The organism is Bradyrhizobium sp. WYCCWR15520 (assembly GCF_056174665.1).
The window spans coordinates 113068-170738 of sequence record NZ_JBWBWM010000009.1 but is presented as its reverse complement, the minus strand read 5'-3'; the positions used below and the strand labels follow the sequence as shown (position 1 = coordinate 170738).

Here is a 57671-nt window from a genome sequence, read left to right as displayed (position 1 = left end):
GGCGCGATGGTGCTGGAAAGCTATGAGTCGGCGATGGCCCGCGGCGCCAAGATTCTCGGCGTGGTGGCCGGCTGCGGCGAGCTGACCGACTCGTTCCACCGCACCCGCTCCAGCCCCGACGGAAAGCCGATCATCGGCTGCATGCGCAAGACGCTTGCCGATGCCGGCCTCGAGCCGGAACAGATCGACCACATCAACGCCCACGGCACTGCGACGCCGGAAAACGACAAGATGGAATACAACACGACCGCGGTCGTGTTCGGCGAGCATCTGCCGAAAATCCCAGTGTCGTCGAACAAGTCGATGGTCGGGCATACGATCTCGGCGGCCGGCGCGGTGGAAGCCGTGTTCTCGCTGCTGACGCTGGAGCACCAGCGGATTCCGCCGACCATCAATTACGAGATTCCGGACCCGTCGATCCTGTTCGACGTGGTCGGCAACACCGCGCGCGATGCCAAGGTCACGGCGGTGATGTCGAACTCGTTCGGTTTCGGCGGGCAGAACGCTTCGCTGATCCTGACGCGCGAACCGGTGTAGCAGCACGTCACTCATCACGATGAACCGCCTGCTCCTACGCACCAAGGCGCGCCTGCGCGACGCCGCCAAGCCGGTAGCGGAAGCCGCCGTCGGCGCGCTGACGATCGCCCTGCTCCGCACCACACGCTATTTTGATCCGGACAAAACAGCCAATTTCTTCGGCCGCGTCACTCGCTTCATCGGCCGCCGGCTGCGCGAGGATCGCATCGGGCGCGAAAATCTCACGGCTGCGTTCCCCGAGAAATCGCCGGAAGAGATCGAGACCATCCTGGCCGGTGTCTGGGACAATCTCGGCCGCATCGGCGCCGAATTCGCCCATCTCGACCACATCTGGGACTACGACCTCGAGCAACCGGACAAGCCAAGCCGCATCGAATTCACCCCGCGGACCAAGCAGATTTTCGATGCCCTGCGCGACGACGGCAAGCCTGCGATCATTTTTGCCAGCCATCTCGGCAATTGGGAGATCCCGGCGCTCGGCGCGGTCGCCCATGGGCTCGATTGCGCAATCCTGTTCCGCCGTCCCAACATCGAGGCCGCCGACCGCGCCATCGAGCGGATCCGCGCCGTCAAGATGGGCACGCTGGTGCCGGCCGGCCGCGACGCGCCGCTCAAGCTTGCGGAAGCCCTGCAGAGGGGCCAGCACGTCGCGATGCTGGTCGATCAGTACATGGGCAACGGCGTCGAGGTGACGTTCTTCGGCCGCAAGACCAAGGCCAACCCGACGCTGGCGCGGCTCTTACGGCAGGTCGAATGCCCCGTGCACGGCGTGCGCATCATCCGCCTGCCCAACCACCGTTTCCGCGCCGAACTCTCCGAAGAGGTCAAGCCGGTGCGCGACGCCGCAGGCCAGATCGACATCCAGGGCACGATGCAGGCGGTGACGAATGTGATCGAAGGCTGGGTGCGGGAATATCCGGACCAGTGGCTGTGGCTGCACAGAAGGTGGCGGTAGCGCAGCGAGCGTAGCCCGGGTGAAGCCAACGGGTCGCGCGAACGCGCGCCCCGTTGGCTCCATCCGGGCTACGTAACGCGCCCGCTTTCCCTACCCGCCGAACAGCAGGCCGAGGCTCCACGCCTTCATCGCCACCGTCGCTCCCAGAACGAAGATGATCTGCAGCAGCGTGCGCGTTGAGAAGAAGGCGAGAATATTGGTCATGTGATGCTCCCGGAGGGAGCTATAGATTCTCGCTTGGGTTCCGGCAACCGGAGTCTGTGGCCCAGATGAGGATTGTGCACTGGACCTCTCCACGTCATTGCGAGGAGCGTAAGTGACGAAGCAATCCATACTTTCTTCGTGGCGCTATGGATTGCTTCGCTTCGCTCGCAATGACGGCGGAGAGAGGTTCGTGCGCCTTACCGGTCACTTCCCCGTCTTCACCCTGGTCCACAGCCGGTTGATCACACGTTGCGTGGCGGGGTCGCGGGCCTGGATGACAAACAGCTTTTTCTGCGTCGCCTCGTCTGGATAGATGTTTCTGTCGTTCAAAATCTTCGGATCGACCAGCTTCTGGCTGGCCAGATTACCGTTGGCGTACGACAAAAAGTCGGAGTTCTTGGCGGCGACGTCGGGGCGGTAGAGATAGTTGATCAGCTCATAGGCTTCCGCGACGTTCTTGGCGTCCGCGGGGATCGCGAGATTGTCGAAGAACATCTGCGCGCCCTCTTTCGGAATCGTGTAGCCGATCTCGATGCCGTTCTTGGCTTCCGCGGCGCGGCTGCGTGCCTGCATGATGTCGCCCGACCAGCCCACGACGAAACAGATCTCGCCGGAGGCCAGCGCGCCCAGATACTCCGACGAATGAAACTTGCGGACATTGGGCCTGATCTTGCTGACGAGCTCGGCAGCCTTTTCCAGGTCCGCCTGCTTGGTCGAGTTCGGATCGATGCCGAGATAGCTCAAGGCCGCCGGCAGAATGTCGTCGGCGGAATCCAGCATGTGGATGCCGCAGTCTTTGAATTTTGCGAGATTTTCCGGCTTGAAGACGATATCCCAGCTATCGATCTTGGCATCGGCCCCGAGAATCTTCTGCGCGGTCTTGACGTTGTAGCCGATGCCCGTGGTGCCCCACATGTAATTGGCGGCGTAGTTGTTGCCGGGATCGTAGGTGGCGAGCTGGCTGGTCACGACCGGCCAGGCGTTGGCGAGATTGGGCAGCTTCGACTTGTCGAGCTTAAGGAAGACCTTTGCCGTGATCTGGCGTTGCAGGAAGTAGCCGGTCGGCACCACGACGTCGTAACCTGACTTGCCCGCCAGAAGCCGCGTCTCCAGCGTCTCGTTGGCGTCGAAAGTGTCGTAGACCACCTTGATGCCGGTTTCCTTGGTAAAATCCTCCAGCACCCCCGGGGCCATATAGTTCGACCAGTTGTAGAAGTTCACCGTGCGCTCCTGCGCCGACACAGGCGAGAGCGTCAGCGCCACCGCGAGCGCGCCAAAAAGGCGCAGCGAAACTCCAGTCGAATTGCGCATCTTCTACCTCTTGCGCCGGCCGTGCACCGCGTCCGACAGCCGCTCCAGCGCGGTGTCCAGCGTCTCGTCCTTCTTGGAAAAACAGAACCGCACCACCGAGGTCACCGCGTCCTGCTCGTAGAACGCCGAGACCGGGATCGCCGCGACCTTGTAGTCGGTCACGATACGCTTGCAGAACTCGACGTCGGTTTCATTCAAGCCGAGCGGTGACAGGTCGACGGTGAGGAAGTACGTGCCTTGCGATTGCAGCACGGGAAAGCCGATACTCTCCAGCCCTTTTGTGAGGCGGTCCCTGCTCCGCGCCAGATCCCTGCGCATGTCGTAGAAATATTCGTCAGGCTTGCCGAGCCCGTAGGCCACCGCCGACTGCAGGTTCGGCGCGGTGGTGAAGGTCAGGAACTGGTGCACTTTTGCGGCCACCCGCAACAGCGGCGGCGCGGCGCAGACGAAGCCGACCTTCCATCCCGTCAGCGAAAATATCTTGCCGGCGCTGCCGACCTTGATGGTGCGATCCCGCATGCCCGGGATCGTGATCAGCGGGATATGCTCGCGGCCGTCGAAGATCACATGCTCCCAGACCTCGTCACAGATCGCGATGGTGTCGAACTTCTGGCAGAACCGCGCCAGCAGCTCGAGATCTTCGCGGGGATAGACGACGGCCGCCGGGTTGAGCGGATTGTTGAACAGCACCGCCTTGGTCTTCTCGTTGAAGACGCTGGCCAGCATCTCTTCCGTCAGCCGCCAGCCCGGCGGCTCCAGCCGCAACAGGCGCGGAATTCCGCCGGCCTGACGGATGATCGGCAGATAGCTGTCATAGACCGGCTGGAACACCACGACTTCGTCGCCGGGCTCGACGACGGCGAGGATGGACGCCGTCAGCGCCTCGGTGCCGCCCGAGGTCACCATCACTTCCGTCATCGGATCGAGGGAAAGCTTGTGCCAGCGGCCGTAATGGGCGGCGATAGCCTGCCGCAGTTCCGGGATGCCCATCATCGACGGGTACTGGTTGTAGCCGTTCACGGTGGCATCGGCCGCGGCGCGGCGGATGTCCTCCGGCCCGGGATCGTCGGGAAAGCCCTGGCCGAGATTGATGGCGTTGTTGTCGCGGGCGGCCTGCGACATCGCCTCGAAGACGGTGACGGGAAGGTCGGCAAAGACCTTGTTCATGGATGTCATGGTGGAGATCAGCCGCCGGTTTTGGTCGGCAAACCCGCTGCCTTCCAGCCGATGATGCCGCCGGCAAGATGCTTGTCATAGGGAAGGCCCGCCGCCTGCGCCGCCAGCGAGGCCGTCACCGAGCGTTTGCCGGAGCGGCAGGCGAACACCACCTGCTTGCCCTTCGGGTCCGGAATCGCCGCCGGATCGAAGCTCTGGAGCGGAACGACCACGCCATCCGGATAGGCTTCCACCGCTACCTCATTGGGCTCGCGGACGTCGACCAGCAGATAGCGGCCCTCCGCGATCCCCTTCGATACGTCTTCCGGGGTTAAATCGTGCACCTGATGGTCCGCCAACATATCCTCCTGACAACCCGCCGCGAGGACGCCAATAGGCCCCGCCAAGCGGGCGCCAAAGTCGCCCCTCGCGAGGGGAAAATCAAGCGCCGCGAGCGGGTTAAACGGCCGCCAAAACCGTGCCGCCGCCCAACGCATTTATTTTTCTCCCCTGCCCCTTTTTCAGGTCAGAAGTTCTTTCACGATAGGCCAGGCCCCATCAGGCGATTGAGGGCCGACCGACCGGTAGCCGCGGCGAAGGTAGAAATCGCGGGCGTTTGAGCTTGCCTCCCCGTGTACCGAAGGGAACTCGCGATCGCGCATCCGCCCTTCGAGCATCCCAAGCAAGCCGTTCCCCACGCCCTGCCCGGCAAATTCGGGCGCAGCATACAAACCCTCCAGCCTGTCGCCGTGAATGGCTCCCCATCCGGCGACGGTGCCGTCCAGCTCGGCAACCCATACTTCGAGCTCACGCAGCTTTCGCTCTATACCGGAGAGCGTGAGCTTCGACGCCCACGCCTGCGCTTCGGCACCGGACATTTTTGGTGGCGCAAGCTCAAGGATGGATCGCCGCCGAATGGCGTTGAGACGACTGGCGTCTTTGCGCATCGCTCGACGGTAAACGGGATCCATCGTCACCTGCCTCGCGTCAAACTTGGCGAGCCAATGTCCGCCGTTGGCCGCGTGCGACCACCGCTACCCCCGACTGCGACGTTTAAGCAAGAGCGACCTCGCGCAGCGGCCGGGGCTCCTTCTGACGCAACTTCCGTACTTGAACACATCATCCGGGAAAAAGTGGCAACCTTTTCTTACCAGTAGAATTGAATTAGGACGCGCCATTTGGAGTTCGAAAATGGATGACGACTTCCCGCTGAAGGTTGCTGTTGAGCGAGCTTGGACCGTGCACCTGGCGACGCACAAGGATATTGACGCGACCGATCCACGCCGTTGCTCGCTTGAGAGGTATCTGAGCGGAAAATGGCAAGCTGGTGAAAGCGACCCAGAAGAACTGACAAGCCAAGGTCTTTCTTATCTCCATCGCCTTGGATCTGAGAGTTGGTGAAGACAGGATGGCAAACCTCACAAAAGCGGTGGTCAGCCTAGCGAGTAGAACTGCCCGACCGGATTGGACGCTGGCTGCGCTGGCGAGCCTCCTGGCAGCTGGCATCGCAGCCTCGCTTCGATATGCGTTCGGATAAGAGGCCAGCCGCTCCGCATACTTGCGCTCGGCCGATGAGAGGCAGACGAACTATCCAGGATTATGCGAGAGTCGAGATCCTCGATTGATTCCGTCAATCCCAGCGCAACTCAAGCGCCCTGTGCTCGACCGCGGCGCGCGCTCGACAATCTCGAATCTGTTGTGTAGCTAACAATTCGTGAATTATAGGCGCCCGGCGCCATACATATGTTCAGGAACGCGGCACTCGAAATTGCTTTACCCGGTGCCATGCGTGACCCGATCAAAGAACCGAAGTACTGGCGAGATCGCGCCGAAGCGACGCGCGCGAAGGCGAAGAGGTATTACGACCTCAGACAAATTCGGCGAATGCTGCTGGTTGCGGAGGAATACGACAAAATCGCTGACCGCGTCGAAGAATGGCAACGCAGGGGCGAGGCACTCGTAAAGAGTACGCGTGGTGCTGACAATGCTGTTGATTAGGAAATGGCGAGAATCTGCTCAATAGCTCAGGCCGTTATTGTTGCCATTTTTTCCCGCCAAGGAACACAAGTCGAATTTGAAGCGTTCATTGCCATATCTGGAGACAGCCATGGCATCGAACGCGCGTCTATTCTTCGCGGGGGTCGGAACAACCTTCGTCATTTTGGCCATTGGTTTCGGCGGCGGTCTTATGCTGGCGAAAACCAGCATGGAGCCGACCGCGCCTAGTCGCCCGGTGGCCGATCGTCTGCCTCCCGTACGGGTTATCCTTCCTGCATCGGCCGAGGCGGCTACCCCTCCCGAGGTGCCGGTGCGAACGGTCACTGCTCCAGAACCTCCTCCAAAGCCGGTGACGCCACCCCAAGAGCAGCAGGCCGCAGAAAGGGATAGACAGGGCTTGGAGCGCGCCGAACGTCGCAAAGCACAAGCCGAAGAGCGAGCGCGCCGCAAAAAATACGCTGAACGTAAAGCGAGGCGTGAAGCCGCTGGTCTGGTGATGCACCAGCAAGAACCGCCCATCCTGGCTCTTGGCGAGGATCAACCTCGCGGTGGACGCGGCTTCTTTGGAAACTGACCACTGTTGATGGCAGATCGCATGATGCGCTCTCTGCTGCGCATTTTGGGCCAAAGCGCGCGCATCTTTCTCTCGCGACGATCGTGGCGGCCGGTCTGATTCAGGTCACTGCGATCGCGGTCGCAATTCTTTGCTAGACCTTAGAGGTAGCCCCCACGCGCTGGCCAAGGGAGCTGCACCGCGACCGTTCCCTTATGAGCGCTCCGAGCGCCTTGCGGATACCGGGAAGCCATTCCGTTTAAACGGCCCCAACCGAGGGGCCGCCAACCCGAACGATACGGGTTTTCTTCCAGCAGTCGGGGGGGCACCTTTCGGCTGGAAGCATCAAAATCAACCTTCAGCGATGCCGGTTGTTCCCTTATTCCTTCGCCAAGCATGGAAATTAGGGATTAGTGCGACTGCTTCGCGCCATTTACCGTTTTTTCCCGCTACGATTGGGCGCCGCTCCAGGAAGTCGGGGGACAGTCTAATGCGCGATGGGAGAGAGGCTGCAACCCAATTCACATTGGGCCAGGTCATCGGTCAAACTGCAGAGCGGTTCCCACACCAGCCTGCGATTGTCTCCTCCACGTTTGCGCCTCTGACGTACCGCGATCTTCAGCGCCAGTTGGAAGGCATCCGCCGACAGTTGCGTTTGGCTGGGTTCGATTGCAACGCCCGGATCGGGATACTCATGCCGAACGGCGCGGAGGCGGTTCTCGCCATCGTTGCGGTAGCCTGTTTCAGCATCGCGGTTCCGCTTGATCCGCGCCTGTCCCAAGCGGAGATCGATCAGCGTCTCGACATGCTGCGCCTGAACGCTCTTCTCGTGCCACAAGGCAATGCCTCTGAAGCTCGCCAGGCCGCTGAGCGCAGACGGCTCACCATCATCGAAGCCGCTCCGGTCGGGCACGGTCAGCTTGGACTCAATATCGTAGTGCGGGTCTCCAACTTCCCTGCGATCGATGCTGAGCCTGATCCGGGCTCGCCCGCCTTCATCCTGCAGACGTCGGGCACGACTGCGCAGCCGAAGCTCATTCCGTTCAGTCATGGCAATATGCTGGCGGCGGCCGCACGGCTTCAGGCCTGGTTTGGCCTTACACCCCGGGACCGTTGCCTGAGCGTGTCGTCCCCTTACTATTCCCATGGGCTCAAAGTAACGGTCTTCACACCGCTGCTGACGGGCGGCAGCATTGCCGTCCCGGCGAACAATGCCGTCGTGGCGCTGGACGAGTGGCTCGATGTCCTGCGGCCGACCTGGTACTCGGCAGGTCCTACGCTTCACACTGCCGTGCTGGACAAGGCAGAAAACCTTAAGGATGCGCCGACGTCGCACACTCTGCGGTTCGTCGTATCGGGTGGCGCGCCGCTGCTGAAAGAAGTGCAGGACGACCTGCAGCGCATTTTGGGCGTGCCGGTGCTGGAGCATTACGGGTCCAGCGAAGCCGCGCAGATCGCCGCCAACCTGCCGCCGCCCGGGCCGAACAGGCCAGGGACTTGCGGGCAACCTTGGCCTGATACCGTGGCCATTGTTGGTGAGGATGGACATCCCTTGCCAACCGGCGAGCGGGGTGAGATCTGGGTTCGTGGTCCCACCGTGATATCTGGCTATCTCGATGCGCCGGAACTCAATCATGCTGCTTTCAGAGAGGGCTGGCTTCGCACGGGCGATATCGGCAGCCTCGACGGAGACGGCTTCCTGACCCTGCACGGCCGCCTCAGTGAAGTAATCAACCGAGGTGGTGAGAAGATCGCCCCTGCTGAAGTGGAATCCGCACTACTCCGCCATCCGGCCATAGCCGAAGCTGCTGCTTTCGCAATCGCCCATCCACGACTTGGCGATGACGTCGCAGCTGCCGTCATTCCCCATCCTGGCGCGCAGACGACGCCTGCGGAGCTACGACAGTTCCTGCAACCCGAGTTGGCCTCGTTCAAGATTCCGCGGCACATTTTGTTCCTCGACCAACTGCCAAAGGGGGCGACGGGAAAGGTCCAACGGCGACGGCTGCGCGAGTCGCTCGACCAGCTGTTGGGTCAGCAGCGGGCGACGCCCCTGCCGGCTGTGGACAAAGGCCCATTGGATCTAGAGGCTGAATTGCTTATTCTATGGCGTAGGCTGCTCAAGTCCGAGGCTGTGACGGTCGACGATGATTTTTTTGCCAGCGGTGGTGACTCCCTTCTGGCGATGGAAATGCTCATCGAGGTCGAGCGGCTCGTCGGCCACCCCGTACCGGACACGATCCTGTTCGGAGCAGAAACCATCCGGCAACTTGCGCCAAAAATCGCCGTGCAGACGGGCACGCCGGCGACGCCTTTCCTCCAGTTCGATGCCTGTGGCGAACGGCCTCCCCTGTACTTCTTTAATGGGGACCTTATCAGCGGCCACGAGAGTGTGCGGCGGATGGTGGAGCTTTTCGGGCCCGATTACCCGATCATCTCCATCGATCCCCATGGTCTTCGTGGGGAGCCGATTCCGCCGTCGATCAAGCAGATGGCCGCCGACCGCCTGCCGCATATCCTGGAAAGGCAGGCCAGCGGTCCTTTCCTGCTGGGCGGCAAATGCAACGGCGCCATGGTGGCGTTCGAAGCAGCCCGCCTGCTGATGGCAGCCGGCCACAAGGTTGATTTGGTTGCGATGGTCGACCCGCCGACCGTTAGCGCCCGTCCGGTGCCGCGGGCGATCATCGGGCTGATGAAGCCCCTAGTTTCGCCTTACCTTCTGCGCTGGACATATGAACAAATGGCCCGGCTGGAGCGATACTCCAAGGCCTCAACGCGCGAGCAGATGGCTCCGGGGCTGAAGGAGCGGATCGCCAAGCTGTATGACGCATTATTCAATCTCAATAATGGGATTCCGCCGGCGTTATGGGACGCTTATTCCATCGCAATGGCGCAATATCTTCCGGCACCGCTCGAGGTCCCTGTGGCCTTTTACGCGGCTGAACACGACGGCCGGGCGTGGCGGCATCTCAGCTCCCAACTCGAAGTGATGCAGGTGCCTGGGGGACATCATGGCTGCCTGACTGTCGGCGCGGAACTGCTGGTCGGGCATCTGCGGACAAGAATTGATTTCCGACAGGCAGCACGTCTTCAAGCAAATCAGCCGTTTGACGGCACCGTTCGAGCAAGCTTTGCGAACTAGGCGTGCGTGATCTGCGGTCTTTCGGCTCTGTCAATCAAGGATATTGGAGTGCAGTAAGACCGCCTCAGTTAGCGGCCTTTTTTCATTTCCCGGTCAGGAGGCGCGGCCCCAGCAGCGGGGGGGGCTGGGGCTGAGCTGGGGCCGCCCATTCCAACCGCCGGCAACGCGAAAACAAGTGGCCGACGGGTCAGGTACGTTATCGCAACTCGGTTGGATCGTTCCGACTAGTTCGGTGTACCCCCGTTGGCGGCACTCATTCAAATCCGACTAAACCACCGGCTGATTGAAGGGGCGCTCAACGCCGCGCCGGCAGAGCAAGGTTTTGTCTCATGCCCCTCGCGGCGAGTTGCTTGAACGATTATTTAGCGGCCGCCTTGATTTCTGCACTTTTTGAGCAACAAATTGAGACATGTAAGACGGGTAGGAGGACACGCGATGATGGGGCGTGGGCTCGCGTTGTTACTGGTGGGGCTGCTCGGCGGCTGCATGCAAGCAACCCTTGCGCCGTCATCGAATGCCAGCTTGACCCCAAGGGACCGGCAGTTGCTCGCCCACGCGCGTTATGCGCAGGCGACTATTCCGGAAACATATCGCCGGCATATCGTCGACTACACGCGCAAGGAGCAGCCGGGAACCATCCTGGTCGATACCAACTCGCGCTATCTCTATTACGTCCTGCCGGGCGGCAAGGCGATCCGGTATGGTGTGACGGTGGGAGAGGAAGCGCTGGCCTGGTCCGGCATCGCTACGGTTGGCAAGACGGCTGAATGGCCGGATTGGATCCCGACGGCGGAGATCCAGGCCCGGCTCGGCCCCTACCCGAAGCGCGTCGCCGGAGGTCCGGACAATCCGCTGGGCGCACGGGCGCTCTATCTTTACGAGGGCAACAAGGACACGCTGTACCGCATCCACGGTACCAACCAGCCGGAATATATCGGTCAGGCCATCTCGTCCGGCTGCATCCGCATGACCAACGAGGACATCATCGATCTCGTGAACCGGGTGAAGCTCGGCGCGATCGTCGTCGTCCTGCCGCCGGGCCGGAGCGCGTAGCAAGCTACGCCGCGTGAGGCGCCGCGAAGCCCGTAGCCTGCAGGCGGGCTTGGCGGGGGCTGGCTTAGCGAGAAAAATTTCCCCGCACGATGAAGGAGCATCGGAACCGCTGCGGCGCTCTTGCCAATTTCCCTGCATGCCGGAAGGCCCGCCCGCCTCCCACACCCTCGACAGGCGGGGACGTGATTTGACCCTTGTCGGAAATTGCACTCACAATGCTTAAACATTGACGGTGAGTGATCGAGGGAACCACACGATGTCAGCGGCGCCTGAAGTCAAATCTGCGGATGCGAACATCCGGGCTATCGCGATCAGCACCATTGTGCTCGGCTTTGCGGCCGACCCGATGGCGCGCTGGGCCTGGCCCGATCCGTCCGAATACCTCAGAGTAATGCCTCGGCTCGTCAATGCTTTTGGCGGCCGGGCTTTCGAGCATGGCACGGCCTATGTCACCGAAGGGGCTCGCGCCGCCGCCCTGTGGCTGCCGCCGGGCGTTGAGCCGGATGAAGCAGAAATGGGCGCCATCATGCAGGAGACTGTGCGCCCAGAGATCGCCGAGGATATGGGCGACGTCATGAAAGGCATGGCCGAACATCATCCCCGCGGCCCGCATTGGTATCTACCCCTTATCGCCGCGGATCCGAACTGGATCGGGCAAGGGCTCGGCGCATTGCTCATGAAACACGCGCTTCGACGATGCGACGAGGAAGGCATCGCAGCCTACCTCGAAAGCTCGAACCCGCGTAACATGTCCTTTTATGAGCGCCATGGCTTCGAGATTGCCGGCAGGATCCAAAGCGGCTCTTCTCCCGTGCTGACACCGATGCTGCGGCCCGCATCATGAGCGCTGAGTTGACGCGCGACCGGTACGCCATGACGCGCGCTTCGAAGGGCTCTTTGCCAATACGTGCGAAGTGCCCTCGGCGCGCCAAGGTTACTTTCGCATAGACCAGAGGATGGCATTCGTGAGGATTTGCTGGTAGCGGGCGTCGCGCCAGACGGATGCCTCGTGGCCTAGCGCCGTATAGAATACCCGCCCCTCGCCGTAAGATCGTTTCCAGGCGAGAGGCCAGCCATAGGATCGTCGATGCACACCGGTCTTGCCGAGATCCACCGAGCTTGGGTCGAGGCGCAGGAGCACGCGTGATCCACGATCGTCGAAGTCACGGATCTGATAGATTTCGTCCTCGACTTTCAACGAATTTCCGAGAAACGCCACCAATGGATCGCTGGGATCAGCTACTTCGATCGTCACGGCCTGATGCCATGGATGACCATTGAAGTAGCCGCCGACCAGATCAAGATAGTCTGGCCAGGCGTAGAATGTGTCCGTGGCCGAATGAATGCCGAGGAACCCACGGCCCGAGCGCACGAAGGTGAGCAGAGCCGCCTTCTGATCGCCGTTCATCGGAAGTTCTCCGGATGTATAGAACATCACCGCGGCGTAGCGCTGGAGGTTCTCGGCCGAGAATTCAGAGGTGTCTTCGGTTGCAGTGACCTCAAAGGCGCCGGCATTCCTTCCAAGCTGGGTCAGGATTTCCCTGGAAAGCGGTATGACGTCGTGCCGGTAGCCGGCCGAGTAGGTGAAATAGAGGATGCGGTCTCGCGGGCGCTCCGCGCGCGCGCCGAGCGGCCGGATTGCCGCCGCGCTGCCGAGCAGCGCGATGAACTCGCGCCGCCTCACCATCCTATCCCTGAGACCTGACCATCCATTTGGATTGCAGCCCGTACGGAAAACTCAAGACAGCGTCACATTATCGAGAAATGGTTGCCAGGAGAACGCCTCGCTGTTGGCCTTGTCGAATTGCCCATCCTCCAGCAGCTTGCCGACAGACCTGAAGTACTCGCAAAGGAATGTCGCATCCGGCAATTGATAAACGTGCTCATTCGGCACCCACAAACCAAACTTCCTGGCGGAGATGAATGCAGACAGGATTGCAGGTTTGAGATCACGTACATTGTCCGGCCATTCTGACGAGGCGGCTCGAATTTTGATGCTGTCTGAAAGACTGCGAAATTTAGCGCCCAGACTTCGGAGCTCGGAAGCTTTTCTTTCGCTCGACTTCCGGCTCAGCCATTCCAATGAGATGCCAACCAGCATTCCGGTCAAAAAGACCATCGCAAATTTGAACCAACGCTGCTGGCCCAGTGCGACCAGATTGTCAGAAACGGTCGTGACCACAGCGTTACCAAGAACCGTCGTGGCCACACCACCCGGAATGGAAAAGACATTTGCCTTCAATCCTTTTTCGAGGATAGGCATGACCAGCGGGATCAGCAGAAGACCCCAAATTCCAAACAGAAACTGTTTAAGCCGACTGGACATCGAGCCCTATGGTTGCACGCAGACGAGCCATTCAGCCGAACTAACGCTTAAACGACCCATGCGGCCTCTCCAAAAAAGATAGGGATGCAGATTGCTGCAGTGCATGAATCCGATTGTGGACACTTGGCCGGGCATGCCGGCCGTGGCTCCATTGCGACGTTCCGAGTGGCGCCTGGCGCATAGCGCGGAAACATCCAGCCGAGAGCGGTTTTCATTTTGCTTTACCTGCAATCTCATGCCGCTGGATTGGACCGGACCTGCTGGGCTGGAACGCTCTCCTCTCGTACCAGCGGCAGGGAAAACTGAAAGACGGCACCTCGAGGTTCGTTCGCGCTCACCCACATTCGTCCCCCGTGAGCCTCGACCATCGACTTGCAGATCGCGAGGCCCATGCCCATGCCCTTGGGCTTGGTCGTGTAGAAGGCCTGGAATACGCGCTCGGCATCCGCCGGGTCGAGGCCGGGCCCGGAATCGCTGATAGTGACGAGCACGCCGGCCGCCTCCGCCTCGGTGTTGATCCGGAGCTCGCGTGTCCCCTCGTCGCTGCCGTCCATGGCTTCAATGGCATTGAGGATCAGGTTCAGGATCACCTGCTGCAGCTGAGTGCGATCGCCTTCCACCAGAGGCAAGCCCGGTGCGAGCTCGGTCTGTAACGAGATGCCATACTTGAACATTTCGCTTCGGGTCAGCGCGACCATTTCGAGGATGGCCTCGTTGAGGCCGAACCAATCCCTCCGGGGCGGCACCTTGTGAATGAGCGCCCGGATGCCGCCAATGACGTTGCCGGCGCGCTTGCCGTCGTCAACGATACGGTCGAGCGAATAGCGAACCTCTTCGAGATTGGGCGGCCGCGCACGCAGCCAGCGTAACGCCGCCTGGGCGTTGGTAACCGTCGCGGCGATCGGCTGATTGACCTCATGGGCGATCGAGGCCGACAACTGCCCCATCGTGGTAACGCGGTTGGCGTGCGCGAGCTCCGCCTGCATGGCCCGCAAGGCTTCTTCGGCCCGCTTGCGTTCGGTGATGTGACGCCCGACGCCGCGGTAGCCGACGAAGCTCCCCTTCTCGTCAAACACCGGCAGGCCGGAGACGGACACGTAACGCTTGCTGCCATCGGGAGCAGACCGCGCCAGCTCAAAATCACGGAACGGCAGATGGGCATCGAGCGTCTCGCGGTGCTTGCGCCAGGCCTCTTCATCAGGCTCCAGGTAAGGCACTTCCCAACGTGTCTTGCCGATCTCGGAGCCCGACGCCGGTGCATCGGCAAGATCCTCCGCAAATTCCTGGTGAATGAAGCGATGCTGCGCGTCGGTCTCCCAGTACACGTCGAAGGAGAACTGCACGAGGGTGCGAAAGCGCTCCTCGCTCTGCCGCAGCGCCTGCTCCGCCCGCTTGCGCTCGGTCAGATCGAGGACAAAACTGATACCCTGGTTTGGGCTTTGTTCGAACATCACTCCGCCGAGCAGCACGGGCACACGGCTACCGTCTTTCCGAAAATACTCCTTCTCGAATGGCTGGACGGTCCCCATCTGCTTCAGCTCTGCCACGGTGTGCGCGTCGCGGCCGCGCCATTCCGCCGGCGTCAGGTCCGTCCGGTTCAGGCAACCCGAGGCCAGATCCTTGCGGTCGTAACCCAACATATGGAGAAACGCGTCATTGGCCTCCAGAATGCGACCGTCGAGCTCCCAGATGATGATGCCGACGATGTTGGCGTCGACCAGGTAGCGGATCTTCTTGTCGCGCGCCAGGAGATCGCCATGGAGCGCGATGTTCTCTGCGATCGCTTTGCGCCGCCTCATTGCTTCGAGCCGTGCGAGCGCCAATGCCACCCCTGCCAGGATTGCGACAATGACGATGGCGGTCGCGATCAGCCAGGCCTTGCGTTGTTCGAGCTGCTCGCTGCGCTTCTCCTGATCCACGTGCAGGAAGCGCTCGTGATCAACCATCTGGTCGATTTGCGACCTTATCTCGTCCAGGCTGCGAATCATCGCCATCGCGGCGGGCCCCGAGTAGGTACGGACCGTTTTGACGATCTCATCGATCTCGCGCAGCTTTGCAGCAACGGTCAGCGCCAGATGTCCGGCACGATGGCTCTGCAATGGATCGTCCGCCACCAGGGCCTGCAGCGCCTGCGCGTCCCGTCTTACGCTTTCGTCGGAGACGCCATAGGCCTTGAGATATTGGGGGTCGAGGGTCAGCAGATAGCCGCGTCTTTGCGCCTCCACGTCGGCGATGACCGTGCGCAACCGATCCAGCGTCTCGAGCACCTGACGGTTGCGGTCCTGCGCAAGGTTTGCCGCTTGGCGCGCCTGCCAATATTGGAGGCCAAGAACTCCGGTCGCGACGACCACAACCAGAAGCGCAGCAACCACCAGCGTCAGCGGACGAGCTAACCACCGAAAGGACTGGCTCAGAAGAAATGACATTGGCCTGGTCTTCGATGCTCGCGTGAGCGGCTATTTTCTGATGCCGACGCAGAGTATTGCTAGTATAATGTAAATACAGCCACCGTCCGCGCAGGTGAGCGGGAACCGGCACACTCAACCGCGCAGATTATACCGGCTTAGAAGCCCGTAGGTCCCCTCGCAAGGGGCCAGAACGTCACGGGAGTACCTGTGCGCGCTGTGACGTTCGATCCTTCGGCCGGAGCAACCACAGGAGCAAACAGATGGCTCCAAGTGAGAACTTGCCTGCAAAATTGCCGAGCCATTCCGGGCTGGCCAGCCGGCGCAGCTTCGTCAAGGGTTTGGGCATAGCCCTGCCGGCCCTCTCCATGCTGCCCCGGTGGGGTTTCGCCCAGGATGTCGCAGCGAGCTACGCCAACGCTGCGATAAACTGGAAGCAGTTTGCGGGGCAGACGATCACACTCGGGGGCGCGATCCATCCCTGGACGAACGCGATTACTCCGCTTTTGCCTGATTTCACCGAGCTCACCGGTATCAGAGTCGTTCCCGACTTCCGGTTGGAGACCACGTACCTGGGCGCGCTGGCGATCCAGCTCAACCGTCGCGACAGCACACCCGACGTCTTCATGTACACGACCTATGGCCAGGGTATCTCGGGAGGATGGCTCGAGCCCCTGAACGCCTATTATGCCGACAAGTCGCTGACCGATCTCGCCTGGTATGACGAGGGCGACCTTCTCAAGACCGCCCGAACCTTTCCGCTATGGCGGGACGGCGAGCGCTACGCCATGCCGATCACCTCGGAGGCGGTGACCCTGTTCATCAATGGCGATGCGCTGGCCGCCAAGAACCTGTCGGTTCCCCGCACTTTCGAAGAGCTGCTTGTCACCGCCAATGCAATCAAGACCGACGAGATGTCCGGCATAGCCATGCGGGCTCAAGCCGGCGGCAATTCGTCCGTGCCGGCGATGAGCTTCTTGTTCTCCTATGGCGGGGAGATGATCAAGGACAACAGGGCCGCTTTCGCGAGCCCCGAAGCAATCGCGGCCATCGAGATGTTCGGTCAGTTGCTCAGTCAAGCCGGGCCTGGCGGTGTGAGCGGCTACGAATGGTACCACGTGCTGGACGACTTCCTTCAGCGCAGGACGGCGATGGCAATCGACAGCAGCAATTTCGCTACCGACATCTCCAACCCGGCAAGGAGCCACGTTGCCGGAAAGACCGTATTTGCCGCCTTTCCGCACGTCGCCGGCCGCACGTCCGTGCCCTTCATGTCGCACTGGCAGGCCTGCATCAATTCCAAGTCGAAACACAAGCGGGCGGCGTTTTTGTTTCTGCTGTGGGCGACAAGCAAGCCAACTTCGATGCTGACCGCCGCGGCGGGGCTGGCGACGACGCGTGTGTCGGCTTGGTCGAGCGAGGGGTTCAAGAAGGCGTTCGGCGCCCAGGCCGCGGAAGCCGCGCTGACCAACTTGCAGAATGCCGATGTCGACCGCGCCAAGGCGATCCTGTTTCACCCGGTATCAAGGCCGATCCTTGACGCGTTCATGATCGGCGTGAATGAAGTGGTCACCGGCGCGAAACCGGCGAAGATTGCGATGACGAATGCCGCCGAGAAGGCCAACGCGGCGATCCGTGGATGAGATCGCTGGAACAACGGCGATCCGCGGGTGCTATTTCGACCTCTGCAAAAGCCCTGAGACGCCTGTCGATCTGCACGAGGCGCCCTTGTAAAGGGAGCATCGTCCTTTTTGCGGACATAGGGCCGACCGTACCAATTGCCCGGCCTTACACTCGATCACGCAGCCCCTTAACGCCTTCACCCTCGGCGCAATGATCGCAACAGAAAAAAGTACCCGTCTTCTCCAATCCGTGCCCGACGATGCGGATACCGCAATGAGCGCAGGTCGGCGCGAGCGCATGAATGGCGCACTCGAAACTATCGAAGGTGTGCGCCCTGCCGTTCATTGTGACCTGGAAGGTCTTGTCATAGTCATTGCCGCAGGTTTCACAGGTAGCCATGATATCCACCCTCACTTGGCGCGTTTGCAATCGTAGTACCTTCGCATTGAGTGAATTCAACAACGGTGCCCCTATGGGTTGGTTCCTCATCCTTCCGCGCAACATCGGGGCGCCCAGATCGACGCGCGCGGTAGGCCGTCGCGGCAGCCTACCGGCTTTCCAAGCCTTTGATCGCCAGAGCCGAAAATCTGGCGAGGTTTCGGACGCAATGGCAAACCCGGCGTCTGGACGCGGATTAATCGAGGAACTTATCCTCCGGAATTCGACAGCATTTTCTGAAGTATGGCCTCGACCGAGTGTGGCGAAATCGCAAGTTCGACAAATCCAGGCATATCAGGCGATGGCAAGGTGTCGATTTGCATCAGCTCCACTTGATTGCGCGTGAGGAAGGGACTCCCGAGCATTTCTGATGCCCATGCCAAGGCATGCCAAGCGGCAAACGGGATTGGAATCAGCCGAGGCGCAAGTCCGGCTTGACGCGCCACGACTCTAAGAAGCTCCTCGTAAGAGTAGACGCGGGGGCCGCCGAACTCGAAGACTCTCGGCGTCTCGGCGCGCTGCATGATCCGACCAATCGCATCCGCAACGTCACCCACATAGGCCGGCTGCAATCTTGTCTCGCCGCGGCCGAACATCGGATAGACAGGAAGCTGGCGGAGGAGCTTGAGGATGACGACGAGAAACGCGTCGTCTGGTCCGAACATCACCGCCGGACGGATGAAAGTTGCCTCGGCGAACGCAGCCCGGACCGCCAGTTCGCCCTCGCCGCGGCTTCGGATGTAGCGGGATTGGGAGGCGGAATCAGCGCCGATTCCTGACATGTGGACGAGTCTTTTGACTCCAGCCCTGTGCGATTGAACCGCTACTCGCCGGGCGGCCTCGACGTGGACCGAATGAAACGTCTCCGGTCCCCGCTCGACGTAAAGACTGACCGCATTTATAACGCCGTAAGCGCCGGCAAGCGCATCCGCGACGGACCGCTCGTCGTGAATGTTGGCTTCTACGAACTGAAGTTGCGGATCATCAGCACCAGGCAGGGTATACCCCTGATCCGGATGCCTTGACGCGATCCGAACGGGAAATCCGCGTGAGCGCAGATGTTGAACGATGCGGCGGCCCAGAAAGCCGGTTCCGCCGAACACCGTGATGGTTTGACTGTTGGTTGCCACCATGGCCCATTCGCCAGTTCATGTCGCAACCGTCCCATTATGGCTCGCTCGAACCCTGCTGCGGGAAATAACTGCAAGTCTGCGAAACGACGAGGCCAAATGGGGGTGCTGGCCGGCTTTTTTGCCAAAGGGAGCGATGGAGATGCGGCCTCCGCAGTGCGCATCAGCTCTTCGAGCGCTCCAGCTCTTGCACTGAATAATGGAAGCACGACATCGATGGTCGCGTCCATTTGCGGTCTTTGGACGAGTCGCTCCGGCCGACCTCACGTTCTCTCGGCGCTATTTCCTTTGCCACTGCATGAATTTTTCAAGCAAGGGTTTTTCGGGCGCGGCGTTGGCCGTTCCGGCGGGCTCGGAAACAGCCGGGTCTTCGCTTCCTTGTATTCCTTGAAACTGCTTGAATCCCTGGAGCAGTGCCTGGGAGTCTTCTTTGGATGTCGCTTGAGCCGGCGTAGCCAATGCAGGGGTAGAAATTGATACGGCAAGTTCCGAGGGTTCACTTTTTGACCTCGGAGGCATATTAAGCAACACGAGCGCCACGATCACAGTGGCACCGATCGCTACGGCAATTGCGCCGGCAGTGGCGAGCAGCCCACGTGACGGACGGCGTTCGTAAATGAATTGGGATTCCAACGGACGGGTGGATTTGGCGAAGGCCTTTTCGCGCATCTCATCAAAACGCGACAAAGGGGCAGCGGGAGGAAATTGATGCGATCCCGTCTGCGGCGTCTCGTCAGATCGCGGGTTCGCCATGCTGCGCGCCGAGCGCGGTGCGTAGTACAGCGGATCATTCGGATCATCGGGGTTGGGATGGTCGTTCGCGCGGATGAAACTCATTTGCGCTACTCCTCACAATACCACATCATCGCATCGGAATATTTGCCACTCAAGGCTTCAGCCTAGGCTTCCGGGTACTGTCCCACAGTACCGCACCAACTGCCGCACGCATTCGCGCCCGCGGCCAGCGGGGTGCAACTTCGATCCGCCGACCCCCGGTGTCAAGAGCCTGATCCAAATCGGGATGCGTGTGGAGTCAGATGTACTGCTCCGCCTCAGAAATAGCAAAGCTGTTGCCGTCCTGCGACAACATAAGCGGGAACTTGTGGAATTCGCGCCCCTAGATCGTGACCTGCGTTCCCACTTCGACCACGCGCCCGGTCGGGATCTGGAAATAATCGGTGGCGTCGTTGGCGGAGCGGCTGAGGCGGATGAACAGCAGGTCCTGCCAGCGCGGCATGCCGGAATGGGCAGCCGGCTTCAACGCGCGGCGGGACAGGAAGAACGAGGTCGACATGATGTCAAACTGCCAGCCGAGCTTGCGGGCGATCGCCAGCGTCTTCGGCACGTTTGGCGATTCCATGAAGCCAAATTTGAGCGTGACCCGCGAGAAGGTCTCGCTGAGCTGCTCCATCCGCACCCGCTCGGCATCGTCGATTCGCGGCGTCGGCGCGGTCTCGATGGTGAGAATGACGTTTTTCTCATGCAGCACCTTGTAATGCTTGAGGCTGTGCATCAGCGCCGTCGGCGCGCAATCGGGATCGGAGGTGAGGAACACCGCGGTGCCCGGCACCCGCTGCGGCGGACGCTTCTCCAGCATCGCCACCAGATCGGCGAGCGGGAATTCCAGCTTGCGCGATTTCTCGAACAGCAGCCGGCTACCGCGCCGCCACGTGTACATCAACAGCATCACGACGCCGCCGAGCGCCAGCGGCACCCAGCCGCCTTCGAATACCTTCAAGAGGTTGGCCGCAAGGAAGGTGACGTCCAGGAACAGGAAAGGCGCGATCAGCGCGGCGGCCGCGATCGGCGACCATTTCCAGACCCGCCAGATCACGACGAAGCCCATCATGGCCGTGACCACCATGGTGCCGGTCACGGAGATCCCGTAGGCCGAGGCCAGCGCGCTCGACGAGCGGAACAGGACCACCAGCAGGATCACCGCCAGAAACAGCAGCAGGTTGATGCGGGGAATGTAGATCTGGCCGGAATGCGCTTCCGAGGTGTGGCGGATTTCGAACCGCGGCATCAGGCCGAGCTGGATCGCCTGCCGCGTCAGCGAATAGGCACCGGTGATGACGGCCTGGCTCGCGATTACGGTTGCCACTGTCGCCAGCGCCACCATCGGGATCAGCGCCCAGTCCGGGAACATCAGGAAGAACGGATTCTCGATCGCCTTGGGATTGGCGATCAAGAGCGCGCCCTGCCCCAGATAATTCACCGCCAGCGACGGCAGCACGATGAAGAGCCAGGCGGTCTGGATCGGCCGCTTGCCGAAATGGCCGAGGTCGGCATAGAGCGCTTCCGCGCCGGTGACGGCGAGAAACACCGCGCCGAGCGTCACGAAACCGATCATGCCGTGATGAAGCATGAAGGAAACCGCGTAGAGCGGATTGAACGCCTGAAGCACTTCGGGATGCAGGACGATCTGCGGCACGGCCGCGATCGCGATCACGGCGAACCAGACGCACATGATCGGCCCGAAGAACGCGGCGACGCGGGCGGTGCCGTGGGACTGCACGGCAAACAGCGCTATCAGGATAATCAGCGTGAGCGGCACGACATAGTGTTCGAAGGTCGCGGTGATCAGCTTCATGCCTTCGATCGCCGACAACACCGAAAGCGCCGGCGTCAGGACCGCGTCGCCATAGAACAGCGCGCCGGAGATGATGCCGAGCAGCACGATCGTGGCGCCGCCCTTCCCCACCGCGCGTTGCGCCAGCGCCATCAGTGCCAGCGTTCCGCCCTCGCCGTTGTTGTCGGCGCGCAGCAGGATAACGACGTATTTCAGCGTCACCACCACGATCAGCGCCCACAGGATCAGCGAGAGCACGCCAAGCACCGCCTGCGGGCTGGCGGTACCCGCGTGTTCGCTGGCCGCGACGATCGCTTCGCGCAATGCATAGAGCGGGCTGGTGCCGATGTCGCCGTAGACGACACCGATGCTGCCGAGCATCAGGGCCTTGAAGCCGGCGGTGGAATGAGTTTCCCCATGACCGTTGGCCGCGGGCGTTTCCGCCGCGGTGACCGCAAACTGGACTGACATGAGATGGGGCCTCGGCTGTTACCGCACTGCACAAATGCAGAAGCGCAGCCCTATACTCCCGGGACCGGCTGGAAGGTTAGCCGGAATTCAGGCCTCCGGTATGCGCCGTCCGCATGGATTACAGCCGGCTCCGTTAGATATTTTAGACGTAAAATCAAATGGTTACTTGAGTTCCGACCTCGACGACGCGTCCGGTCGGGATCTGGAAATAGTCGGTGGCGTCGTTAGCCGACCGGCTCATCGCGATGAACAGATGATCCTGCCAGAGCGGCATGCCCGATTGCGCCGAGGGCTTGAGCGAGCGCCGCGACACGAAGAACGATGTCGCCATGATGTCGAACTGCCAGCCGAGCTTGCGCGCGATCACCAGCGCCTTCGGCACGTTCGGCGATTCCATGAAGCCGAACCGCAGCCTGACGGTGGAGAACTTTTCGCTGATCTTTTCCATCTTGACGCGCTCGGACGGATCGACGCGCGGCGTCTGCGCGGTCTCGATGGTCAGGATCACATTGTGTTCGTGCAGTACCTTGTTGTGCTTGAGATTGTGCATCATTGCGGTCGGCACGAAGCTCGGATCGGAGGTCAGAAATACTGCCGTGCCCTTGACGATGTGAGGCGGACGCTTTTCCAGGCTCTTGATCAGGTCCGCCAGCGGCACCTCGATGCGGCGCGTCTTGGCGGTCAGGATCGCGGCGCCACGGCGCCAGGTCCAGATCATCACCGCCACGGCAACGCCGAACAGCAGCGGGACCCAGGCGCCCTCGAGCAGCTTCAGAAGATTTGCGGCAAAGAAGCTCATGTCGACGACGACGAGGGGGAGGATCACGGCCGCTGCCGTCGCCGCGCGCCAGTTCCACAGTTTCCAGATCACGACAAAGCCCATGATGCCGTCGACCACCATGGTGGTGGAGACGGCGATGCCATAGGCCGACGCAAGACCGCTCGAGCTGCGGAACAACAGCACCAGCAGCACGACCCCGATCAACAACAGCCGGTTGACGCGCGGCAGGTAGATCTGACCGGCATGGCTCTCCGAGGTGTAGCGAACCTCGAAGCGCGGCAAGAGGCCGAGCTGTACCGCCTGACGGATCAGCGAAAACGCGCCTGTTATCACCGCCTGGCTGGCGATGACCGTCGCTGCGGTCGCCAGCACCACCATCGGCAACAGCAGCATGCCAGGGACCAGCCGGTAGAACGGATTTTGGATCGCCGCCGGGTCGGCCAATACCAGCGCGCCCTGCCCGAAATAATTGATCAGGAGCGCAGGCATCACGAAATAGAACCAGCCGGTCTGGATCGGCTTGCGCCCGAAATGGCCGAGGTCCGCATAAAGCGCCTCGCCGCCGGTCACGGCCAGAAACACCAGGCCCATCGTCACCAGTCCGATGGTGCCGTGCGAAAGCATGAACTGGATCGCGTACCAGGGATTGATCGCGTAGAGCACCGTGGGATCGTCGCTGATGTGGATCAGGCCCAAAATCGTGAGCGTCGCGAACCAGACCACCATAACCGGCCCGAAAAGCGAGGCGACACGCGCGGTGCCGCTGCTCTGCACCGAGAACAGCACCACGAGAATGAAGATCGTAAGCGGCACCACGTAATGTTCGAACGCGGGCGTGACCAGCTTGAGGCCCTCGACCGCCGACAACACCGAAATCGCGGGCGTGATCATGGAGTCGCCGATAAACATCGAGGCGCCGACGACACCGAGCGCCAGCAATACCCAGCTTCGGTGGCCCAACGCCCGCTGACCCAGCGCCATCAGGGATAGCGTGCCGCCCTCGCCGTTGTTGTCGGCGCGCAACAGCAGCAGCACATATTTGGCTGTCACGACGATGAAAAGCGACCAAAGAATCAGCGAGAGCACGCCGAGCACGATAATGCGCGATACCGGCTGGCCTTCGGCCGCGTGCGTGACGGCCTCGCGAAATGCGTACAAAGGCGAAGTGCCGATGTCGCCGAACACCACGCCAATACTGCCCAGCGTCAGGGCCCAAAAACCTGAGGTCGCGTGCCCCTCATGGGCCTCGGTAGATGTGACGCTGACAGTCATGGTGGAAGAGAACGTTCTCGTCGTTGAATTGATCCGCGCGGCTATCGACGCTTCCGCGTTGCCTGTCAATCTCGGACGAGCATAACACCACCTCCGATGCGGAGCTTACGCAAAGCAGATTCCATCGAAATGGCAAGATGGTATTATGGTAGTTCCGACGTGCTACGGCTTCAGATTCGGCGGAAGCGGCGGATTCTCGCGCATCAATGTGATGGTGACGCGACGGTTTGCCGGCAATGTCGGATCGTCCGGAAATAGTGGCTGGCTGTCGGCGCGGCCGCCGACGGCGTAGATATGGGATGACGGCAGTCCCTCGCGCTCGAGGATCTGGCGCACCGCATTGGCGCGATCCGCCGACAGATCGAACGCGCCATATTCGCCCCGCGCCGGCACGAAGCCGGCAGAGGTGTGGCCGACAATGTTGACCCGCAGCGGCGTCGCCTTCAGCGGCACGGCCAGTTTCTGGATCAGCCGGCGGGTGCGGTCGTAGGGGACCTTGGAGCCGTCGGCGAACATCGAGCGGCCATCCTGGTCGACGATTTCGAGATTGAGGCCCTCTTTGGTCTCCTCGAACATGATGTGCTTGGACATTTCGGTCAGTTCCGGCATGTCCTGCAGCGCCTGGCGCAACGAGGCCGCGGCGAGCGCGAACTCGCGGTCGACCTTCAGGCGGGCGCCGACCTCGCGCTGACGGTCCTTCTCGTCGGGCGTCGGGGTATTGGAGGCTTCCTCGGGCGAAATATGCGCGACGTTCTTCAGCTTCGGCCGCGTCGGCAGGCCGTCGGATTCGACGATGCCCGAATGCCGGGATTCGGTCTGCACGCCGAACGCCTCGCGCATCGAGCCGGCGACGATCTTGAGCTTCTGCTGGTCCTGGCTGGAGAACGCCACCAGCATCACGAAGAACGACAGCAATAGCGCCATCAGGTCAGCGAAGGTCACGAACCAGCCGTGACCGCCATGCGCCTCTTCGCGTTTTTTCTTGGCCATGCTTTACGTCCGCGCCTTTATTGCTATCAGCCGATCAGGCCGGAACCAGCTCGCCTTCCTCGTGGCGGTGCTTTTCGGGCAGATAGGCCAGCAGCATTTCACGCACCAAGGCCGGGCTCTTGGAATCGCGGATCATCAGGATGCCGTCGATGATCAGCGTGCGATTGGTTTCCTCGTCGATCAGCTTGCCATGCAGCTTGTCGGCGATCGGCAGGCAAATCAGGTTCGCAACCACCGCGCCGTAAAGCGTCGCCAGCAGGGCGACCGCCATGAACGGACCGAGCTTTGAGGGATCCGACATGTTCGAGAACATCTGCACCATGCCGAGCAGCGTACCGATCATGCCGAACGCCGGCGCGCAGTCGCCGATCGCGCGATAGATTTTCGAGCCCTCGTTGAGGTGCATCAGGAAATTGTCGCGGTCGCGCTCCATGTTGTCTCTGATAAATTCGAGGTCGTAGCCGTCGGCGACGTAGCGGATGCCCTTGGCGAGGAACGGCTCGTCGGTCTCGACCTTTTCCAGCCCGACCGGGCCCTGCTTGCGGGCGATTTCGGCGATGCGCGCCAGTTCGTCGACCAGGTCGCGCGCCGAGAGCCGGCTCATGGTGAAAGCGAATTTTGCGCCGAGCGGCATGCCATGCAGGATCGCGCTGAGCGGAAAGCGGATCATCGTCGCCGCAAACGAGCCGCCGAAGATGATGATGACGGCGTGGATGTCGTAGAACATCCGGAAATCACCGCCCATCAGGATCAACGTCGACAATACGATGACGCCGGCGATCAGGCCAACGAGCGTGGTGATATCCATTCTGAACTCCAACGCCTACGCCAAGTACCGGCCATCCTGACCGGTCGCGCGCTCCATCCGGAGCAGCGCAAGAGGAACCCTACGTCGGCGCAATTAAAGAGCCGTAAAGGTTAAACTCGAACAGGGACGTAAAATTGCGGGGCCTGCGACCGGCGGTGGCAAGGATTCGCTAACCATCTTGCGCCGGCCAGTCTCTCTCCGCGCCGTCATTGCGAGGAGCTCGCGACAAAATTGCAGAGCAATTTTGCGCTGAAGCGACGAAGCAATCCATCTATCCGTTATGCCGCGCTATGGATTGCTTCCGCCTTGGCTCTTCGAGCTACGGCGGACAAGTCGCTTCGCTCGCAATGACGCGGTTGGGCCCTCGCCCTGGCGGCAAGCGCCTACTGCGCCTGCGTGCCGATGCCGGCGGCCTTGATGATCGGCCACCATTTTTCGATCTCGACCTTCTGGAAGGCGGCCAAGCCTTCCGGGGTCTGCTGGGCGCGCGGCGCGACGTCGAGGCCCAATTCCGAAAAACGCTTCTGGATCGCAGGGTCGGCCAGCGCCTCCACCGTCGCCGCGTTGAGTTTTGCGATGATCTCCTTCGGCGTGCCCTTCGGCGCCCAGAAGCCGAACCAGCCGGACATATAGAGGCCGGGCACGCCACTCTCGTCCGCGGTCGGAATATCCGGCATCGAGGCCGAGCGGGTGGCTGAGAGATTGGCGAGCGCCTTGATCTTGCCGGCGCGGATTTGCGGCAGCGCCACCGCGCCCTGCACCACCAAAAGATCGACCGTGCCCGAGACCAGATCGGTCATCGCAGGCCCCGCCCCGCGATAGGGAATGAACTGCACCTTCTGCTTGGTGAGATTCTCGAACAGCACGCCGGTGACGTTCGCCGCCGCATTCTGGTTGACGAAATTGATCTTGCCGGGATTTTCCTTCATCCACGCCACGAGTTCGCCGAGCGTGTTGGCCGGCAGGTCCTTCTTGGCGACCATGAGCTGCGGATTGTTCGAGACCAGCGCGATCGGCTCAAAGTCCTTTTCGAGGTCGTAGTCCAACTTGTAGATGATGCTGCCGACATGGGTATCCCACTGACCGATGTCGAAGGTATAGCCGTCAGGCGCCGCACGCGCGACGCGGCCGACGCCGATACTGCCGCCGGCGCCGCCGACATTTTCGATCACGACGGATTGCCCGAGCGTTGCGCGCATCCGCTCGGCCATGATGCGCGCGGCGGTATCGGTCGAACCGCCCGGCGGGAACGGCACGATCAGGGTGATGGGGCGGGAGGGATAGGTCTGTGCGTGCGCGGCTGCGACGCCTGAGAGGATCAACAACGACAGCGCCGCCCAGAACCCTCTCATGACAATTTCCCTCGACTGTTTGTTAGATCGTCAGTGGATCTCCGCCGAGCGCTTCAGCGCCTCTTTCAGCTTTTCCAGCGTGAAGTCCGGGCTGCGCGCGATATCCAGGATCGGTGTTTCGCGCCGGCCGCAAAGTTCGGCGGCTTCCGGAATCTTCGCCGCGATGTCGACAGGGATCACGATGGCGCCGTGCTGGTCGGCGTGGATGAGGTCATCGGAATGCACCGTCATGCCGGCGACGCGCACTTCGCCGCCCCAGTGTTCGGCATGGACCCAGGCATGCGACGGTCCGACCGAGCCGGCCAGCGCCTGGAAGCCCGGCGCCCACTGCGGGATGTCGCGGATCGAACCGTCGGTGATGACACCGAGGCAGCCGAGCGCCTTGTGCACATTGCTCTGCACCTCGCCCCAGAACGCGCCATAGCCGACATCGGCGCCGTCGATATCCTGGATCACGGTGATGCGCGGACCGAAGCCGGTGCCGACATATTCGTAATAGGCGATGCGGCGGCGGGCCTGCTCGTCGGCGGGAAGCGTGGATTTGAGCACCGAGCGGATCGTCACCGTGCGGGCATAGCCGACCATCGGCGGCAGATCGGGAAACGGGCAGACCAGCGGCTTGGTGGTGTAGCCGATCAGGCGGCGTTCCGGCGCCACGATCTCCATCGCATTGCAGATCGTCGGCGTGTCATAGCGCGCCAACGCCTCGAGGACGGAAGCAGGCAGCGGGGCGGTAACGGCTTTGTTCACGGCGTCTCTCCTGATTATTCGGCCCGGCTCTTTCAGGCCGTATGCCATCAAGCCCTATAGCCGAGATTGGGCGTGAACCCAACTCGGCTTTGGCTCATGGCAGATAATCAGGTTGCGGGCGCGCTCAGTTCAACCGCGCCGGCCGTTCTTCCTCGCTATCGCCAGGGGCCGGCGAAAACGGCGCTGCGGAAGATGACGGCGCGGCGGCTTCTGCCGTCGCAGCCGGCTGCAGCGCCGCGGCGGCGTTACGCTCATGGTCGCGATAGGACTTCCAGCCCCAGGGCAGGCTCAGCAGGTAGAGCACCGAGCCGATCGACAGGATGTGCCAGGGATAGCCGATCAGCAGTGCGACGAAGAACACGACGGAGACGAAGACCGGCAGCACCATTTCCGGCGGCACCCGCATTTTCACCGTCTTGCCGGAAAAGACCGGCAGCCGCGACACCATCAGGAATCCGATGAGGAGCGTATAGGCCGCGGTCAGCGTGGCCGGCGGTTTCGAGACGCCGAGAAACGCCAGATAGAACGGCAGCATCGCCAGGATCGCACCGGCCGGCGCCGGCACGCCAGTGAAATAGTTCGCCGCAAAGGCAGGCTTGTTCGGATCGTCGATACTGGCGTTGAAGCGCGCCAGGCGCAGGCCGCCCGCGATCGCAAACACCATCGCCGCGATCCAGCCGCCATTGTTCAATTCCTGGAGCTGCCAGAAATACAGCATCAGGCCGGGCGCGACGCCGAAATTGACGAAATCGGCGAGGCTGTCGAGTTCGGCGCCGAATTTCGACTGGCCCTTGATCATGCGGGCGATGCGCCCGTCGACGCCGTCGAGCACGGCCGCGAACACGATCGCGGCAACCGCAAGCTCCATCCGCCCCTCGATCGACAGACGGATCGCCGTCAGGCCGGCGCAGATCGCCAGCAGGGTGATGACATTGGGCACCAGCATTCGCACCGGGATCGGGCGAAACCGGCGGCGGCGCAGTTCAGGGTCTTTGGGGTCCGGGATCAGCATGCCAGCTATTATATAGCAAGCGCCCGCTCGGTTCGCCATTGGGGGGCCGACCGGCAAAATCACCCGTTCAGAGGGTTAATCGGCGCGAAACGTCCGGCCCTGCTCGCTGGAGCCGAAATCGGCCAGAATCGTCTCGCCGGCAATTGCGGTCTGGCCCTCGGAAACCAGCGACCGCGTGCCTTCCGGCAGATAGACGTCCAGGCGCGAACCGAAGCGGATCAGGCCGAATCGCTCGCCGGCGCCGATCGCCTGGCCTTCCCGCACGAATGAGACAATCCGTCGCGCCACCAGGCCGGCGATCTGGACCACGCCGATCCGGCCGTTGGTGGTCGAGATCACCAGCGAGTTGCGCTCATTGTCTTCGCTGGCCTTGTCGAGTTCGGCGTTGATGAAGGTGCCGGGCCGGTAGGCGATGCGATCGATGCGGCCCGCCACCGGGCTGCGATTCACGTGGCAGTTGAACACGCTCATGAAGATCGAGATGCGCGGCAGCGGCCGGTCGCCGAGCCCGAGTTCGGCGGGCGGCAGCACTTGCGCCACCATCGAGACGCGGCCGTCGGCCGGCGACACCACGATGCCGTCGCGCACCGGCGTGACGCGGACGGGGTCGCGGAAGAACAGCGCGCACCAGACGGTCAGGCCCGTGCCGATCCAGCCGAGCGGCGTCCAGATCCAGAACAGGATCAGGCTGGCCAGCGCAAAGGCGCCGATGAAGGGATAGCCCTCGGAATGGATTGGCGGGATCTGCGCGCGGATGGAATTCGCAATCGACATTAGGGCTCGCTGTTATGTGGCCGACTTCCCTTGGGAACTAGCGCCGTATTTGGATTATTCCGCGGCGGTTGCCAAGGGATCTTTGGATTTGGGTGGGTCCTTGGACGGATCGCTGAGGGGATCATCGACCGGCGGCGGCGCGCGGTTCGGCGCTTCGTTGCCCTCGTCCATCTGCGCGAGCTTCTCCCGCGCCTCCTCGGCTTCGCGCTGCCTGTTCCACATGCTGGCATAAAGCCCGCCTGCGGCCAGAAGCCTGACATGGGTGCCGCGCTCGGCAATCCGGCCTTGATCGAGCACGATAATCTCGTCGGCGCCGACAATGGTCGAAAGCCGGTGCGCGATCACCAGCGAGGTGCGGCCACGCGAGACGCGCTCCAGCGCTTCCTGGATTTCGTGCTCGGTGTGGCTGTCGAGCGCCGACGTCGCCTCATCCAGCACCAGGATCGGCGGCGCCTTCAGCACCGTGCGGGCGATCGCGACGCGCTGCTTCTCGCCGCCCGACAGTTTCAGCCCGCGCTCGCCGACCTGGGTCTCGTAGCCCTTCGGCGAGTTGCGGATGAAGCTGTCGATCTGCGCCAATTGCGCCGCCTGCTCGACCTCGGCATCGCTGGCGTCCCAGCGACCGTAGCGGATGTTGTAGCGGATGGTGTCGTTGAACAGCACGGTATCCTGCGGCACCATGCCGATCGAGGCGCGGAGCGACGCCTGCGTGACGTTGCGGATGTCCTGGCCGTCGATCTGGATCTTGCCGCTGGAGACGTCGTAGAGGCGGAACAGCAACCGCGAAATCGTCGACTTGCCCGCACCGGAGGGACCGACGATCGCCACCGTCTTGCCGGCGGGCACCTCGAAGCTCAGACCTTTCAGGATCGGCCGCTCCGGATCGTAGGCAAAGCGCACATCGTCGAAGCGCACGCTGCCTGCGCTGACCGCGAGTGGCGCCGCGCCCGGGATGTCCTTGATCTCGGGATTGCGCGACAGCACGTTGAACATCTTCTCGATGTCGATGATCGCCTGCTTGATCTCGCGATAGACCATGCCCATGAAGTTCAGCGGCTGGTAGAGCTGGATCATCATGGCGTTGATCATAACGAAATCACCGACCGTGTTGGTGCCGTTGCGGACGCCGAGCGCGCACATCAGCATGGTCGCGGTGAGGCCGATGGTGAAGATGACCGCCTGCCCGGTGTTGAGCACTGCCAGCGAGGTATAGGTCTTCACGCTGTTGTGCTCGTAGCGCTCCATCGAGCGGTCGTAGCGTTCGGCCTCACGCGTCTCGGCGCTGAAATATTTCACCGTCTCGTAATTGAGCAGCGAGTCGATCGCCTTGGTGTTCGCCTCGGTGTCGGAATCGTTCATCTTGCGGCGGATCTCGATCCGCCATTCGGTCGCGATATAGGTGTAGTACATGTAGATCACGACGGTAATCGCGGTGACCAGCACGTAGCGCCAATCGAACTGCCACAGCAGGACCGCCATCAACAGCGAGACCTCGACGATGGTCGGGATCAGTTGCAGGATCACCATCCGCACGATCACTTCGATGCCGGTGCGGCCGCGCTCCAGCACCCGCGTCAGGCCGCCGGTCTTGCGCTCCAGATGAAAGCGCAGCGACAATTCGTGCATGTGAACGAAGGTGATGTAGGCGAGCTTGCGCACCGCATGCATGGCGACGCGGGCGAAAATGCCGTCGCGAAACTGCGTCAGCACCGCCATCAGGACGCGCACCGCGCCGTAGCTTGCGGTCATCAGCAAGGGCGAGGCGATCAGCCACAGCATCCAGTTCGACGGTTCGACCGGCGCGGTGCCCATGCCGTTGAGCGCATCGATCGCCCATTTGAAGGTGAACGGAACAATCAGCGTCGCGAGCTTGGCGGCCAGCAGCAGCACCATCGACCAGACCACGCGCATCTTCAGGTCGGCGCGGTCGCCGGGCCAGATATAGGGCCACAGATGCACCAGCGTCCCGATCAGGGTCGCCTTGTCAGGGGAAGCGCCGGCCGGCTCGGCAGCAACGGCATCGGAGCGCGAATCAGGATCAGCCATTGGCGTCGCGCCCAACGCAAGGTGGCGCTCCGGTCGCCTTCAGGGAATTTTCGGTAGTCTGCATATGGTCGTCATATAGAGCGTTTACCTCTCCCGTACAGCCTTGAAAGATAAATCTTTCCCCCGTTTGGTTGGATTTCGGGCCTATTTCTGCTGCATCAGCGAAATCAACCAGACTTGAGCTTTCCAGGGTGCGGTGCCACATGATCTCCATGGATCAAATCAAGACCGAACTAATCAAAACCGTCTGTGTCTATTGCGGCTCCGGCCCCGGCTCCAACCACCGCTTCGTCGAAGCGGCCCAAGCCTTGGGAAAAGCGTTCGCCGAGAACAATATCCGCCTCGTCTATGGCGGTGGATCAGTCGGGCTGATGGGCGCGATCGCCAAGTCCACGCTGGATCACGGTGGACTGGTCACCGGCATCATTCCGGAATTTCTAAAGTCGCGCGAACATATGATGGGGCGCGTGCAGGAGATGATCGTTACACCCGACATGCACGAACGCAAACGACTGATGTTCGAACACTCCGACGCCTTCGTGGCACTGCCCGGCGGCATCGGTACGCTGGAAGAACTGGTCGAGCAGATGACTTGGCAGCAGCTCGGCCGTCACTCCAAGCCGGTTCTGCTCGCCAACATCGACGGCTTCTGGGAGCCGCTGATCGCGCTGCTGGCGCATATGCGCGAAACCGAATTCATCCGTCCGTCGCTGGATATCGATTTCCTCAAGGCTGAACGGGTCGAGGACATCGTGCCGCGCCTGCGTGCCGCCGCCGCCCGTACTCCGGCAGGCGCCAAGGAGATGGCGCCGGAACTGGCGCGGAAGTTGTAGTCGTTACACTTTCACTCGGCCGGAAACGTCACCGCTTCGATGCGGTTGCCGTCGGGATCGATGACGAAGGCCGCGTAATACCTCACGCGATCATGCGGGCGCAGGCCCGGCGCGCCGTCGGAGCGGCCGCCGGATTTCAGCGCGGCCGCATGAAACGCATCGACATCATCAGTGGTTTTGGCGCGAAGGCAGATGTGCGTGCCGCTCTCAGGCGCTACCTTTGCCATGCCGGCGCGCAGGTTGATCCAGAATTCGGGATAGGTCTTGCCGAAGCCGATGGTGGCGGGACGGGTGACGAGGCGTGTGAGGCCGAGGGCTGCGAGCGTTGCTTCGTAGAAACGCGCGGCGCGTTCGAGATCGGCTACGCCGACGGAGATGTGATCGATCATTTGCGCGTACCCCTGCAGTCATTCCGGGGCGATGCGAAGCATCGAACCGGGAATCTCGAGATTCCCCGGTGCGCAATTGCGCACCTGAGGTCTGGTCCTTCGGACCATCCCGGAATGACGAACCCACCTCACACCGGTGCGCCTGATTTTACCAGCTTGTAGACCACCGAATCCATCAGCGCCTGGAACGAAGCGTCGATGATATTGGGCGAGACGCCGACCGTGGTCCAGCTCTCGCCGTTCTCGTCTTCGCTCTCGATCAAGACGCGCGTCACCGCTTCAGTGCCGCCATTGAGGATACGCACGCGGTAGTCGATCAGCTTCAGGCCCTCGATGTACTTCTGGTACTTGCCGAGGTCCTTGCGCAGCGCGACGTCGAGCGCGTTGACGGGGCCGTTGCCTTCCGCCGCCGAGATCAGCCGTTCGCCGGCGACGTCGACCTTGACCACGGCGAGCGCCACCGTGACGCGCTGGCCGTTGGCGTTGTAGCGCTGCTCGACATTGACGTCGAACTGCTCGACCTTGAAATATTCCGGTACCCGGCCGAGCGTGCGCCGCGCCAGCAGGTCGAACGAAGCGTCGGCGGATTCATAGGCAAAGCCCGCTGCTTCCCGCTCCTTCAGCTCCTCGACCAGCCGCGCCAGTTTCGGATCGGTCTTCTCGTAGGGAATGCCGGCGCGGTCGAGTTCGGCCATCACGTTGGAACGGCCGGCCTGATCCGACACCAGCACCTTGCGGTGATTGCCGACGGATTCGGGCGATACGTGCTCGTAGGTCTGCGGGTCCTTCAGGACCGCCGAGGCATGAATGCCGGTCTTGGTCACGAAAGCGCTCTCGCCGACGTAAGGCGCATGGCGGTTCGGCGCGCGGTTGAGCATGTCATCGAGCGTCCGCGACACCTTCATCAGCGTCGCCATCTTCTCGCCCGTGACGCCAATCTCGAAGGCGTCGGAGAATTCGCTCTTCAGGCGCAGCGTCGGGATCAGCGAACAGAGATTGGCGTTGCCGCAGCGCTCGCCGAGCCCGTTCAGCGTGCCCTGGATCTGCCGCGCGCCGGCGCGCACCGCGGCCAGCGAGTTGGCCACCGCCTGCTCGGTGTCGTTATGGGCGTGGATGCCAACATGGCTGCCCGGGATGTGCTTTGTCACAGCGCCCACGATGGTCTCGACTTCATGCGGCATGGTGCCGCCGTTGGTGTCGCACAGCACCACCCAGCGCGCCCCGGAATCATAGGCGGCCTTGGCGCATGCGAGCGCGAAATCACTATTCTCCTTGTAGCCGTCGAAGAAGTGCTCGCAATCAACCATTACCTCGCGGCCCGCGGCCTTGGCCGCGCTGACGCTGTCGCGGATCGAGGCGAGGTTTTCCTCGTTGGTAGTTTCGAGTGCCACCCGCACCTGGTAGGCGGAGGATTTCGCGACGAAGCAGATCGCATCGGCCTTGGCTTCCAGCAGCCCCGCAAGACCCGGATCGTTCGAGGCCGAACGGCCCGGACGGCGCGTCATGCCGAAGGCGGTGAATTTGGCGTGTTCGAACTTCGGCTTCTCGGCAAAAAATTCGGTATCGGTCGGGTTGGCGCCGGGATAGCCGCCCTCGACATAGTCGATGCCGAGTTCATCGAGCATCTGCGCAATGATCTGCTTGTCATGCAGCGTGAAATCGACGCCGTTGGTCTGCGCGCCGTCGCGCAGCGTAGTGTCGAACAGATAAAGGCGTTCGCGACTCATGTCGGCGCTCCCGGCGCGGCGTCTGCCAGCGTCTTCTGCATCGTGGTGTTGGCGAGCCATTCGCCATTGAGCGAAACGGTATTGCGCTGCTTGGCGGTATAGCCGCGCTTCCGAAACAACGGCTCCGCGGTGTCGCTGGCGTCGACCGTCAGGATCTTCGCGCCGCGCGCGCCCGCCAGTATTTCCAGCGCATCGACCAGCATCGAGGCGATACCCTGCCCGGCCACGCTCGGATGCACGAACAGCATGTCGATATGGTCAGGCCCTTTCAGTGAGACGAAGCCGACCGGCGCGTTCTGGATGGTCGCGATCAGCGTCAACTGCCCGGCGAGTTTCTTGCCGAACTTTTCCTCGTCCTCGGCAACGGCAGCCCAGGCTTCCTGCTGCGCCTCGCTGTAGTCGTCGCCGGTCAGCCCCTCGATGGCGGCGACAAAGATCGCCGCCAGCATCGGCACATCCGCCGGCAGAAACGGCCGCAAGCCGGGTTTGGGCAAGGCCTGTCCCATCGCGTCAAATCACTCCGAACAATCGCAAGGCCAGTATGACCGCGGCAACGATTAGCGCCCATTTGATGAAGATGTAGTAACGCCAGTGTTTCGGGAACGGGGTATCGGGCTTGTCCATCACGCGACCTCCCATGTGGTAACCGGTCTTCCGTCCTTGTCCTTGCCGTCCTTGATGGCGACGCCCATCGCGGCGAGTTCGTCGCGGATGCGGTCGGATTCCTTGAAGTCCTTCCGCGCCCGCGCCGCCGCGCGGTCGGCAATCAGGCGATCGACCTCTGCTGCATCGATGCCGCTCGCCTGCTGCTTCCGTCCCTTCCACGCCGCAGCGCTCACCGAAAGGAAACCGAGCAGCCGGAGCGACGCCGCAAACTCGCCGCGTTCGCGCGCACCGCCCGACGCGGCGGCGTTCCGCAAGCCGTGCAGGACAGCCATCGCCTGCGCCGTGTTGAGATCGTCATAGAGCGCTTCGATCATCGCCGGCGACGGCTCGCCGCCCTCGACGTCGGCAGCGATCGCATACCAGTCGTCAAGCGTCTTCGCGCTCTCTTCCGTACCCTTCGAGGTCCAGTCGAGCGGCGAGCGGTAATGCGTCTTCAGCATGCTCAGGCGCAGCACCTCGCCCGGCCAATCGGCCAGCAGGTCACGGATCGTGAAGAAGTTGCCGAGCGACTTCGACATCTTCTCGCTCTCGATCTGCAGGAAGCCGTTGTGCATCCAGACGTTCGCCATGCGGTCGGAATGAAAGGCGCAGCAGGTCTGCGCGAGTTCGTTCTCATGGTGCGGAAACACCAGATCGATGCCGCCGCCATGAATGTCGAACTTCTCGCCGAGATGCTTCCAGGCCATCGCCGAGCATTCGATATGCCAGCCGGGGCGTCCCTCCACCTTGATGCCTGATGGCGAAGGCCACGACGGCTCGCCCGGCTTCGACGGCTTCCACAGCACGAAGTCGGTGTTATCGCGCTTGTACGGGGCGACATCGACGCGGGCGCCCGCGATCATCTCGTCGAGCGACCGCTTCGACAGCGCGCCGTAGCGCGGCATCACCGAATTGGCATCGTTCATCGCCTGCGGCGAGAACAGCACGTGGTCCTCGGCGACATAGGCAAAGCCGCCGGCCACCAGCTTCTCGATGATCGCGCGCATCTCCGGGATATGCTCGGTCGCGCGCGGCTGCACCGTCGGGGCCAAGCAGCCGAGCGCGGAGACGTCGTCCTGATACTGCTGATAGGTCTCTTCGGTGACCTTGCGGATCGCCTCGTTCAGCGGCACGCCGGGATAGTCGCGCGCGGCGCGGACGTTGATCTTGTCGTCGACGTCGGTGATGTTGCGGACATACGTCACGTGCCCGGGGCCATAGCGGTGACGCAGCACGCGAAACAGCACGTCGAACACGATCGCCGCGCGACCATTGCCGATATGGGCGAAGTCATAGACCGTCGGTCCGCAGGCATACATGCCGACGTTCTTCGGATCGAGCGGCACGAACGGCCGCTTTTCCTTCGTCAACGTATCGTAGAGACGCAATTCCATGACAAACCCATCCCTTGCGGCCGGGCGTCCAGTGATCTCATTTTTGAGAAAAGACGGCCTCAGCCAGCGAATCGCTAGCTAATAATCTCGCGGCAAATGCTGCAGATGGCGAGGAGACCGTTCATGGTTCCACCATTGCGGTATCGGAAGGATGCCGTCAAGGCCTTGCTCGTGCCCAATTTGAGGCCGATCAGGCTGCGGAACCTTCCTTTTCGCCGCCGCTCGGCCCTCATGGTTAATCATTGTTAACCCTTTGGGCCTATTCCTGAGCGCGGTCGCCTTCGCCCCTGCCGGTGTTCACCATGCGCTCCTCCGCACTCATTGCCTGTGCTCTCCTGCTTGCCGCCGTCTCGGCCGCTTCCGCCGACAGTCGCGTTTTCATCGTTGCCAACCAGGCCGACGGTTACGGCGTGGACGAGTGCCTCGCCCGCGGCGACAAATGCGGCGCCCACGCCGCCCGCTCCTACTGCCAGTCACGGGAATTTGCGCAGGCCACCGCCTATCGCCGCGTCGAGCCCGACGAAGTTACCGGCGCGGTTCCAATTGATGGCGGCGACAAGTGCTCAGGCCCAGCCTGCGGCGACTATGTTGCTATTACCTGCCAGCGCTAAAGGCACTTCTTCAGTAATTTCAAGGGCCGGTTTGCCACATCCGCGCCCCGGAAACGACGTGACGCTGCCCTGAGAAGCAGGTATTGGATGCGGTCTTGGCCGCAGAATGCCGCCTTGGCCGCGCCACCAGGCTTTCAAGCCGCGCGGATCAGCCCTCAATGGCCGGATATGCTGGAAATTCGCATCATTCCCTTCTCTCTCCGGATTTTGACCTGCGCCGTCCTGCTCGGCGTCGCCGCGGCTGGCGCGCCCGCTTTGGCGCAGCCCAATGAGGACGCCATGGCGCAGATGCCCCCCGGCGCCGCGCCGCCTCCGCCGCCACAACAGGGCGCGCAAGCCAATCCGATCTGCATCCGGCTCGAGGGACAGCTGGCAACCATCGACCGCGGCGCCGGCACCGGCGATCCCGCCAAGGATGAACAGATCCGCCGCTATCAGGAGGCCCAGGCCAAGCAGCAGGCCGAACTCGATCGCGTCACGCTGCAGGCCAAGCGCATGGGCTGCGAAAGCTCGGGGTTCTTCTCGCTGTTCAACGGCCAGTCGGCGCAGTGCAGCCCGGTCAACAATCAGATCCAGCAGATGCGCGCCAATCTCGACCAGATCACCACCAGCCTGGAGCGCCTGCGCAGCGGCGGCATCGGCGGCGCCGACCGCGAAAACCAGCGTCGCTCGGTGATGATGGCGCTGGCGCAGAACAATTGCGGCCCGCAATATGCGGCAGCCGCCCGCGGCCCCGGCAATTTCATCGACAGCCTGTTCGGCAACAACAACAACAACACGATCCCGCCCCCCAGCGCCGAGCTCGGCCCGCCGTCCGGCACCTTCCGCACCGTCTGCGTCCGCAGCTGCGACGGTGCCTACTTCCCGGTGTCGTTCGCCACCTACCAGGCGCGCTTTCAGGACGACGAAAGGACCTGCAAGGCGCTTTGCCCGGCGGCAGAGGCGAATTTGTTCACCTATCGCAATCCCGGAGAGGACATCAATCAGGCGGTCTCGATCAACGGCCAGCCCTATTCCTCGCTACCCAACGCGTTCAAGTTCCGCACCGAGTTCAACGCCTCCTGCTCCTGCAAGGCGGCGGGCCAGACCTGGTCGGAAGCGCTGAAATCCGTCGACGACAAGGCCTCCGTCGAACAGCAGGGCGACATCATCGTCACCGAGGAAAGCGCCAAGCGGATGCAGCAGCGCGGGCAGTCGAAGGGCGCGCCGCCACCCAAGAAGGGCACCGCGCCCGCGAGCACCGCCGCCGCGCCGGCGCCGGCTCCTGCCGATACGACCGCCGCGGCTAACGACAAGCAGGTCCGCACCGTCGGCCCGACCTTCATCCCGCCGAAGCAGTAGCTCCTCGACCAGCTACCGGTGGCGGACGCCGATCCGGACGGGCGAGCACCGCTTTCGGTGTTCGCCCGCTACGCACCGCGCGCTCGCGTTCCGTCGCTACGGCTCGCGCTCACGGCTCCACGGGAACAGAACGGCCGGAAAATCCGCCGCGTAGCGATGTCCCTTCCGCGGGTGGGGATGTTCCTCCGGAGGGTTGGGATTCGGCTCCACCACTTTCCGGTAAAGATGCCAGGTGGCATGACCGAGCACCGGCAGAACGACGGCGAGACCGACGAAGAGCGGTAGCGAACCGATCACCAGCAGCGCCGCGACGATCAGCCCCCACCCGGCCATGGGGATCGGATTCTTCATCACAGCCCACAGCGACGTCCGGATGGCGTCGATTGCAGTGGCATGCCGGTCAAGCATCAACGGGAACGACACGACACTGACGCAGAGCGCCACGACCGCAAACAGAAAGCCGACGCCGCAACCAATGACGATGAGCAACCATCCTTCCCGCGTCGTCAGCACACGCGTTACGAAGTCGGGAATGCTCGCGGCCGGGGCGTGGCCAAAGATTTCAACGTAGATAGCGTTCGCTGCGCCAATCCAGGCCCCGAACAGAACGAGCAGGAGGATGCCGAGCTCGACCATCGCGCCCAAAGACGGAGCGCGCAGCACGTGAAGCGCGTCCGATACGCTGACCTCCTCGCCGCGCTCGCGGCGGCGGCTGAGCTCGTAGAGACCGATCGCGGCAAAAGGTCCAAGCAAGGCAAACCCGGCTGCCAGCGGAAACAGCAGCGGCAGCACCGAATAGCCGAGGACCATCCTGAACAGGGCAATACCGAGAACAGGATAAATCACGCACACCACAACGGCGTGGCTCGGCATTGCCTTGAAGTCTTCCCACCCCAGGCGCAGCGCCTCGCCGAGGTCGGACAGTTCGATTTTGCGAATCGGATATGTGGCGGCCTCGCCGAATACGTGCCGTCCTACTCTTGCGATGCTGTCGGAATACAGAGTGGCCATGCGCACCCTCCCGTGCTCTCAAGTTGCGGCGGTCAAAACGACGCGCCGCAACCCGCGCGCCTCCGCCCTCATGTGCGAGAGTCGCGGTCGAGCCGGGTACGGCAAACCCAAGTTCAGCGAAAAGAGCTTAGCCGGACGAAACTTGTCGCGACCTGCCTTGTGACTTTAGCGCGATTGGAAGCAGAAAGCACGCACTGTTGGGTGAATTGTGAACGCACACGGTTTGGTGCGGCGCATCATCAGCCGTTGTGCCAGCTGACGCTCGCCGGCTTGTGCATCGTACAGCGCATATGCGTGAGCCGCAGGTTCCTTATTGCTCTATTGACGGCAGCCTCGACGCGTATCATCTTGATTTCCGGCGCCCCGATTTGATGACTAGCGGTCGTAACGTGTGCTCGGTGCCACGTTTTGATGTCGCGACCGGTCATAGTGGGCGAGGCAAGACGCACTGCGATGGCGCATGTGAAGTCGGCCATCGACAGTGCGAGCTCCGCCCTCGATTCGTCTCCGTTGCCTTTGATGGCAAGGAGGAATGAGGATGGCTGTTGCTATCATACTGCTCCTGGTTGCGGTCGGCTCGGTGCTGTTTCACATCTACAGCCCGTGGTGGTGGACGCCGATTGCCACCAACTGGAGCTACATCGACCACACCATCAGCATCACCTTCTGGATCACCGGCATTGTTTTCTTCGCCGTGATCGCATTCATGGCCTACTGCGTCTTCCGCTTTCACCACAAGGAGGGAAGACAGGCGCACTACAATCCCGAAAACAAAAAGCTCGAATGGTGGCTCAGCATCGGAACGGCGATCGGCGTCGCAGCCATGTTGGCACCAGGCTTATTCGTTTGGCACCAGTTCGTCACGGTTCCGGCTGACGCCACCGAGATCGAGGTGATGGGCCAGCAGTGGCAGTGGAGCTTCCGCCTGCCGGGCAAGGATGGCCGTATGGGCACAACCGATGTCCGCCACATCAGTCCCGAAAACCCCTTGGGCTTGAATCGCGACGACACGCACGGGCAAGACGACGTCGTGATCGAAAGTGGTGAGCTGCACCTGCCGGTCGGAAAGCCCGTCAAGGTCTTGCTCCGCTCCGTCGATGTCCTGCACGATTTCTATGTGCCCGAATTCCGCGCCAAGATGGATATGGTGCCCGGCATGGTCACCTATTTCTGGATGACTCCGATCCGCACGGGAACGTTCGATGTGCTGTGCGCCGAGCTGTGCGGCGCGGCGCACGCGCAGATGCGCACCAAAGTCATCGTCGAGGAAGAAAGCGAATATAGCGCCTGGCTGGCGCAACAGAAGACGTTCGCAGAATTGTCAGGCCGAAACGCCGTTACGAAGGCGACGTACAGATCCGGCGGCAAGTAAGTGCCGCAGCGAAGATAGATCGGGCGCGTGAGGCCAAATCTTCACTCCCGATGGAAGCGACCGAGGAGGAATTTCTATGGTCGATGTTCCGTATGATGCCGTCACAGATGTCCCGCCTGCCGAAGTGGCGGAGGTTGATCTCTATCACCCCAGGAGCTGGTGGACGCGGTACGTCTTTTCGCAGGACGCCAAAGTCATCGCCATCCAGTACTCGCTCACAGCGACGGCCATCGGGTTGGTAGCACTGGTGCTGTCGTGGCTGATGCGGCTGCAACTGGGATTTCCCGGCACATTCTCCTTTATCGATGCCAATCAATATCTCCAGTTCATCACCATGCACGGCATGATCATGGTGATCTACCTGCTCACGGCGCTGTTCCTGGGAGGCTTCGGCAATTACCTGATCCCGCTGATGGTCGGCGCGCGGGACATGGTCTTCCCCTATGTGAACATGCTGAGCTACTGGGTCTATCTGCTCGCCGTCCTGGTGCTGGCCTCGACGTTCTTCGTGCCCGGCGGGCCCACCGGCGCCGGCTGGACGCTGTACCCGCCGCAGGCAATTCTTGCCGGCACCCCCGGACAGGATTGGGGCATCGTTCTCATGCTGGCCTCCCTGATCCTGTTCATCATCGGCTTCACCATGGGGGGTCTGAATTATGTCGTGACCGTGCTGCAGGCGCGCACGCGCGGCATGACATTGATGCGTATGCCGCTGACGGTGTGGGGCATCTTCACGGCTACCATCATGGCGCTACTGGCCTTCCCGGCGCTGTTCGTCGCCTCCGTCATGATGCTGTTCGACCGCCTCCTCGGAACCAGCTTCTTCATGCCGGCCCTGGTCGAGATGGGGCAGCAGATGAAGTATGGCGGCGGCAGCCCGATCCTGTTCCAGCACCTGTTCTGGTTCTTCGGCCATCCGGAGGTCTACATCGTCGCCCTGCCCGCCTTCGGTATCGTTTCCGATCTGATCAGCGTCCATGCGCGGAAGAACATCTTCGGCTATCGCATGATGGTCTGGGCGATCGTTGCGATCGGCGCACTCAGCTTCGTCGTATGGGCGCACCACATGTATGTGAGCGGCATGCACCCGAAATTCGGGTTCTTCTTCGCCACCACGACGCTCATCATCGCCATCCCGACCGCCATCAAGGTCTACAACTGGGTATTGACCCTGTGGCGCGGCGACATCCATCTCACCGTCCCGATGCTGTTTGCGCTCGGCTTCATCATTACGTTCGTGAACGGCGGGCTCACCGGCCTCTTCCTCGGCAACGTGGTCGTGGATGTCCCGCTATCGGATACCATGTTCGTCGTCGCGCATTTCCACATGGTGATGGGCGTGGCGCCGATCATGGTCGTGCTGGGCGCGATCTATCATTGGTATCCCAAGATGACGGGACGGATGCTCAACGACGCGCTGGGCAAGTTTCATTTCTGGGTCACGTTCCTCGGCGCCTATCTGATCTTCTTCCCCATGCATTATATTGGACTGCTTGGCGTTCCGCGCCGGTATCACGACATCGGCGAAGCGGCGTTCATCCCCTCATCGACCCACACGCTCAATGCCTTCATCTCCATCATGGCTTTGATCGTGGGCTTCGCGCAGATGGTATTCCTGTTCAACCTTGCCTGGAGCTACTTCAAGGGCCGGCCTTCGGGTGGCAATCCGTGGCGAGCGACAACACTGGAGTGGCAGACGCCGGAGACACCGCCCGGGCACGGCAACTTTGGCAAGGAACTCCCGGTGGTCTATCGCTGGGCGTATGACTACAGCGTGCCGGGTGCTGCGCAGGACTTCATTCCGCAGAACCAGCCACGGGCGACGCCAGCCCTGCAGGGAGCTGCGCCGTGAGTGCCATTGTCCTGTTCATGGCGGTGATCGCGGTCATCGCCGGATGGTGGCTCTCACAGCAACGGCTGACGGCCAAACCCTGGCTGGAAGAAGGTGCGCTTGGGGATTTTCCCGGCACTGATACCATGACCTGGCCTGCCGCGAAGATCGGACTGGGCGTGTTTCTTGCCGTCGTGGGATCGCTGTTCGCACTCTTCATCAGCGCCTACTCCATGCGCATGAACATGACGGACTGGCGGACACTGCCGGTGCCTGGACTGCTGTGGTTCAACACCAGCGTCCTGGTCCTGAGCAGCGTCGCGCTGCAATGGGCCTACGTGGCCGCGCGGCGGGACGACGTGGAAGATGTCGTCATCGGCCTGTGCGCTGGGGGAGTAGCCGCCGTTACATTCCTGGTCGGGCAACTATTGGCGTGGCAACAGCTGAGGGCCGCGGGCTATTTCGTCGCGTCCAATCCAGCCAATTCCTTCTTTTATCTGATCACAGCTGCGCACGGACTGCACCTGATCGGCGGCTTGGTGGCGCTGGGCAGAACGACTGCCAAGGCCTGGCGTGGCGTTGAAATGGCACAGATGCGCCTGAGTGTGGAACTCTGCGCCATCTACTGGCACTTCCTGCTGTTGGTCTGGCTGGCCTTGCTCGGCCTGCTGACAGGCTGGACGGACGATTTCGTCGACATCTGTCGCCGGTTGCTCACCTAGGAGAGAGCAGATGGCAGAGACTGCGCTGACAACCCATGGACAACCGCCTGCGCGGGCAGCCGGCTGGCAGGGCATCGCTGCCGATTGGTCCTCGGATCAGCGCGCCTTCAAGAATGTCTCCTGGGGGAAGGCCATGATGTGGATCTTCCTCCTGAGCGACACCTTCATCTTCAGCTGTTTTCTGCTGTCATACATGACGGCGCGCATGTCCACGACCGTGCCATGGCCGAATCCGAGTGAGGTATTCGCGCTCGAGATTGCGGGGCATCATATCCCGCTCATTCTGATCGCCATCATGACCTTCGTCCTGATCAGCAGCAGCGGGACCATGGCGATGGCCGTCAACTTCGGTTACCGCCGCGATCGCGTCAAAACCGCGGTCTTGATGCTGGCCACGGCGGCGCTTGGCGCAACGTTCGTCGGAATGCAGGCCTTCGAATGGACCAAGCTGATCATGGAGGGCGTGCGTCCCTGGGAAAATCCCTGGGGCGCGGCACAGTTCGGCTCCAGCTTCTTTATGATCACGGGCTTTCACGGCACGCACGTGACGATCGGCGTGATTTTCCTGGTCATCATCGCGCGAAAGGTCTGGCGGGGAGATTTTGACGTCGGAAGGCGCGGCTTTTTCACGAGCAGGAAGGGGAATTACGAGGTCGTCGAAATCACCGGCCTTTACTGGCACTTCGTCGATCTCGTGTGGGTGTTCATCTTTGCCTTCTTTTATCTGTGGTGAGGTCAGCACATGACAAATGTGGCAATCGACTTGGAAGCACAGCGACCTTCGCTGCATACCCATGTGCATGACGCTGTCGCAGCTCCGCACGTAGAGGGGCAGCAGCACCCGATCAAGGTCTATCTAGTGGTCTGGGGATGGTTGTTCGTCCTCAGCGCGTGCTCCTATCTCGTCGACTACTTTGGCCTCCAGGGCTATCTCAGATGGTCGCTGATCCTGCTGTTCATGGTGCTGAAAGCCGGCTTGATCGTCGCCGTCTTCATGCACATGGCCTGGGAACGGCTGGCGCTCGCCTATGCCATCCTGCTGCCGCCGGTGCTGGTGCTGGTGTTCGTAGCCATCATGGTATTCGAATCCGAATACACGCACCTCATACGAGTCCTGTTCTTCGCGTCGCCGACGTAGTTGTCTCGTGGCAAAGCAGGTGCTTCAGCCTGCAACTGGGCGCATGCCAGGAAGCGCGCGGACGCGCACGCTGAAAGCGTTTTCCCGTAGCCGTCCTGCGTCGCTTGTACTTCCCTTTACCGATGTGGCCGCCGAATCGTGGCGCCTTCCTTTCCTGCGATACCAGCCTCGGGGCCAACGGCGCCCTTTTCGGCCGACATGTCGATCGACTGCACCCAGCGGCTTGCAATGATCACGATGGCGCAAACCGCATAAAAGCACACCCCCAACGCATAGGTCTTGGCGATGCCGAACTGGATCGATAACGCCACACCCAGCACCGACGCGAACATCGACGTAATTCCGTTGGTGCTCCAGAAGAACGGCAGCAGTTCATGATGACGCCGCCAGACACCGAGGCCGAGCGGAAACATCATCCCCATGCAGAACGCAGGAGGAGCCAGCAGCAGGACAGACACCAGAATACGCATGTCGGTTGACAGCGACCGCGCCCAGGTGGTGACCAGCGGCGTCAGCAGCCCTGCCACCACGAGCGTGGTGAGGAGGGCGGCAATCCTGAAGACGGTGACGCGTGATCGGGAGGAGGTATCCGCACCGACCGTGGCGCTGCCAATCCCGCTAAAGAGAAGAATTGTGAATAGCACGACGCTCAGCCCGTAAACGGGATGTCCGAGAAAAACCATCAGGCGCTGCATCTGCGAAATCTCGATCAGCATGAAGCCCATCCCGATCGCGCTGAAATAGGCCACGGGCGGCGTCAGCGTCGCCATTGGCATCCGCCTCACAAGACGGAGGAAGGGCAGCACGATGTAATATCCGCAAGCGCAGAGCCCTACGATGATGAGCAAGCCGGTGACGCCGATCGCGACATTGTTGCTCATGATGTCCCAACTATGGATGCTCACGAAATCGCTGAAGCGCGACGTATAGAAGAAGAACGGATTGTCGTCCGTCGAAGCAGCGATGTTTTCCGGCAGCGAATCGAAGAAAGCCTGGTCTGCCTTGTCGGACAGCAATGTCGAGGTGACGGCATCGAAGGTGACGTCCGGCCCCAACAATATCTTGAAGCCCTGCGCCTGAAGCCTCTCGCGCGCGCCTTGCCATTGTGCGTCGCTGAATGCGTCAGGCCGGGTAATCACCGTCACGATGTTGCCGACATTGACCGTGACGACGTGATGCCGCAGTTCACCGGCCGAGACTCCCCTGCGCTGCAGCGCGCTCGCAGCAATCGCAATCAGCCGGTATAGCTCGCCACGGTGCTTCTCGGCACCGTACCAGCGTGATACCGACAACAGCCCGCCAGGCTTGAGCGCCCGGTAAAAATCATCCCACGCCTCAACGGTATAGAGACGATTTTCGGTGAGCGTCAGGCCACCGGCCACCGTCGCCGCCCAGGTGTCGATGAGCGAAATCTGCACCAGGTCGTACCGCTCGGACGAGTGGTTGATGTAGCTTCGCGCTTCGGCATTGACCAAGGATACGCCGGGCTGGCGATCGAGATGGCCAGAGAAATCGGCGAATTTTTCGGTGAGCACTTCGAAAATTGCCGGGTTGATCTCAATTGCGCGAATCCGGTTGGCGCCGAAGAGAAGACCGGAAAGGATGTCACGACCGCCGCCGACGCCAACGACAGCGACGTCGGTCGCCGGCTGCACGAGGTAAGCCGCATTGATCACATCATCTTTCAGGTAGGCGAGCTTTCCGATGTCGCCGTCATACCTGGTGATGACGGTGCCTGCATCGGCATCGATGTCGAGGTGGTGTTGGTCGACCCGGGCATCAGGAGTGCGGACCAGACCCCAGCCAATCGGGACCTTCTCGGCCAATTCGCGCACCCTTACCCGCGAATAGGTATTCCAACGTTCGAACAGCGTGCCCGTCTGCTCAGCGCCCTTGGCCCAGAACACACCGAGATGGCTTCGACCGGTCAGGTCAAGGCCGGAGTGCATGGTGGCCGCGACGGCCAGCGTTAGCGCGACAGCCCCGCTCAAACGCCCACTACGGACGTCATCGCTGGTGCGAACGACGATCCAGCCAACGCCAGCAGCAGAGGCTCCGATCCATAACGTGGCGCTTACGGGGTCAATCACCAGCAGTATGAAGATCACCCCGAGACATCCAACTGCGGCGCCCAGGAGATCGGCCGCATAGAGCCACCCGCCGCGATAGGGTAAGCGCGTGAGCAACAGCGTGATGCAAACCCCGCCTTCCGTGAACGGAGCCACGAAGGCGATGGTCGCCAGCGCCAGGGCGAAGGGCACATTTTCTGCAGATACGACGAGCGGCACGCACAGGAAGACGATCATTACGCCAACGCTGCTGAGTGCGAACCATGACGCGTGGCGCGCGAATTCGATTCCGACCCGCTCGGCGGCATAACGGGCGGGCTTGCCGTAGACCTGCATCGCTCCGCGGGTGAGCCCCAGCATGGCAAGTGAAATGGCCGCGAATGCAAAATGATAATGGAGCATAACGCTGAAGAAGCGCGTTATCAGGATCTGGTAGGAAAGCGTCGCGAACGCCAGCACAAAGATTGCCAGATAATAGCGACCGGGAATCTTGGATACGGATTGCAATATGCTGCCCTCTTGGTGGGGGGCGAACTGGGTCGCTGCTCAAGCATGTCATCGCGAGTATTTGTAGCGCTCAACCAATCCAAATTCTACGAGCAAACAAGGCGGTGTTCATGAACAAGGACGCGCCGAAGAGTCCTATCACTCCTGCCATAAGCCACTTCGCTCGCAATCCTAAACCAGCCAACGTAACAAACAGGGGAAATGAAACGAGATTAAATCGACTCATAGAGACGAAGCCTGCTGGCCCACCGCTGAGTGTTAGATATGGTAGCAACAAGACAGCCATGGCAAACAGTGTCCAGCTTGCGCGCAGTCGAGACCCGCCCAAAACAATCAGGATGATGAACAATAAGGTAAACCAGCTAGCTTGTCCCCATGGATTCCAATCATTGAGCATCATTCGTGTGAACGGCTCAAGCTTTAGTGCCGCAATCAATCTTGTCGCTAGCGTCGTTCCTTGATGGAACGCCACCTGCCCATCCACAAAAGCAAACGGAGTTCCGAAAGCGCTCCATAGGTAAATCATGAATAGCCAGATGCCCGACGTCGCAAGAAGGACGCATGGCACGAGGGTAAGAAGGAACTTCGCCTGATCGCGATTGGTCCACATCTCCCAAAGAAGGACAGGCAATAGGACAACGCCCGTTGATCGGGTAGAAACTGCCAAGCCTGCAAGCAGTGCTGCCGACAAGTAGTATTTTCGTTTCAAAGCAAGAAAAAACGAGACGATTAGCAGCAGTGCCAAGGGCTCGGTATATCCGGCCGATAGCAAGACCGAAGCGGGAAAAAAGCTGAGCAGCGCGATTGTGGCGAGAGCCAGTTGATCACCAAATTCCTCGCGAACCAGCTTGAAAAGCAAGACGATCGCGAGCAATCCAGCTACGTTCGATACCAACAGCAATGCATCCGCAGGCGTGAGACCGCTAATCGTCGCCAGGCCCCGTGCGAGCATCGGATACAGCGGGTAGAACACGATGTTCTGTTGAACAGTCGGATCGCCGTTATACTGATAGCCATCTGTGACGATCTTGAAATACCATTCCGAGTCCCATTGCAGCAATTGGTGGTACCAGATCGGTCCCGCAGACCAGACATCGGGCCCGGAGGGCAGATATTTTTGAGAGAATACCAGTCCGAGCGCGACCACCACCCGCGAACAAAAAAATATCAGGATGGCCAGACAATAGGGAAGCCAAGAAGGATCTTTCCAGATCGGATGGCGCTTCTCCATGTCCATATTGTCGCTCGTCAAGAGCCCAAGATCAATCGCTCCAAGTGTACCGGTTTGATATTTAGCGGGCATGACGCGGCAGACTTCCGAACGTCCTGCGTTGAGATGGATCTCGGCCGGCCAGAGGTCTGCTTCGACTCTTGGAGGACGCGGGCTGTGGCAACCGTGATGTCTGCCTCCAGGGGAAAAGCGAACCTGGTTAGGCCGTCTGAATGCCGCCTTGTGGCCAAAGCCGACGATAGCGAGCCGACCCGCAATGGCTGCTCGTGACCCAGCCATCGGGAAATCATCAATTCGCTGGGCTAGAGCCTATCCGTCAAACACATCGGCCGACGCGCGGCCAGCGCGCGCGACAAGCTTGTCGTCGGGGGCCGGCAGTTCCTTGCCGTTGTCGCGGAAGCGGTTGGTGATGGGATAGCGGCGGTCGCGGCCAAAGTTCTTTTCCGTGACCTTGACGCCCGGCGCCGCCTGCCGGCGCTTGTATTCGGCGACATTGAGGAGGCGATCGATCCGCGTCACCACATCAGCCGGGAAACCGGCGGCGATGATCGTGGCCAGCGGCTCCTCGCGCTCGACCAGCCGCTCCAGAATGCCGTCCAGCATCTCGTAGGGCGGCAGCGAATCCTGGTCGGTCTGGTTCTCGCGCAGTTCAGCCGTCGGCGGCCGCGTGATGATGTTGACCGGGATGACCTCGCCTGACGGCCCGAGCGCGCCGTCCGGCTTCCACTCGTTGCGCAGGCTGGAGAGGCGGAACACTTCGGTCTTGTAGATGTCCTTGATCGGATTGAAGCCGCCGTTCATGTCGCCATAGATGGTGGCGTAGCCGACCGACATTTCCGACTTGTTGCCGGTCGTAACCACCATGGCGCCGGTCTTGTTGGAAATCGCCATCAAGAGCGTGCCGCGGGTACGTGCCTGCAGGTTCTCTTCGGTGATGTCGCGCGGCAAGCCGGCGAAGGGGCCCGACAGGATTTTTTCAAATCCGTTGACAGCATCGGCAATCGGCAGCACCTCGTAACGGATGCCGAGTGCCTTCGTCAGTCTGGCCGCATCATCCAGCGACACCTGCGCGGTGAAACGGAACGGCAGCATCACGCCGCGAACCTGATCGGCGCCGAGCGCATCGACTGCGATCGCCGCGCACAGCGCGGAATCGATGCCGCCGGAGACGCCGAGCAGCACGCCGGGAAAGCCGTTCTTGCGGACGTAATCGCGCAGTCCCAGCACGCAGGCCGCGTAATCCCCCTTATCGCCCTCGACCAGCGGCACCACCGGGCCCGAACAGCGCCAGCCATCGGCGCCCTTGGTCCAGCGCAGCGTGACAATGCTCTCCTCGAACGCCGGCAGTTGCACCGCGACCGACAGGTCGGCGTTGAGCGCGAACGAGGCGCCGTCGAACACCAGTTCGTCCTGCCCGCCGATCTGGTTGAGATAGACCAGCGGCAGCCCGCTCTCGGTCACGCGGGCCACCGCGATCGACAGCCGGAGGTCGTTCTTGTCCCGCGCGTAGGGCGAGCCGTTCGGCACCACCAGAATTTCCGCGCCGGTCTCGGCGAGGCACTCGACGACGTTTTCGTATTCTTCGGATTCTTCGAGCCAGATGTCCTCGCAGATCGGGACGCCGACGCGGATGCCGCGGACGGTCACCGGCCCGGCAGCGGGACCGCGCGTGAACAGTCGCTTCTCGTCGAACACGCCATAGTTCGGCAAATTAGCCTTGAAGCGAAGTGCGGCGATGCGGCCCTGATCGAGCAGCGCACAGGCATTATAGAGCTTGTCATCCTCGACCCAGGGCGTGCCGATCAGCACCGCCGGCCCGCCCCCCGCCGTCTCGCGCGCCAACTCCTCGACCGCGGCGCGGCAGGCGGCCTGGAGCGCCGGCTTCAGCACCAGGTCTTCCGGCGGATAGCCGCAGATGAACAGTTCGGGCAGCACCATGAGATCGGCGCCATCGGCTTTGGCCTTGTCGCGCGCGGCGCGCGCCTTGGCCGCGTTGCCCGGGATATCGCCGACCGTCGGATTCAACTGCGCCAGCGTGATCGTAAAAGTGTCGGTCATGGGGCGATGGTGCCTTGCACAAGAGCAAACTGCAATTGCTGCTTTGATGGCGTTTTCGAGCGAAGTTGAAACCGGTTCGCATGAAGAAAACGCGTCAAAACAAAAGCTTAGATATGCGGTTCTGATCCAGATCAGTACCGCATATCTAGAACGCGCCTATGCGTTCGGCGATGGCAAAGAGCCAGAACGCCCCGACCATCAGAAGCGCCACGCCGACTGCCGCCGACCCCATATCCTTGACCCGCCCGATCTGCGGATCGTGGTCGGTAGTGAGGCGGTCGGCCAGCTTCTCGATCGCGGTATTGAGGATCTCGACCACAAGCACAAAGGCGACGGCCGCGACTAGTTCCACGCGGCGCATGACGGTCGCGCCGACCAGCCAGGCCAGCGGCACCGAAAGCGCCAGCGCAAGCAGTTCTTCGCGGACGGCCTGCTCCGATCGGATCGCAAAAGCGAGGCCGTTACGCGTGTTGATGGTGGCTCGCCAAAGTCGCAGCAAGTCAAAGTCCCGCTGCGGCCGGCATCGGCTTGTCCTTACCGGCGCGTTCCTGCTTGAGCAGTTCGGCGATCAGGAAGGCCATGTCGATCGATTGTTCGGCGTTGAGACGGGGATCGCAGACCGTGTGATAGCGGTCGTTGAGGTCCTCGTCGGTGATGGCGCGGGCGCCGCCGATGCATTCGGTGACGTCCTGCCCGGTCATTTCCAGGTGCACGCCGCCGGCATGCGTCCCCTCCGCCGCGTGGATGGCGAAGAACGACTTTACCTCCGACAGCACGCGATCGAACGGCCGGGTCTTGTAGCCCGAGGTCGAGGTGATGGTGTTGCCGTGCATGGGGTCGCACGACCAGACCACGACCCGCCCTTCCCGCTGCACGGCACGGATCAGCGGCGCGAGATGATCGCCGACCTTGTCCGAGCCGAAGCGGTTGATCAGCGTCAGTCGTCCCGGCTCGTTGTCGGGATTGAGGATGTCGATCAGCTTCAACAGCTCGTCCGGCTTCAGCGAGGGACCGCATTTCAGGCCGATCGGGTTCTTGATGCCGCGGAAATATTCGACGTGGCCGTGATCGAGTTGGCGGGTGCGGTCGCCGATCCAGATCATGTGGCCGGAGGTGGCGTACCAGTCGCCGGTGGTGGAATCGACCCGCGTCATCGCCTGCTCGTAGCCGAGCAGCAGCGCCTCATGGCTGGTGTAGAAATCGGTGGCGCGCAGTTCGGGATGGCTTTCCAGATCAAGCCCGCAGGCGCGCATGAAGTTCAGCGCGTCCGAAATGCGGTCCGCCAGCTCCTTGTAGCGCCGCGACTGCGGGGAATCCTTGAGGAAGCCGAGCATCCACTGATGCACGCTGCCGAGATTGGCAAAGCCGCCGGTGGCAAACGCGCGCAACAGGTTAAGTGTCGCAGCCGACTGCCGGTAGGCCATCAACTGGCGCTGCGGATCCGGGATGCGCGCTTCCGGAGTGAAGGCGATGTCGTTGATGATGTCGCCGCGATAGCTCGGCAGCTCGACGCCGCCAACCTTCTCGGTATTCGACGAGCGCGGTTTGGCGAACTGCCCGGCGATGCGGCCGACCTTCACCACCGGCAGCGCGCCGGCATAGGTCAGGACGACAGCCATCTGCAGCAGCACGCGGAAGAAGTCGCGGATGTTGTTGGCGCCATGCTCGGCAAAGCTCTCGGCGCAATCGCCGCCCTGCAGCAGAAAAGCTTCGCCGGCGGCGACGCGCGCCAGCGCCTTCTTCAGGCTGCGGGCTTCGCCGGCGAACACCAGCGGGGGAAACGTGGCGAGCTGCGCCTCGACATCGGCCAATGCCTTGGCATCGGGATATTCCGGGACCTGCAGCACCGGCCTGGTGCGCCAGCTATCGGGCGTCCACCGCTCGGACATGACCTTAACTCCTGAGCAAAAACCGCAACTTAATGGCGATTGTGAAGGGCCGGTTTATACACAGGCCTGTGACCGACCGCCAGTTAGATTTCAGGTATCCCCATCAAGCCCTTGCGGTAAAAGCCGAATTCGCATTTGCTGGGGCCGCTCGCGAAAGCTGAGGAGAAGAAGCAGTGGCCGAGCCGGGGCTGGACGACGTTTTTAGCGACGACATCACGGTGCCCGCGACGGACGGATACCCCCTGGCCGCGACGCTGTTTCTGCCCCGCGGGGCCAAGCGCCAGGCCGTCCTGATCAATTCGGCGACCGCGGTCCCCCGAAAGCTCTACCGCGGCTTTGCCAGCTACCTCGCCAACCGCGGTTGCGCGGTTCTGACCTACGACTACCGCGGCACCGGCGATTCCAGACAGAAGGCGACGACCGGCACCGTCGGGCCGAAATCGCTGGTCGGCTTCAAGGCCTCGATGTCGGACTGGGCGGCGCAGGACATCACCGCGGCAGTGGCCTGGATGCGCGAGCGTTACAAGGCGCTGCCCTTCGCCTATGTCGGACATTCGTTCGGCGGCCAAGCCCTCGGTCTATTGCCGAACAATTCGCAGATTTCACGCGCGCTGTTCGTCGCCGCCCAGGCCGGCTACTGGAAACTGATGGCCTCGCCCGAGCGCTACCGCGTCTACGCCATGCTGAATTTTGTCGGAAGTCCCCTCACCCGCGCGCTCGGCTACATGCCGGGCAAGGCCGGCCTTGGCATGGACCTGCCGAAGGATGCCTTCCTGCAATGGGTCGGCTGGGTGATGAGCCCGCGCTATCTGTTCGACGATGCCAGGCTTGACGCCTTGCAGAATTTTCCGAACTACAGAGGTGCCTTGCGCGCGCTCTGCATGGCCGACGATCCCTGGGCGACGCGGCCCGCGGTCGAATTGCTGTGCGCGGGTTTTACGTCGATCAAGCCCGAGATCATCACCGTGAGGCCTGCGGATGCAGGAAGTGAGAAGATCGGGCATCTCGGTTTTTTCAAGCCCGAGCATCGCGCCACGCTGTGGCGCGGCGCCGCGGAATGGATTGAGGCGGTGGAATAGCGGCCGCATGCTCAACTGCGTAGGATGGGTGGAGCGAAGCGATACCCATCAATCGCGTGCGCCCATAGGTGATGGGTTTCGCTTCGCTCTACCCATCCTACGATCTGTGTGACTTCGCGATTGAGCGGGAACAGAGCGCCAGCCCCACCGTTGTCGCGCCGGGAAAACTGCCCCTCATCACTGCCGACATTTTGGAAGGAACTGCCGATGCCAACCCAGCCGACCATTGCGCGCATCTGGCGTGGCCGGACGCGGCCCGACGTCGCGGACAGCTATGAAGCCTATATCAAGACCGACGGAATTCCGCCGCTGGAGAAGACCGCGCTCGGCGTTCAGCTATTCCGGGAGGATCGCGAGCACGAGAGCTGGTTCACTACCATCTCCTATTGGCCGGACCTTAAGTCGATGACGGCTTTCACCAAGGGCGAGCCGACCAAGGTTCATCATCTCGCGCGCGACGCAGAGTTCCTGATCGAGCTGCCGGAGTTCATTCAGATCCACCGGATCCTCGTTGATCGTCAGGGCCTGCGCTGAACTGGAAGGCCCTACGTCACCGCGACGCAGTCGATCTCGATATCGAATGGCGCGAACCATTCGGGCACGCAAACGAAGATGCGCGCCGGCGGATCTTCCGGAAAGTAGCGCGCATAGATCGCGTTGACGGACGCGAAGTGCGCAACCGAGGTGCAGTAGACGTTGCACTTCATCACATTCTGCAGCGACGTGCCCGCGGTCTCCAGGCATAGTTTGAGTTGCTGGAGGACGAGTTCTGTCTGACGCTCGATCGGGCCGGTGAAGAGTTCGCCGGTCTCGGGATCGAACGGCGGCAGGCCCGAGACGAAGACCATGCCACCGCCGCGCGTCACCGGCGAGACCGGCGCATTCCGCTTCGCAAGCCAGGACGACATCGGCTCGACACGAATGACTTCCCGTTTCATCGTTACACCTCTCGAGCGGATCGATCGAGGGTGCATGCTAGCGCAATTCTACGCCAGCATGCTTCGATTTGGGTAGAAGTGTCGACGTCGAGATCAGAGCGGCGCCTGACCCGCTGAATTGAACAACGTCAGTTGCGCTCGAAGGCCGACCAGATCGCTTCGACCGCCTTGCTCTGACGCGCCGCGGGACGAAACAGGCGGATTTCGATCGGTATCTGAAATTCGAGTTTGCCGGCTTCAACCAGCAGCCCGGCCGAGATGTCCTCCTCCGCCAACGTCCGGGGCAGCCATGCCACGCCATCTCCCGCGCGGGCCATCGACAGCAGCGTGGCGGCAAGATGCGACGTAAAGACCGTCTCAAGCGCGAAAGGACGATCTTTCGCACCCCATTGAGCTGCGACGATCCGGCCCAACCCTGATTGCGCGCTATAGGCAAGGTACTTCACCGGTTCGCCGCGACGAAGCCTCCACCGCGCAACGCCGTTTGCGGCAAGCGCGCTCAACGGAAGGAGCGTGTCGGCGCCGACCGCGATGCTCCTGAATTGGCCGGACCCGATCCGGCTGCTCATGTTCTTGTGGTGATGACAAAGCAGAAACTGCGCGTCGCCCCGCAACATCATCTGCTCGCACGCCTGCATGCTGTCGGAGATCAGGTTGAGGTTGCCGAGCGCCAAAACCTTGTCGTTGCGGCGGACCCATTTCGGGAAAAACGTGAAGGAAAGCGCGTGCGTCGCCGCGATCGACAACGGCCTGACGTGGCGCTCGGAGACTTCGAGCGTGTCGCGCCGGAGCTGGTGCAGGGCCCGGGTCAGGACCTCCGCCTGATCGTGGAAATGTTTGCCTGCAGGCGTGAGCGCCACGCCGTGTGTCGTGCGGGTAAACAAGGCCGCGCCGACCCATCCCTCAAGTGCGCGAATCCTGCGGCTGAAGGCTGGCTGCGTGACGTGGCGTAACTCCGCCGCCCTGGAAAAATTCAGGGTTTCCGCGAGCGCCAGATAGTCCTCAAACCAGATCAATTCCATTGGTAATGCCAAATGAACATAACCAGTTGCGGGAATAGCATTAGCCCGGCGCGAAATACAGCTCTAACGTTCCCTCGAACGAGGGCAACAGCCGAAGCCCCTTGTCAGATGCGCTGCTGGTGAGAGCACCTTCGGTACAGCCGTTTCCGGCATAGCCAGTTCAGCGAGACGGATCTGGCGATCTGCGAGTCACACGGAAGGAATCCCATGCGTATTGTCGATGTCGTCGAAATCACCAAGCCGATCGCCTCTCCGATCCGGAATGCCTACATCGACTTTTCGAAGATGACGGCGAGCCTGGTCGCCGTTGTGACGGATGTCGTGCGCGACGGCCGCCGCGTGGTCGGATACGGTTTCAATTCCAACGGCCGCTATGGTCAGGGCGGCCTGATCCGGGAACGCTTTCGCAATCGAATCGTCGAGGCCGAACCCAGGACCCTTCTCGACGATAACGGCACCAATCTCGATCCACATCGCATCTGGGCGGCGATGATGGTGAACGAGAAGCCCGGCGGGCACGGCGAACGTTCCGTAGCGGTCGGCACGCTCGACATGGCTATATGGGACGCGGTTGCCAAGATCGCGGGCAAGCCGCTGTTTCGCCTTCTCGCCGAAAGGAAGGGCTGCGAAGCCAATCCCAAAGTCTTCGTGTATGCGGCAGGCGGCTACTACTACCCTGGCAAGGACAATTCCGCGCTACGAGCGGAAATGCGCGGCTATCTCAACCGCGGCTACAACGTGGTGAAAATGAAGATCGGCGGCGCGTCGATCGACGAAGATCGTGGGCGGATCGAGGCCGTGCTGAAGGAAATCGGTTCGCAAGCGCGGCTTGCCGTCGATGCCAACGGACGCTTCGATCTTGAGACCGCAATCGCCTACGCGAAGATGCTGCGTGACTATCCGCTGTTCTGGTATGAGGAGGCCGGCGATCCCCTCGACTACGCCCTGCAGGCCGCTCTCTCGGAATTCTATCCGGGCCCGATGGCGACGGGCGAGAATCTGTTCTCACACCAGGATGCGCGCAACCTGCTCCGCTACGGCGGCATGCGGCCCGACCGCGACTGGCTGCAGTTCGATTGCGCGCTGTCGTACGGGCTTGTCGAATATCTCCGGACGCTCGATGTCCTGGCGCAGCACGGCTGGTCGCCGTCCCGTTGCATCCCCCATGGCGGGCACCAGATGTCGCTGAACATTGCGGCAGGCCTCGGCCTGGGCGGCAATGAGAGCTACCCGGACCTCTTTCAGCCCTACGGCGGCTTCCCCGACTCCGTTCGCGTCGAGGACGGCCACATCATCATGCCGGATTTGCCGGGCATCGGCTTCGAAGGCAAATCCGACCTGATCAAGGTCATGCGCGAACTGGCCGAGTAAAGGCAGCGTCGCGGCTGGGGTGCAGTTTAGACGATCTTCTGCGCCTTCAACGCTTCCACCTTGGCTGCGTCGTAGCCGATCGTCGCCAGCACGTCCTTCGTATCAGCACCGAGCAGCGGCGGGGCGCGGTAGGTCTTCACCGGGGTGCCGGAGAAGGTGATGGCATTGCGGATCAGCGACAGGTCGGACTCGAAGGGGTGGTCGACCTTGACCTGCATGCCGCGCGAGCGGACATGCTCATCGGAAAACACCTGCGAGAAATCGTTGATCGGGCCTGAGGGCACGCCGGCCTTCTCCAGTTCTTCCAGCCAATGGGCGACGGGCTTCTTCAGGAAGTGACCGGCGAAGATTGCCATGATCTCCTTGCCATGGACGACGCGGTCGTTGTTCTTGACGAAGCGCGGATCGGTCGCGAGTTCAGGCGCGCCGAGCACCGCGCAGGTACGCTGGAATTGACCGTCATTGCCGACCACCAGCATCAGTTCGCCATCGGTGCAGCGGAATACGCCCGCCGGCATGCCGCCATTGCCCCAGGTGCCGCGCCGCGGCGGGGTCTGGCCGTTGACGAGGAAGATCTGCGCGTAATGCGACAGCGCAGCGATCACGGTGTCGAACAGGCAGACGTCGACATGCTGCCCCTCCCCGCCATTGGCCTTGCGGTGATAGAGCGCGGCCAGAATGCCGATCGAGGAGTTCATGCCGGTCATGTAGTCGACGATGGAGGGGCCGACCTTCATCGGACCGGCACCCGGCTCGCCGTCAATATGGCCGGTGACGCTCATCAGCCCGCCCATCGCCTGCAGGATCGCGTCATAGCCGGCGCGCGGCGCATAAG

Annotated in this window: 52 protein-coding genes (2 of these 52 only partly in view); 20 read left to right on the top strand and 32 right to left on the bottom strand. The window is 61.8% G+C overall.

Annotated features, from left to right (window positions below; all coding sequences use genetic code 11):
- On the top strand, window positions 1-537 hold the 3' end of the coding sequence (locus AC0QUY_RS12635; RefSeq protein WP_475387058.1) for a beta-ketoacyl-ACP synthase. Its footprint begins 741 nt before the window's first position; only the last 537 of its 1278 coding nucleotides appear in the window; the start codon falls outside the window, past its left edge; its stop codon occupies window positions 535-537.
- 19 nt (window positions 538-556) lie between these two features.
- Entirely contained in the window at window positions 557-1492 is a 936-nt protein-coding gene (locus tag AC0QUY_RS12630; RefSeq protein ID WP_475387057.1) for a lipid A biosynthesis lauroyl acyltransferase, read from the top strand.
- A gap of 408 nt (window positions 1493-1900) precedes the next feature.
- On the opposite strand, the gene AC0QUY_RS12625 is transcribed toward AC0QUY_RS12630, so the two are convergent.
- From AC0QUY_RS12625 to AC0QUY_RS12610, 4 genes are all read right to left on the bottom strand, one after another.
- On the bottom strand, window positions 1901-3007 hold the full coding sequence (locus tag AC0QUY_RS12625) for a polyamine ABC transporter substrate-binding protein (RefSeq protein ID WP_475387056.1): 1107 nt from the start codon (window positions 3005-3007) through the stop codon (window positions 1901-1903).
- Window positions 3008-3010: 3 nt separating this feature from the next.
- On the bottom strand, window positions 3011-4183 hold the full coding sequence (locus AC0QUY_RS12620; protein ID WP_475387055.1) for an aminotransferase: 1173 nt from the start codon (window positions 4181-4183) through the stop codon (window positions 3011-3013).
- A gap of 8 nt (window positions 4184-4191) precedes the next feature.
- Window positions 4192-4524, bottom strand: a complete 333-nt coding sequence (locus AC0QUY_RS12615) for a rhodanese-like domain-containing protein (RefSeq protein ID WP_475387053.1) — start codon at window positions 4522-4524, stop codon at window positions 4192-4194.
- A 159-nt stretch (window positions 4525-4683) separates the two neighbouring features.
- Window positions 4684-5133, bottom strand: a complete 450-nt coding sequence (locus AC0QUY_RS12610) for a GNAT family N-acetyltransferase (protein WP_475387052.1) — start codon at window positions 5131-5133, stop codon at window positions 4684-4686.
- 220 nt (window positions 5134-5353) lie between these two features.
- On the opposite strand from AC0QUY_RS12610, the gene AC0QUY_RS12605 reads away from it, so the two are divergent.
- From AC0QUY_RS12605 to AC0QUY_RS12580, 6 genes are all read left to right on the top strand, one after another.
- Window positions 5354-5563, top strand: coding sequence for a hypothetical protein (locus tag AC0QUY_RS12605; RefSeq protein WP_161853946.1), 210 nt, complete (start codon window positions 5354-5356; stop codon window positions 5561-5563).
- Between the two features lie 342 nt (window positions 5564-5905).
- Window positions 5906-6160: a hypothetical protein gene (locus AC0QUY_RS12600; protein ID WP_246738176.1), complete on the top strand. Its 255-nt coding sequence runs from the start codon at window positions 5906-5908 to the stop codon at window positions 6158-6160.
- A 109-nt stretch (window positions 6161-6269) separates the two neighbouring features.
- Window positions 6270-6734 (top strand): hypothetical protein, encoded by a 465-nt coding sequence (locus AC0QUY_RS12595; RefSeq protein ID WP_161853945.1) that lies wholly within the window; start codon window positions 6270-6272, stop codon window positions 6732-6734.
- A gap of 469 nt (window positions 6735-7203) precedes the next feature.
- On the top strand, window positions 7204-9855 hold the full coding sequence (locus AC0QUY_RS12590; protein ID WP_475387051.1) for an AMP-binding protein: 2652 nt from the start codon (window positions 7204-7206) through the stop codon (window positions 9853-9855).
- Between the two features lie 435 nt (window positions 9856-10290).
- The gene (locus AC0QUY_RS12585) at window positions 10291-10908 is read left to right on the top strand and encodes a L,D-transpeptidase (RefSeq protein WP_161853943.1); all 618 of its coding nucleotides are present in this window, start codon (window positions 10291-10293) and stop codon (window positions 10906-10908) included.
- Window positions 10909-11164: 256 nt separating this feature from the next.
- Window positions 11165-11752: a GNAT family N-acetyltransferase gene (locus AC0QUY_RS12580; RefSeq protein ID WP_474416808.1), complete on the top strand. Its 588-nt coding sequence runs from the start codon at window positions 11165-11167 to the stop codon at window positions 11750-11752.
- Between the two features lie 90 nt (window positions 11753-11842).
- On the opposite strand, the gene AC0QUY_RS12575 is transcribed toward AC0QUY_RS12580, so the two are convergent.
- From AC0QUY_RS12575 to AC0QUY_RS12565, 3 genes are all read right to left on the bottom strand, one after another.
- The gene (locus AC0QUY_RS12575; RefSeq protein WP_246738174.1) at window positions 11843-12595 is read right to left on the bottom strand and encodes a ThuA domain-containing protein; all 753 of its coding nucleotides are present in this window, start codon (window positions 12593-12595) and stop codon (window positions 11843-11845) included.
- A 51-nt stretch (window positions 12596-12646) separates the two neighbouring features.
- Window positions 12647-13234 carry a hypothetical protein gene (locus tag AC0QUY_RS12570; protein ID WP_161853940.1) on the bottom strand — a complete coding sequence of 196 codons (588 nt, stop codon included), beginning with the start codon at window positions 13232-13234 and terminating at the stop codon, window positions 12647-12649.
- A gap of 233 nt (window positions 13235-13467) precedes the next feature.
- Entirely contained in the window at window positions 13468-15660 is a 2193-nt protein-coding gene (locus AC0QUY_RS12565) for an ATP-binding protein (protein WP_475387050.1), read from the bottom strand.
- A 242-nt stretch (window positions 15661-15902) separates the two neighbouring features.
- Here AC0QUY_RS12565 and AC0QUY_RS12560 point away from each other — a divergent pair, with 242 nt between their 5' ends.
- Window positions 15903-17282: an ABC transporter substrate-binding protein gene (locus AC0QUY_RS12560; protein ID WP_161853938.1), complete on the top strand. Its 1380-nt coding sequence runs from the start codon at window positions 15903-15905 to the stop codon at window positions 17280-17282.
- A 145-nt stretch (window positions 17283-17427) separates the two neighbouring features.
- On the opposite strand, the gene AC0QUY_RS12555 is transcribed toward AC0QUY_RS12560, so the two are convergent.
- The 12 genes from AC0QUY_RS12555 to AC0QUY_RS12500 form a co-directional block, all read right to left on the bottom strand.
- Entirely contained in the window at window positions 17428-17661 is a 234-nt protein-coding gene (locus AC0QUY_RS12555) for a hypothetical protein (protein ID WP_161853937.1), read from the bottom strand.
- Between the two features lie 248 nt (window positions 17662-17909).
- The gene (locus tag AC0QUY_RS12550) at window positions 17910-18833 is read right to left on the bottom strand and encodes a complex I NDUFA9 subunit family protein (protein ID WP_475387049.1); all 924 of its coding nucleotides are present in this window, start codon (window positions 18831-18833) and stop codon (window positions 17910-17912) included.
- A 276-nt stretch (window positions 18834-19109) separates the two neighbouring features.
- On the bottom strand, window positions 19110-19667 hold the full coding sequence (locus AC0QUY_RS12545; RefSeq protein WP_475387048.1) for a hypothetical protein: 558 nt from the start codon (window positions 19665-19667) through the stop codon (window positions 19110-19112).
- Between the two features lie 280 nt (window positions 19668-19947).
- On the bottom strand, window positions 19948-21873 hold the full coding sequence (locus AC0QUY_RS12540) for a potassium transporter Kup (protein WP_161853934.1): 1926 nt from the start codon (window positions 21871-21873) through the stop codon (window positions 19948-19950).
- Window positions 21874-22027: 154 nt separating this feature from the next.
- Window positions 22028-23926, bottom strand: coding sequence for a potassium transporter Kup (locus AC0QUY_RS12535; RefSeq protein ID WP_161853933.1), 1899 nt, complete (start codon window positions 23924-23926; stop codon window positions 22028-22030).
- A gap of 162 nt (window positions 23927-24088) precedes the next feature.
- Window positions 24089-24916 carry an OmpA/MotB family protein gene (locus AC0QUY_RS12530; RefSeq protein ID WP_161853932.1) on the bottom strand — a complete coding sequence of 276 codons (828 nt, stop codon included), beginning with the start codon at window positions 24914-24916 and terminating at the stop codon, window positions 24089-24091.
- A 34-nt stretch (window positions 24917-24950) separates the two neighbouring features.
- Window positions 24951-25724, bottom strand: coding sequence for a motility protein A (locus AC0QUY_RS12525; RefSeq protein ID WP_161853931.1), 774 nt, complete (start codon window positions 25722-25724; stop codon window positions 24951-24953).
- A gap of 383 nt (window positions 25725-26107) precedes the next feature.
- Entirely contained in the window at window positions 26108-27076 is a 969-nt protein-coding gene (locus AC0QUY_RS12520; RefSeq protein WP_161853930.1) for a Bug family tripartite tricarboxylate transporter substrate binding protein, read from the bottom strand.
- A 30-nt stretch (window positions 27077-27106) separates the two neighbouring features.
- Window positions 27107-27826, bottom strand: a complete 720-nt coding sequence (locus AC0QUY_RS12515; RefSeq protein WP_161853929.1) for an RraA family protein — start codon at window positions 27824-27826, stop codon at window positions 27107-27109.
- Between the two features lie 124 nt (window positions 27827-27950).
- On the bottom strand, window positions 27951-28838 hold the full coding sequence (locus AC0QUY_RS12510) for a CDP-alcohol phosphatidyltransferase family protein (RefSeq protein ID WP_246738173.1): 888 nt from the start codon (window positions 28836-28838) through the stop codon (window positions 27951-27953).
- A gap of 75 nt (window positions 28839-28913) precedes the next feature.
- Entirely contained in the window at window positions 28914-29612 is a 699-nt protein-coding gene (locus AC0QUY_RS12505) for a phosphatidylserine decarboxylase (RefSeq protein WP_475387047.1), read from the bottom strand.
- 54 nt (window positions 29613-29666) lie between these two features.
- Window positions 29667-31658, bottom strand: coding sequence for an ABCB family ABC transporter ATP-binding protein/permease (locus AC0QUY_RS12500; protein ID WP_475387046.1), 1992 nt, complete (start codon window positions 31656-31658; stop codon window positions 29667-29669).
- A gap of 212 nt (window positions 31659-31870) precedes the next feature.
- On the opposite strand from AC0QUY_RS12500, the gene AC0QUY_RS12495 reads away from it, so the two are divergent.
- On the top strand, window positions 31871-32491 hold the full coding sequence (locus AC0QUY_RS12495; protein WP_161853925.1) for an LOG family protein: 621 nt from the start codon (window positions 31871-31873) through the stop codon (window positions 32489-32491).
- 11 nt (window positions 32492-32502) lie between these two features.
- Here AC0QUY_RS12495 and AC0QUY_RS12490 read toward each other — a convergent pair whose 3' ends face one another.
- From AC0QUY_RS12490 to cysS, 4 genes are all read right to left on the bottom strand, one after another.
- Window positions 32503-32880, bottom strand: a complete 378-nt coding sequence (locus AC0QUY_RS12490) for a VOC family protein (RefSeq protein WP_475387045.1) — start codon at window positions 32878-32880, stop codon at window positions 32503-32505.
- A gap of 128 nt (window positions 32881-33008) precedes the next feature.
- Window positions 33009-34607, bottom strand: a complete 1599-nt coding sequence (gene cimA / locus AC0QUY_RS12485; protein WP_475387044.1) for a citramalate synthase — start codon at window positions 34605-34607, stop codon at window positions 33009-33011.
- On the bottom strand, window positions 34604-35113 hold the full coding sequence (locus AC0QUY_RS12480) for a GNAT family N-acetyltransferase (protein ID WP_475387043.1): 510 nt from the start codon (window positions 35111-35113) through the stop codon (window positions 34604-34606). The genes cimA and AC0QUY_RS12480 overlap by 4 nt, the downstream gene beginning before the upstream one ends.
- A gap of 117 nt (window positions 35114-35230) precedes the next feature.
- Window positions 35231-36646, bottom strand: coding sequence for a cysteine--tRNA ligase (gene cysS, locus AC0QUY_RS12475; RefSeq protein ID WP_475387042.1), 1416 nt, complete (start codon window positions 36644-36646; stop codon window positions 35231-35233).
- Window positions 36647-36948: 302 nt separating this feature from the next.
- On the opposite strand from cysS, the gene AC0QUY_RS12470 reads away from it, so the two are divergent.
- Window positions 36949-37257 carry a hypothetical protein gene (locus AC0QUY_RS12470; RefSeq protein WP_161853920.1) on the top strand — a complete coding sequence of 103 codons (309 nt, stop codon included), beginning with the start codon at window positions 36949-36951 and terminating at the stop codon, window positions 37255-37257.
- A 168-nt stretch (window positions 37258-37425) separates the two neighbouring features.
- Entirely contained in the window at window positions 37426-38598 is a 1173-nt protein-coding gene (locus tag AC0QUY_RS12465; protein WP_475387105.1) for a DUF2865 domain-containing protein, read from the top strand.
- A 96-nt stretch (window positions 38599-38694) separates the two neighbouring features.
- On the opposite strand, the gene AC0QUY_RS12460 is transcribed toward AC0QUY_RS12465, so the two are convergent.
- Window positions 38695-39609, bottom strand: a complete 915-nt coding sequence (locus tag AC0QUY_RS12460) for a DUF2189 domain-containing protein (protein WP_161853919.1) — start codon at window positions 39607-39609, stop codon at window positions 38695-38697.
- 538 nt (window positions 39610-40147) lie between these two features.
- Between AC0QUY_RS12460 and AC0QUY_RS12455 the strand changes: the two genes are divergently transcribed.
- The 5 genes from AC0QUY_RS12455 to AC0QUY_RS12435 all read left to right on the top strand — a co-directional run bounded on the left by AC0QUY_RS12455 (window position 40148) and on the right by AC0QUY_RS12435 (window position 44672).
- Complete coding sequence (locus AC0QUY_RS12455) at window positions 40148-40981, top strand: cytochrome c oxidase subunit II (protein WP_161853918.1); 834 nt, start codon at window positions 40148-40150, stop codon at window positions 40979-40981.
- Window positions 40982-41057: 76 nt separating this feature from the next.
- Window positions 41058-42833: a cbb3-type cytochrome c oxidase subunit I gene (locus AC0QUY_RS12450; protein ID WP_161853917.1), complete on the top strand. Its 1776-nt coding sequence runs from the start codon at window positions 41058-41060 to the stop codon at window positions 42831-42833.
- Window positions 42830-43534, top strand: a complete 705-nt coding sequence (locus AC0QUY_RS12445) for a cytochrome c oxidase subunit 3 (protein WP_161853916.1) — start codon at window positions 42830-42832, stop codon at window positions 43532-43534. The genes AC0QUY_RS12450 and AC0QUY_RS12445 overlap by 4 nt, the downstream gene beginning before the upstream one ends.
- A 10-nt stretch (window positions 43535-43544) precedes the next feature.
- Complete coding sequence (locus AC0QUY_RS12440; RefSeq protein WP_475387041.1) at window positions 43545-44267, top strand: heme-copper oxidase subunit III family protein; 723 nt, start codon at window positions 43545-43547, stop codon at window positions 44265-44267.
- Between the two features lie 9 nt (window positions 44268-44276).
- Window positions 44277-44672: a cytochrome C oxidase subunit IV family protein gene (locus AC0QUY_RS12435; protein WP_161853914.1), complete on the top strand. Its 396-nt coding sequence runs from the start codon at window positions 44277-44279 to the stop codon at window positions 44670-44672.
- A 116-nt stretch (window positions 44673-44788) separates the two neighbouring features.
- Here the strand turns inward: AC0QUY_RS12435 and AC0QUY_RS12430 are convergent, their stop codons facing one another.
- The 5 genes from AC0QUY_RS12430 to AC0QUY_RS12410 form a co-directional block, all read right to left on the bottom strand.
- Entirely contained in the window at window positions 44789-47248 is a 2460-nt protein-coding gene (locus AC0QUY_RS12430; protein WP_475387040.1) for a spermidine synthase family protein, read from the bottom strand.
- 70 nt (window positions 47249-47318) lie between these two features.
- Window positions 47319-48758, bottom strand: a complete 1440-nt coding sequence (locus tag AC0QUY_RS12425; RefSeq protein WP_475387039.1) for a glycosyltransferase family 39 protein — start codon at window positions 48756-48758, stop codon at window positions 47319-47321.
- A 30-nt stretch (window positions 48759-48788) separates the two neighbouring features.
- Window positions 48789-50537 carry an NAD+ synthase gene (locus AC0QUY_RS12420; RefSeq protein WP_475387038.1) on the bottom strand — a complete coding sequence of 583 codons (1749 nt, stop codon included), beginning with the start codon at window positions 50535-50537 and terminating at the stop codon, window positions 48789-48791.
- A gap of 145 nt (window positions 50538-50682) precedes the next feature.
- A complete protein-coding gene (locus AC0QUY_RS12415; RefSeq protein WP_161853911.1) occupies window positions 50683-51036 on the bottom strand; it encodes a diacylglycerol kinase in 354 nt (117 codons plus the stop codon).
- A gap of 1 nt (window position 51037) precedes the next feature.
- Complete coding sequence (locus AC0QUY_RS12410) at window positions 51038-52426, bottom strand: class II 3-deoxy-7-phosphoheptulonate synthase (protein WP_161853910.1); 1389 nt, start codon at window positions 52424-52426, stop codon at window positions 51038-51040.
- A gap of 173 nt (window positions 52427-52599) precedes the next feature.
- On the opposite strand from AC0QUY_RS12410, the gene AC0QUY_RS12405 reads away from it, so the two are divergent.
- Both AC0QUY_RS12405 and AC0QUY_RS12400 read left to right on the top strand, forming a co-directional pair.
- Complete coding sequence (locus AC0QUY_RS12405) at window positions 52600-53505, top strand: alpha/beta hydrolase family protein (RefSeq protein ID WP_475387037.1); 906 nt, start codon at window positions 52600-52602, stop codon at window positions 53503-53505.
- 207 nt (window positions 53506-53712) lie between these two features.
- On the top strand, window positions 53713-54039 hold the full coding sequence (locus tag AC0QUY_RS12400; protein WP_161853909.1) for a hypothetical protein: 327 nt from the start codon (window positions 53713-53715) through the stop codon (window positions 54037-54039).
- A gap of 11 nt (window positions 54040-54050) precedes the next feature.
- Here AC0QUY_RS12400 and AC0QUY_RS12395 read toward each other — a convergent pair whose 3' ends face one another.
- Window positions 54051-54443, bottom strand: coding sequence for a RidA family protein (locus AC0QUY_RS12395; RefSeq protein ID WP_475387036.1), 393 nt, complete (start codon window positions 54441-54443; stop codon window positions 54051-54053).
- Between the two features lie 128 nt (window positions 54444-54571).
- Complete coding sequence (locus AC0QUY_RS12390; protein WP_475387035.1) at window positions 54572-55465, bottom strand: LysR family transcriptional regulator; 894 nt, start codon at window positions 55463-55465, stop codon at window positions 54572-54574.
- 207 nt (window positions 55466-55672) lie between these two features.
- On the opposite strand from AC0QUY_RS12390, the gene AC0QUY_RS12385 reads away from it, so the two are divergent.
- Complete coding sequence (locus tag AC0QUY_RS12385; RefSeq protein WP_475387034.1) at window positions 55673-56836, top strand: mandelate racemase/muconate lactonizing enzyme family protein; 1164 nt, start codon at window positions 55673-55675, stop codon at window positions 56834-56836.
- A 26-nt stretch (window positions 56837-56862) separates the two neighbouring features.
- On the opposite strand, the gene AC0QUY_RS12380 is transcribed toward AC0QUY_RS12385, so the two are convergent.
- Window positions 56863-57671: the 3' portion of a CaiB/BaiF CoA transferase family protein gene (locus AC0QUY_RS12380; RefSeq protein WP_475387033.1), read on the bottom strand. Its footprint extends 418 nt past the window's final position; only the last 809 of its 1227 coding nucleotides appear in the window; its start codon lies beyond the right edge, outside the window; it ends in the stop codon at window positions 56863-56865.

Coding starts and splice junctions, on each gene's coding strand:
- AC0QUY_RS12455 (WP_161853918.1), top strand. CDS start 40,148: ATGGCTGTTGCTATCATACTGCTCCTGGTTGCGGTCGGCTCGGTGCTG.
- AC0QUY_RS12500 (WP_475387046.1), bottom strand. CDS start 31,658: ATGGCTGATCCTGATTCGCGCTCCGATGCCGTTGCTGCCGAGCCGGCC.
- AC0QUY_RS12560 (WP_161853938.1), top strand. CDS start 15,903: ATGGCTCCAAGTGAGAACTTGCCTGCAAAATTGCCGAGCCATTCCGGG.
- AC0QUY_RS12575 (WP_246738174.1), bottom strand. CDS start 12,595: ATGGTGAGGCGGCGCGAGTTCATCGCGCTGCTCGGCAGCGCGGCGGCA.
- AC0QUY_RS12580 (WP_474416808.1), top strand. CDS start 11,165: ATGTCAGCGGCGCCTGAAGTCAAATCTGCGGATGCGAACATCCGGGCT.
- AC0QUY_RS12505 (WP_475387047.1), bottom strand. CDS start 29,612: ATGTCGATTGCGAATTCCATCCGCGCGCAGATCCCGCCAATCCATTCC.
- AC0QUY_RS12590 (WP_475387051.1), top strand. CDS start 7,204: ATGCGCGATGGGAGAGAGGCTGCAACCCAATTCACATTGGGCCAGGTC.
- AC0QUY_RS12495 (WP_161853925.1), top strand. CDS start 31,871: ATGGATCAAATCAAGACCGAACTAATCAAAACCGTCTGTGTCTATTGC.
- AC0QUY_RS12550 (WP_475387049.1), bottom strand. CDS start 18,833: ATGGTGGCAACCAACAGTCAAACCATCACGGTGTTCGGCGGAACCGGC.
- AC0QUY_RS12555 (WP_161853937.1), bottom strand. CDS start 17,661: ATGGCTACCTGTGAAACCTGCGGCAATGACTATGACAAGACCTTCCAG.
- AC0QUY_RS12615 (WP_475387053.1), bottom strand. CDS start 4,524: ATGTTGGCGGACCATCAGGTGCACGATTTAACCCCGGAAGACGTATCG.
- cysS (WP_475387042.1), bottom strand. CDS start 36,646: ATGGAATTGCGTCTCTACGATACGTTGACGAAGGAAAAGCGGCCGTTC.
- AC0QUY_RS12585 (WP_161853943.1), top strand. CDS start 10,291: ATGATGGGGCGTGGGCTCGCGTTGTTACTGGTGGGGCTGCTCGGCGGC.
- AC0QUY_RS12435 (WP_161853914.1), top strand. CDS start 44,277: ATGACAAATGTGGCAATCGACTTGGAAGCACAGCGACCTTCGCTGCAT.
- AC0QUY_RS12570 (WP_161853940.1), bottom strand. CDS start 13,234: ATGTCCAGTCGGCTTAAACAGTTTCTGTTTGGAATTTGGGGTCTTCTG.
- AC0QUY_RS12535 (WP_161853933.1), bottom strand. CDS start 23,926: ATGACTGTCAGCGTCACATCTACCGAGGCCCATGAGGGGCACGCGACC.
- AC0QUY_RS12385 (WP_475387034.1), top strand. CDS start 55,673: ATGCGTATTGTCGATGTCGTCGAAATCACCAAGCCGATCGCCTCTCCG.
- AC0QUY_RS12530 (WP_161853932.1), bottom strand. CDS start 24,916: ATGGCCAAGAAAAAACGCGAAGAGGCGCATGGCGGTCACGGCTGGTTC.
- AC0QUY_RS12450 (WP_161853917.1), top strand. CDS start 41,058: ATGGTCGATGTTCCGTATGATGCCGTCACAGATGTCCCGCCTGCCGAA.
- AC0QUY_RS12595 (WP_161853945.1), top strand. CDS start 6,270: ATGGCATCGAACGCGCGTCTATTCTTCGCGGGGGTCGGAACAACCTTC.
- AC0QUY_RS12600 (WP_246738176.1), top strand. CDS start 5,906: ATGTTCAGGAACGCGGCACTCGAAATTGCTTTACCCGGTGCCATGCGT.
- AC0QUY_RS12480 (WP_475387043.1), bottom strand. CDS start 35,113: ATGGGACAGGCCTTGCCCAAACCCGGCTTGCGGCCGTTTCTGCCGGCG.
- AC0QUY_RS12540 (WP_161853934.1), bottom strand. CDS start 21,873: ATGTCAGTCCAGTTTGCGGTCACCGCGGCGGAAACGCCCGCGGCCAAC.
- AC0QUY_RS12390 (WP_475387035.1), bottom strand. CDS start 55,465: ATGGAATTGATCTGGTTTGAGGACTATCTGGCGCTCGCGGAAACCCTG.
- AC0QUY_RS12465 (WP_475387105.1), top strand. CDS start 37,426: ATGCTGGAAATTCGCATCATTCCCTTCTCTCTCCGGATTTTGACCTGC.
- AC0QUY_RS12490 (WP_475387045.1), bottom strand. CDS start 32,880: ATGATCGATCACATCTCCGTCGGCGTAGCCGATCTCGAACGCGCCGCG.
- AC0QUY_RS12460 (WP_161853919.1), bottom strand. CDS start 39,609: ATGGCCACTCTGTATTCCGACAGCATCGCAAGAGTAGGACGGCACGTA.
- AC0QUY_RS12420 (WP_475387038.1), bottom strand. CDS start 50,537: ATGACCGACACTTTTACGATCACGCTGGCGCAGTTGAATCCGACGGTC.
- AC0QUY_RS12425 (WP_475387039.1), bottom strand. CDS start 48,758: ATGGCTGGGTCACGAGCAGCCATTGCGGGTCGGCTCGCTATCGTCGGC.
- AC0QUY_RS12395 (WP_475387036.1), bottom strand. CDS start 54,443: ATGAAACGGGAAGTCATTCGTGTCGAGCCGATGTCGTCCTGGCTTGCG.
- AC0QUY_RS12605 (WP_161853946.1), top strand. CDS start 5,354: ATGGATGACGACTTCCCGCTGAAGGTTGCTGTTGAGCGAGCTTGGACC.
- AC0QUY_RS12625 (WP_475387056.1), bottom strand. CDS start 3,007: ATGCGCAATTCGACTGGAGTTTCGCTGCGCCTTTTTGGCGCGCTCGCG.
- AC0QUY_RS12520 (WP_161853930.1), bottom strand. CDS start 27,076: ATGAGAGGGTTCTGGGCGGCGCTGTCGTTGTTGATCCTCTCAGGCGTC.
- AC0QUY_RS12525 (WP_161853931.1), bottom strand. CDS start 25,724: ATGGATATCACCACGCTCGTTGGCCTGATCGCCGGCGTCATCGTATTG.
- AC0QUY_RS12545 (WP_475387048.1), bottom strand. CDS start 19,667: ATGAGTTTCATCCGCGCGAACGACCATCCCAACCCCGATGATCCGAAT.
- AC0QUY_RS12510 (WP_246738173.1), bottom strand. CDS start 28,838: ATGCTGATCCCGGACCCCAAAGACCCTGAACTGCGCCGCCGCCGGTTT.
- AC0QUY_RS12400 (WP_161853909.1), top strand. CDS start 53,713: ATGCCAACCCAGCCGACCATTGCGCGCATCTGGCGTGGCCGGACGCGG.
- AC0QUY_RS12610 (WP_475387052.1), bottom strand. CDS start 5,133: ATGGATCCCGTTTACCGTCGAGCGATGCGCAAAGACGCCAGTCGTCTC.
- AC0QUY_RS12440 (WP_475387041.1), top strand. CDS start 43,545: ATGGCAGAGACTGCGCTGACAACCCATGGACAACCGCCTGCGCGGGCA.
- cimA (WP_475387044.1), bottom strand. CDS start 34,607: ATGAGTCGCGAACGCCTTTATCTGTTCGACACTACGCTGCGCGACGGC.
- AC0QUY_RS12630 (WP_475387057.1), top strand. CDS start 557: ATGAACCGCCTGCTCCTACGCACCAAGGCGCGCCTGCGCGACGCCGCC.
- AC0QUY_RS12410 (WP_161853910.1), bottom strand. CDS start 52,426: ATGTCCGAGCGGTGGACGCCCGATAGCTGGCGCACCAGGCCGGTGCTG.
- AC0QUY_RS12470 (WP_161853920.1), top strand. CDS start 36,949: ATGCGCTCCTCCGCACTCATTGCCTGTGCTCTCCTGCTTGCCGCCGTC.
- AC0QUY_RS12620 (WP_475387055.1), bottom strand. CDS start 4,183: ATGACATCCATGAACAAGGTCTTTGCCGACCTTCCCGTCACCGTCTTC.
- AC0QUY_RS12565 (WP_475387050.1), bottom strand. CDS start 15,660: ATGTCATTTCTTCTGAGCCAGTCCTTTCGGTGGTTAGCTCGTCCGCTG.